At 65.4% G+C, this 57,671-nt stretch carries 49 protein-coding genes (1 of these 49 only partly in view); 28 read left to right on the top strand and 21 right to left on the bottom strand.

Annotation, left to right across the window (positions count from 1 at the left end; translation table 11 throughout):
* Positions 1 to 22: 22 nt before the first annotated feature.
* On the bottom strand, positions 23 to 1,354 hold the full coding sequence (locus tag AC1RUR_RS05610) for an Hsp70 family protein (protein WP_492842098.1): 1,332 nt from the start codon (positions 1,352 to 1,354) through the stop codon (positions 23 to 25).
* 354 nt (positions 1,355 to 1,708) lie between these two features.
* Between AC1RUR_RS05610 and AC1RUR_RS05605 the strand changes: the two genes are divergently transcribed.
* From AC1RUR_RS05605 to AC1RUR_RS05565, 9 genes are all read left to right on the top strand, one after another.
* A complete protein-coding gene (locus AC1RUR_RS05605; RefSeq protein ID WP_492842097.1) occupies positions 1,709 to 1,846 on the top strand; it encodes a hypothetical protein in 138 nt (45 codons plus the stop codon).
* 249 nt (positions 1,847 to 2,095) lie between these two features.
* Entirely contained in the window at positions 2,096 to 3,385 is a 1,290-nt protein-coding gene (gene oxlT / locus AC1RUR_RS05600; RefSeq protein ID WP_492842096.1) for an oxalate/formate MFS antiporter, read from the top strand.
* Positions 3,386 to 3,643: 258 nt separating this feature from the next.
* Positions 3,644 to 4,966, top strand: a complete 1,323-nt coding sequence (gene oxlT, locus AC1RUR_RS05595; RefSeq protein ID WP_492842095.1) for an oxalate/formate MFS antiporter — start codon at positions 3,644 to 3,646, stop codon at positions 4,964 to 4,966.
* A 182-nt stretch (positions 4,967 to 5,148) separates the two neighbouring features.
* A complete protein-coding gene (locus AC1RUR_RS05590) occupies positions 5,149 to 5,577 on the top strand; it encodes a CBS domain-containing protein (RefSeq protein ID WP_492842094.1) in 429 nt (142 codons plus the stop codon).
* A gap of 101 nt (positions 5,578 to 5,678) precedes the next feature.
* Positions 5,679 to 6,698: a 2-dehydropantoate 2-reductase gene (locus AC1RUR_RS05585; RefSeq protein ID WP_492842093.1), complete on the top strand. Its 1,020-nt coding sequence runs from the start codon at positions 5,679 to 5,681 to the stop codon at positions 6,696 to 6,698.
* A gap of 11 nt (positions 6,699 to 6,709) precedes the next feature.
* On the top strand, positions 6,710 to 7,483 hold the full coding sequence (locus tag AC1RUR_RS05580) for a fumarylacetoacetate hydrolase family protein (RefSeq protein ID WP_492842092.1): 774 nt from the start codon (positions 6,710 to 6,712) through the stop codon (positions 7,481 to 7,483).
* Positions 7,484 to 7,821: 338 nt separating this feature from the next.
* Positions 7,822 to 9,228 carry a hypothetical protein gene (locus AC1RUR_RS05575; protein ID WP_492842091.1) on the top strand — a complete coding sequence of 469 codons (1,407 nt, stop codon included), beginning with the start codon at positions 7,822 to 7,824 and terminating at the stop codon, positions 9,226 to 9,228.
* Positions 9,229 to 9,429: 201 nt separating this feature from the next.
* Positions 9,430 to 9,633, top strand: coding sequence for a hypothetical protein (locus AC1RUR_RS05570; protein ID WP_018647766.1), 204 nt, complete (start codon positions 9,430 to 9,432; stop codon positions 9,631 to 9,633).
* A gap of 57 nt (positions 9,634 to 9,690) precedes the next feature.
* A complete protein-coding gene (locus AC1RUR_RS05565; protein WP_492842090.1) occupies positions 9,691 to 10,338 on the top strand; it encodes a hypothetical protein in 648 nt (215 codons plus the stop codon).
* 20 nt (positions 10,339 to 10,358) lie between these two features.
* Here AC1RUR_RS05565 and AC1RUR_RS05560 read toward each other — a convergent pair whose 3' ends face one another.
* The 3 genes from AC1RUR_RS05560 to AC1RUR_RS05550 form a co-directional block, all read right to left on the bottom strand.
* A complete protein-coding gene (locus AC1RUR_RS05560; protein ID WP_492842089.1) occupies positions 10,359 to 11,354 on the bottom strand; it encodes an HlyD family secretion protein in 996 nt (331 codons plus the stop codon).
* A 65-nt stretch (positions 11,355 to 11,419) separates the two neighbouring features.
* Positions 11,420 to 12,721, bottom strand: a complete 1,302-nt coding sequence (locus AC1RUR_RS05555; protein ID WP_492842088.1) for a glycosyltransferase family 2 protein — start codon at positions 12,719 to 12,721, stop codon at positions 11,420 to 11,422.
* Positions 12,660 to 14,078, bottom strand: coding sequence for a TackOD1 domain-containing metal-binding protein (locus AC1RUR_RS05550; RefSeq protein WP_492842087.1), 1,419 nt, complete (start codon positions 14,076 to 14,078; stop codon positions 12,660 to 12,662). Before AC1RUR_RS05550 ends, AC1RUR_RS05555 begins: the two co-directional genes overlap by 62 nt.
* A 474-nt stretch (positions 14,079 to 14,552) precedes the next feature.
* Here AC1RUR_RS05550 and AC1RUR_RS05545 point away from each other — a divergent pair, with 474 nt between their 5' ends.
* From AC1RUR_RS05545 to AC1RUR_RS05530, 4 genes are all read left to right on the top strand, one after another.
* A complete protein-coding gene (locus AC1RUR_RS05545; RefSeq protein ID WP_492842086.1) occupies positions 14,553 to 15,548 on the top strand; it encodes an NAD(P)H-dependent flavin oxidoreductase in 996 nt (331 codons plus the stop codon).
* Between the two features lie 25 nt (positions 15,549 to 15,573).
* Entirely contained in the window at positions 15,574 to 16,542 is a 969-nt protein-coding gene (locus AC1RUR_RS05540; protein ID WP_492842085.1) for a zinc-binding dehydrogenase, read from the top strand.
* Between the two features lie 225 nt (positions 16,543 to 16,767).
* Positions 16,768 to 18,159: a cation-efflux pump gene (locus AC1RUR_RS05535; protein WP_492842084.1), complete on the top strand. Its 1,392-nt coding sequence runs from the start codon at positions 16,768 to 16,770 to the stop codon at positions 18,157 to 18,159.
* A 227-nt stretch (positions 18,160 to 18,386) separates the two neighbouring features.
* Complete coding sequence (locus tag AC1RUR_RS05530; RefSeq protein ID WP_492842083.1) at positions 18,387 to 20,717, top strand: PAS domain-containing sensor histidine kinase; 2,331 nt, start codon at positions 18,387 to 18,389, stop codon at positions 20,715 to 20,717.
* 126 nt (positions 20,718 to 20,843) lie between these two features.
* Here AC1RUR_RS05530 and AC1RUR_RS05525 read toward each other — a convergent pair whose 3' ends face one another.
* A complete protein-coding gene (locus tag AC1RUR_RS05525; protein ID WP_492842398.1) occupies positions 20,844 to 21,185 on the bottom strand; it encodes a DUF6984 family protein in 342 nt (113 codons plus the stop codon).
* A 202-nt stretch (positions 21,186 to 21,387) separates the two neighbouring features.
* Positions 21,388 to 22,281, bottom strand: a complete 894-nt coding sequence (locus AC1RUR_RS05520) for a LysR family transcriptional regulator (RefSeq protein WP_492842082.1) — start codon at positions 22,279 to 22,281, stop codon at positions 21,388 to 21,390.
* A gap of 224 nt (positions 22,282 to 22,505) precedes the next feature.
* Between AC1RUR_RS05520 and AC1RUR_RS05515 the strand changes: the two genes are divergently transcribed.
* Genes AC1RUR_RS05515 through AC1RUR_RS05495 form a run of 5 tightly spaced genes read left to right on the top strand, consistent with a single transcriptional unit; the run spans position 22,506 to position 28,489 of the window.
* On the top strand, positions 22,506 to 22,991 hold the full coding sequence (locus tag AC1RUR_RS05515) for a formate dehydrogenase subunit gamma (protein ID WP_492842081.1): 486 nt from the start codon (positions 22,506 to 22,508) through the stop codon (positions 22,989 to 22,991).
* Complete coding sequence (locus AC1RUR_RS05510) at positions 22,988 to 24,544, top strand: formate dehydrogenase beta subunit (RefSeq protein ID WP_492842080.1); 1,557 nt, start codon at positions 22,988 to 22,990, stop codon at positions 24,542 to 24,544. Before AC1RUR_RS05515 ends, AC1RUR_RS05510 begins: the two co-directional genes overlap by 4 nt.
* Before the next feature lie 10 nt (positions 24,545 to 24,554).
* Positions 24,555 to 27,440: a formate dehydrogenase subunit alpha gene (gene fdhF / locus AC1RUR_RS05505; RefSeq protein ID WP_492842079.1), complete on the top strand. Its 2,886-nt coding sequence runs from the start codon at positions 24,555 to 24,557 to the stop codon at positions 27,438 to 27,440.
* Positions 27,441 to 27,444: 4 nt separating this feature from the next.
* Complete coding sequence (gene fdhD, locus AC1RUR_RS05500) at positions 27,445 to 28,266, top strand: formate dehydrogenase accessory sulfurtransferase FdhD (protein WP_492842078.1); 822 nt, start codon at positions 27,445 to 27,447, stop codon at positions 28,264 to 28,266.
* Entirely contained in the window at positions 28,256 to 28,489 is a 234-nt protein-coding gene (locus AC1RUR_RS05495) for a formate dehydrogenase subunit delta (RefSeq protein ID WP_492842077.1), read from the top strand. Before fdhD ends, AC1RUR_RS05495 begins: the two co-directional genes overlap by 11 nt.
* On the opposite strand, the gene AC1RUR_RS05490 is transcribed toward AC1RUR_RS05495, so the two are convergent.
* The 14 genes from AC1RUR_RS05490 to AC1RUR_RS05425 form a co-directional block, all read right to left on the bottom strand.
* Positions 28,446 to 31,433, bottom strand: a complete 2,988-nt coding sequence (locus AC1RUR_RS05490) for a bifunctional [glutamine synthetase] adenylyltransferase/[glutamine synthetase]-adenylyl-L-tyrosine phosphorylase (protein ID WP_492842076.1) — start codon at positions 31,431 to 31,433, stop codon at positions 28,446 to 28,448. The two genes, AC1RUR_RS05495 and AC1RUR_RS05490, sit on opposite strands and share 44 nt — an antisense overlap.
* A complete protein-coding gene (locus tag AC1RUR_RS05485; RefSeq protein ID WP_492842075.1) occupies positions 31,430 to 32,890 on the bottom strand; it encodes a sensor histidine kinase in 1,461 nt (486 codons plus the stop codon). The genes AC1RUR_RS05490 and AC1RUR_RS05485 overlap by 4 nt, the downstream gene beginning before the upstream one ends.
* On the bottom strand, positions 32,874 to 33,554 hold the full coding sequence (locus AC1RUR_RS05480; RefSeq protein WP_492842074.1) for a response regulator transcription factor: 681 nt from the start codon (positions 33,552 to 33,554) through the stop codon (positions 32,874 to 32,876). The genes AC1RUR_RS05485 and AC1RUR_RS05480 overlap by 17 nt, the downstream gene beginning before the upstream one ends.
* A 273-nt stretch (positions 33,555 to 33,827) precedes the next feature.
* Positions 33,828 to 35,405 carry a Do family serine endopeptidase gene (locus tag AC1RUR_RS05475; RefSeq protein WP_492842073.1) on the bottom strand — a complete coding sequence of 526 codons (1,578 nt, stop codon included), beginning with the start codon at positions 35,403 to 35,405 and terminating at the stop codon, positions 33,828 to 33,830.
* A gap of 222 nt (positions 35,406 to 35,627) precedes the next feature.
* On the bottom strand, positions 35,628 to 36,971 hold the full coding sequence (locus AC1RUR_RS05470) for a methyl-accepting chemotaxis protein (protein ID WP_492842072.1): 1,344 nt from the start codon (positions 36,969 to 36,971) through the stop codon (positions 35,628 to 35,630).
* Between the two features lie 128 nt (positions 36,972 to 37,099).
* The gene (locus AC1RUR_RS05465) at positions 37,100 to 37,582 is read right to left on the bottom strand and encodes a cytochrome c-type biogenesis protein (protein ID WP_492842071.1); all 483 of its coding nucleotides are present in this window, start codon (positions 37,580 to 37,582) and stop codon (positions 37,100 to 37,102) included.
* A gap of 5 nt (positions 37,583 to 37,587) precedes the next feature.
* Positions 37,588 to 39,570 carry a heme lyase CcmF/NrfE family subunit gene (locus tag AC1RUR_RS05460; RefSeq protein WP_492842070.1) on the bottom strand — a complete coding sequence of 661 codons (1,983 nt, stop codon included), beginning with the start codon at positions 39,568 to 39,570 and terminating at the stop codon, positions 37,588 to 37,590.
* The gene (gene ccmE / locus AC1RUR_RS05455; protein ID WP_492842069.1) at positions 39,567 to 40,058 is read right to left on the bottom strand and encodes a cytochrome c maturation protein CcmE; all 492 of its coding nucleotides are present in this window, start codon (positions 40,056 to 40,058) and stop codon (positions 39,567 to 39,569) included. Before ccmE ends, AC1RUR_RS05460 begins: the two co-directional genes overlap by 4 nt.
* Positions 40,059 to 40,095: 37 nt before the next feature.
* Positions 40,096 to 41,205, bottom strand: a complete 1,110-nt coding sequence (gene ccmI, locus AC1RUR_RS05450) for a c-type cytochrome biogenesis protein CcmI (RefSeq protein ID WP_492842068.1) — start codon at positions 41,203 to 41,205, stop codon at positions 40,096 to 40,098.
* 131 nt (positions 41,206 to 41,336) lie between these two features.
* The gene (locus tag AC1RUR_RS05445) at positions 41,337 to 41,606 is read right to left on the bottom strand and encodes a hypothetical protein (protein WP_492842397.1); all 270 of its coding nucleotides are present in this window, start codon (positions 41,604 to 41,606) and stop codon (positions 41,337 to 41,339) included.
* 99 nt (positions 41,607 to 41,705) lie between these two features.
* On the bottom strand, positions 41,706 to 43,109 hold the full coding sequence (locus tag AC1RUR_RS05440; protein ID WP_492842067.1) for a hypothetical protein: 1,404 nt from the start codon (positions 43,107 to 43,109) through the stop codon (positions 41,706 to 41,708).
* Positions 43,110 to 43,270: 161 nt separating this feature from the next.
* On the bottom strand, positions 43,271 to 44,647 hold the full coding sequence (locus AC1RUR_RS05435; RefSeq protein ID WP_492842066.1) for a sensor histidine kinase: 1,377 nt from the start codon (positions 44,645 to 44,647) through the stop codon (positions 43,271 to 43,273).
* Between the two features lie 92 nt (positions 44,648 to 44,739).
* Positions 44,740 to 45,414 (bottom strand): response regulator transcription factor, encoded by a 675-nt coding sequence (locus tag AC1RUR_RS05430; protein WP_314944677.1) that lies wholly within the window; start codon positions 45,412 to 45,414, stop codon positions 44,740 to 44,742.
* 229 nt (positions 45,415 to 45,643) lie between these two features.
* The gene (locus tag AC1RUR_RS05425; protein ID WP_492842065.1) at positions 45,644 to 45,799 is read right to left on the bottom strand and encodes a hypothetical protein; all 156 of its coding nucleotides are present in this window, start codon (positions 45,797 to 45,799) and stop codon (positions 45,644 to 45,646) included.
* A gap of 236 nt (positions 45,800 to 46,035) precedes the next feature.
* Between AC1RUR_RS05425 and ku the strand changes: the two genes are divergently transcribed.
* The 9 genes from ku (at position 46,036) to AC1RUR_RS05380 (ending at position 55,481) form a co-directional block, all read left to right on the top strand.
* The gene (gene ku / locus AC1RUR_RS05420; protein WP_492842064.1) at positions 46,036 to 47,019 is read left to right on the top strand and encodes a non-homologous end joining protein Ku; all 984 of its coding nucleotides are present in this window, start codon (positions 46,036 to 46,038) and stop codon (positions 47,017 to 47,019) included.
* Positions 47,020 to 47,077: 58 nt separating this feature from the next.
* Positions 47,078 to 47,314: a hypothetical protein gene (locus AC1RUR_RS05415; RefSeq protein WP_492842063.1), complete on the top strand. Its 237-nt coding sequence runs from the start codon at positions 47,078 to 47,080 to the stop codon at positions 47,312 to 47,314.
* 216 nt (positions 47,315 to 47,530) lie between these two features.
* Positions 47,531 to 47,713: a hypothetical protein gene (locus AC1RUR_RS05410; protein WP_492842062.1), complete on the top strand. Its 183-nt coding sequence runs from the start codon at positions 47,531 to 47,533 to the stop codon at positions 47,711 to 47,713.
* A gap of 191 nt (positions 47,714 to 47,904) precedes the next feature.
* Positions 47,905 to 48,069 carry a Flp family type IVb pilin gene (locus AC1RUR_RS05405; protein WP_492842061.1) on the top strand — a complete coding sequence of 55 codons (165 nt, stop codon included), beginning with the start codon at positions 47,905 to 47,907 and terminating at the stop codon, positions 48,067 to 48,069.
* Between the two features lie 138 nt (positions 48,070 to 48,207).
* Complete coding sequence (locus AC1RUR_RS05400) at positions 48,208 to 49,749, top strand: thymidine phosphorylase family protein (RefSeq protein ID WP_492842060.1); 1,542 nt, start codon at positions 48,208 to 48,210, stop codon at positions 49,747 to 49,749.
* Positions 49,746 to 50,666: a ribose-phosphate pyrophosphokinase gene (locus AC1RUR_RS05395; protein WP_492842059.1), complete on the top strand. Its 921-nt coding sequence runs from the start codon at positions 49,746 to 49,748 to the stop codon at positions 50,664 to 50,666. Before AC1RUR_RS05400 ends, AC1RUR_RS05395 begins: the two co-directional genes overlap by 4 nt.
* Entirely contained in the window at positions 50,663 to 52,258 is a 1,596-nt protein-coding gene (locus tag AC1RUR_RS05390) for an MBL fold metallo-hydrolase (protein ID WP_492842058.1), read from the top strand. The genes AC1RUR_RS05395 and AC1RUR_RS05390 overlap by 4 nt, the downstream gene beginning before the upstream one ends.
* Before the next feature lie 957 nt (positions 52,259 to 53,215).
* Positions 53,216 to 53,626: a hypothetical protein gene (locus tag AC1RUR_RS05385; RefSeq protein WP_492842057.1), complete on the top strand. Its 411-nt coding sequence runs from the start codon at positions 53,216 to 53,218 to the stop codon at positions 53,624 to 53,626.
* Positions 53,627 to 53,735: 109 nt separating this feature from the next.
* Positions 53,736 to 55,481, top strand: coding sequence for a thiamine pyrophosphate-requiring protein (locus AC1RUR_RS05380; protein ID WP_492842056.1), 1,746 nt, complete (start codon positions 53,736 to 53,738; stop codon positions 55,479 to 55,481).
* A gap of 326 nt (positions 55,482 to 55,807) precedes the next feature.
* Here AC1RUR_RS05380 and AC1RUR_RS05375 read toward each other — a convergent pair whose 3' ends face one another.
* Positions 55,808 to 56,707: a toll/interleukin-1 receptor domain-containing protein gene (locus AC1RUR_RS05375; RefSeq protein ID WP_492842055.1), complete on the bottom strand. Its 900-nt coding sequence runs from the start codon at positions 56,705 to 56,707 to the stop codon at positions 55,808 to 55,810.
* A gap of 342 nt (positions 56,708 to 57,049) precedes the next feature.
* Between AC1RUR_RS05375 and AC1RUR_RS05370 the strand changes: the two genes are divergently transcribed.
* Positions 57,050 to 57,671 carry the 5' end (the start) of a GAF domain-containing sensor histidine kinase gene (locus AC1RUR_RS05370; protein WP_492842054.1) on the top strand. 1,877 nt of this gene lie beyond the right edge of the window, so only the first 622 of its 2,499 coding nucleotides appear in the window; its start codon is at positions 57,050 to 57,052; its stop codon lies off the right edge, out of view.

Below are 57,671 nucleotides of genomic sequence, written 5' to 3'. Positions count from 1 at the left end.
CGAGCCCGGTCGCCTCCGCGCCCTACGCGCCCGCCTTCGGCGCAAGTCCGCCGCTGGCGGTCCAGCGATCCGGGTCGGGGCTGTGGCCGATCAGTGCGAGGCCGTAGGCGATCGACTCGAACTGGTCGCCTGACATCAGCCGCTCGTTGCCGAACCGTTCGGCGAACAGCTTTCGGACGGCGGGCACGAACGAGGTGCCGCCGGTCAGGAACACCTTCTCCACCTCGCGCGCGGTGATGCCGGCTTCGCCCAGCACCTTGTCGACGGTGGCACCCAGCCGGGCGATATCGTCGGCAATCCAGGATTCAAAATTCTTCCGCGTGATGGTCGAACCGATATCGACGCCGCCGCCCTTGAAGCGGAAGTCCACCTCGTCGTGGCCCGACAGCGCGACCTTGGCGTCGGACACCGCGCGATACAGCGAGAAGCCGAGGTCGAGATCGACGATCGTGATGAAATCCTCGAGCAGTTCCGGCTTCAGCGCGGTGCGTGCGAGCTCCCGCAGCTCGCGCAGATCGCCGTTGCTCTTCATCATCGCGAGCTGGTGCCAGCGCGCGAGGTTGGTGTAGTGGCCGCTGGGGACCGGCAGCACCTTGTCGAACGAGCGGAAGCTGGAGCCTTTGCCGAGCCGCGGCGAGACGACGTGGTCGACGATGCGGTAGTCGAACGTGTCGCCGGCAATGCCGATGCCGGCGTGGCCAAGCGGCTCGGCGCGCAAGGCACCGCCCGTGCGCGAAAAGCGCATCACCGAGAAGTCGCTGGTGCCGCCGCCGAAATCCGCAACCAGCACGGTGGCATCGCGCTCCAGGCGCCGGGCGAAGGAGAACGCCGCGCCCACGGGCTCGTAGACATAGCGCGCATGGCCGGCGCCGAGGCGCTCGAACGCGGCCCGGTAGCGCTGCATCGCCAGCGCCTCGTCGGGATTGCCGCCGGCGAAGCGCACGGGGCGGCCGACCGTGATCGTCGACGTCTCGAAGCCGAACCTGTCGCCGCCATGGCGCGCCAGCGTCCGCAGGAATGCCGCCAGGATGTCCTCGAACTTGAAGCGCTGCCGGAACACCTGCGTGGTGTTGAAGCTGCTGCTCGCCGCAAAAGTCTTGAACGATTGCAGGAAGCGGTAGACGTGGCGTCCTTCGAGGAACGTCTCGATCGCCCACGGGCCGCCTTCGGCCTGGGCGCCGGCGCCCGGGCGGTCCTCCCAGAAGCACAAGGCTGACACATAGACGCTGTGGCGCTGTCCGCCGTGGTCGAAGCGGATGGCCTCCACCCGGCGATCGTCCGCCGCGATCGCGACGACCGTGTTGCTGGTCCCAAAATCGATGCCGATCGAGACGGCGGGCGAGGCGCTCGACATGAACCACTCTGACAGATGATTGGAAGGGGGCAGACCACTAGCGGCTTTGACTTGCCCTGCCAAGACCGCAGATGCTGCAGCGCGGTCGGGGCTCGCCGAAAGCGTTGCCGATCCGGGCAAAGGAGGTCACCCGCGCAACGCGATTTCCGGCTTTCTGACACCGGATCCGCCCTTTCAGGACGTCGCCGGGGACGTTTTAAGCCCGAAGCGGCCGCTTTAACGGACGATTATGCTGCAATGCGGCAGCGCACATGCTGCTATGCAATGGCATGCATGGACACTGGCATCTGGTATACGTAGATTGCCTTTCGAAATGAGACAGCACTGCTGACCGTCTCAAGAAAGGATCTTCCGATGTCCAAGACTGCTTCCGTCGCTCTCGCCCCCTCCTCCACCCTGTTCGCGCGTTTCCTGGCCGCGGTCGATCGCTTCCTGATGGCCAGCGCCGAGATCTCCAATCACAACGGCGACCTGCCGCGCTTCGGCCTGTAAGCCGGCGCTTTCGCGCTGCCGCGGTAGCACGCCGGTTTCAAAACCGTCCACATGCTACTTTTGATGAATGGCCCCGCAGGACGGGGCCATTTCTACTTGTGCTGTCCCTTGAGTCACTGCCGCGGCCGGTCAAAGGCCCCTGCGGCATTTGCGCACGGTGACCGGACCAGCGCTTGAACCTTGGCATAATGAATACAAGAATGCCCCTCCAGCGCTCGCAGAAAAATTAGAGGCGCCACGGGAGGCTTTATGACGGACATGGTGCAGGCAACGGCTCCTACAACCGCGCGCGTTAGCGACACGTATCGCTGGGCGCAATTGGCGATCGGTGTAGCGGCGATGGTGATGATCGCCAACTATCAATACGGCTGGACGTTCTTCGTCCCGGACATCCAGAAGAAGTTCGGCTGGGATCGCGCGTCGATCCAATGGGCCTTTACTCTCTTCGTCCTGTTCGAGACCTGGCTGGTGCCGATCGAAGGATGGTTCGTGGACAAATACGGCCCGCGCATCGTCGTGCTGGTCGGCGGCGTGCTCTGCGCCATCGGCTGGGCGATCAACGCGCAGGCCACCACGCTCAACGGCTACTATCTCGGCATGATCGTCGCAGGCATCGGCGCCGGCGGCGTCTACGGCACCTGCGTCGGCAACGCGCTCAAATGGTTCCCTGACAAGCGCGGCCTTGCTGCGGGCATCACCGCCGCGGGCTTCGGTGCAGGCTCCGCGCTCACCGTCGCGCCGATCCAGGCCATGATCAAGGACAGTGGCTTCCAGACCACCTTCCTCTATTTCGGCCTCGGACAAGGCATCATCATCTGCATCCTCGCCTTCTTCCTGCTGTCGCCGAAGCCGGGCCAGGTGCCGAACATGGTGGCGAATGCCAATCTGCTGCAGACCCGCCGCAACTATCAGCCGACCGAGGTGCTGCGCCAGCCGATCTTCTGGCTGATGTACTTCATGTTCGTGATCGTCGGCGCCGGCGGCCTGATGGTGACGGCCAACCTGAAGCCGATCGCGGCCGACTGGAAGGTCGACAACGTGCCGGTCACGCTGATGGCGGTGACGATGACCGCGGTGACCTTCGCAGCCACGATCGACCGCGTGCTCAACGGCCTGACGCGCCCGTTCTTCGGCTGGATCTCCGACATGATCGGCCGCGAGAACACGATGTTCATCGCCTTCGGCATGGAGGGTTTTGGCATCTGGATGCTCTACCTCTGGGGCCACGATCCGATCTGGTTCGTGCTGCTCTCGGGCTTCGTGTTCTTCGCCTGGGGTGAGATCTACTCGCTGTTCCCCTCGACCTGCACCGACACGTTCGGCGCCAAGTTCGCGACCACCAATGCGGGCCTGCTCTACACCGCAAAGGGCACGGCCGCGCTGCTGGTTCCGATCGCCAATTACATGCAGCAATCGTCGGGCACCTGGGACAGCGTGTTCATCATCGCAGCCGGCGCCAACATCCTGGCCTCGGCCCTGGCGATCGCGGTGCTGAAACCCTGGCGCAAGGTCGTGGTCGCGAAATCGACTGTCGCCTGACGCGCTTCACTTACTGCTCGTTCAAACGACGACGCCCGGCCTCACGGCCGGGCGTTTTCGTTTTGCGCAAGGTTTCGCGCTGCCGTCGCACAAACGGAACTGCCGATTTTGTGACGCGCGAGCCAAGATTGGGCTTGCATTCTGGAATATGGTATACCAAGCTCCTCGCCGCGCTTGCGACGATAAGCCACAATATTTGCGACATCACGTCATCTTGGCAAATGGTGTCGACCAGAAAAGCGCGTTGGGAGGTTCTTGATGATTTCCAGCACGGACGGCGCCGTCACGGCCGCGCCTCTTCGCACCGGTTTCCGTTGGCTCCAGCTCGGCATAGGCATCGTCTGCATGGCGATGATCGCCAACCTGCAATATGGCTGGACGCTGTTCGTCGATCCGATCGATGCGGCCCATCATTGGGGCCGCGCCGCGATCCAGCTCGCTTTCACCATCTTCGTCGTCACCGAGACCTGGCTGGTGCCGGTCGAGGCCTGGTTCGTCGACAAATACGGCCCGCGCATCGTCATCATGTTCGGCGGCGTGATGATCGCGCTGTCCTGGGTGCTCAACTCCTATGCCGACTCGCTCACGCTGCTCTATGCGGCCGCGATCGTCGGCGGCATGGGCGCGGGCGCCGTCTACGGCACCTGCGTCGGCAACGCGCTGAAATGGTTTCCCGACCGCCGCGGCCTTGCCGCCGGCGCGACCGCCGCGGGCTTCGGCGCAGGCGCCGCGCTCACCGTGGTGCCGATCGCGACCATGATCGCAGCGAGCGGCTATCAGCACGCGTTCTTCACCTTCGGCATCGGCCAGGGCCTGATCGTGTTCGCGCTCGCCTTCTTCATCCAGCCGCCGCGGATCTCGATCCCGCCGAAGAAGAAGCAGCTTAACCTGCCGCAGACCAAGATCGACTTCACGCCGCCGCAAGTGCTGCGCACCCCTATTTTCTGGGTGATGTATCTCGTCTTCGTCATGGTCGCCTCCGGCGGCCTGATGACCGCAGCCCAGATCGGCCCGATCGCGCACGACTTCAGGATCGCCGACACGCCGGTGACGCTCGCCGGCTTCCAGATGGCGGCGCTGACCTTCGCGATCTCGCTCGACCGCATCTTCGACGGCTTCGGACGTCCGTTCTTCGGCTGGGTCTCCGACACGATCGGCCGCGAGCACACCATGTTCATCGCCTTCGGCACCGCGGCACTGATGCTGCTCACGCTGTCGGCCTATGGCCACATGCCCGTCGTCTTCGTGCTCGCGACCGCGGTTTATTTCGGCGTGTTCGGCGAGATCTACTCGCTATTCCCCGCAACCTGCGGCGACACCTTCGGCTCGAAGTTCGCGACCACCAACAACGGCATGCTCTACACCGCGAAAGGCACCGCCTCGCTGCTCGTCCCACTCGCCAGCGTGATCTCGGCGGCGTATGGCTGGAAGGCCGTGTTCGTGGTGGCGGTGGCGCTGAACGCGACGGCCGCGCTGATGGCGCTGTTCGTGATCAAGCCGCTGCGCCGCTCCTTCATCCTCGGCAAGGAAGCCGAGAGCGCCGGCACGACCACGGCGAACGCCAAGACCGAGACGGCGTAGGCCGCTACACACCTTGAACAGTTCAAGAAGGGGCGCAGTGATGCGCCCCTTCTTCGTTTTGGCACGGGGGGCAAACGTCAGCATCCCTGTCGCAAGATTTTTCGGATCAGCCAAATCCAACGCTTGACGATTGGCATTATGTATACCACAATTCACCCGTCATTTCACCCAGGGAGGTTGCAATGCTGGTCGGAGACATTCTGCGCAAGAAGACGTCGCGCGTTGTCACGGTGCGAATGAACGAAACGGTGGGTATCGCCGCCAAGCTGATGCGCGCCAACAACATCAGCGCGCTCGTGGTCAAGGACGTGGTCCGCTCCGAGGGCAACACCGCGGTCGGCATGTTCACCGAGCGTGACGTGGTGCGCGCCATCGCGGAGCACGGGGCGGGCGGCATCAACGTCAAGGTCTCCCAGCTCGTCTCGGTGCAGCAGCTCATCTCCTGCACCTCGACGGACACGATCGAGCATGTCCGGCATCTGATGAACCGCAATCACATCCGCCACCTGCCTGTGATCGACGACTACAGCCTCGTCTCCGTCATCAGCATGCGCGACATCGCCGCTGCCGTGGACGAAGCAATCAACGGCGCGCCGCAAGCAGCAGCTTAAAGCGCCACGACCCTTCCCCTGCGACGACCGGCCCCGGCTCGGATCCTTCCGAGCCGGACCGGATCTTTCGTCCCAAAATTCCGGTCACCCGCGAGGATTTCATGAAGATCTGCATCTACGGCGCCGGCGCAATCGGCGGGTATCTCGGGGTTCAGCTGGCGCGCGCTGGCGCCGACGTCAGCCTGGTCGCACGCGGCGCGCATCTGGCCGCGATGCGCGAGCGTGGCCTGACGCTGCTCGCGGGCGAGGAGAAGCACACCGTACACCCGCGCTGCACGGACGATCCCGCCGAGCTCGGCGTGCAGGACTACATCATCATCACGCTGAAGGCGCATTCGATCACCGGCGTGATCGAGAAGATGCAGCCGCTGTTGGGCCCGCATACCCGCATCGTCACCGCCGTCAACGGCATCCCCTATTGGTACTTCTACAAGCACGGCGGCAATTACGAGAATTCGACGCTGGAGAGCATCGACCCCGGCGGGCGGCAATGGCGCGAGATCGGCGCCGAGCGCGCCATCGGCTGCATCGTCTATCCCGCCACCGAGATCGAGGCGCCCGGCGTGATCCGCCACGTGTACGGCAACAATTTCCCGCTCGGCGAGCCCTCCGGCGCGATCACTGGTGACGTGCAGCGCCTCGCCGACCTGTTCGTCGCGGCCGGCCTGAAGGCGCCGGTGCTCGAGCGCATCCGCGACGAGATCTGGCTGAAGCTGTGGGGCAATGTCTGCTTCAACCCGATCAGCGCGCTCACCCATGCGACGCTCGACGTGATCTGCACTGATCCGGCCACCCGCGCGCTGTCGCGCGCGATCATGGTGGAGACGCAGGCCATCGCCGAAACTTTCGGCGTCAAATTCCGCGTCGATGTCGAGCGCCGCATCGAGGGCGCCCGCAAGGTCGGCGCGCACAAGACCTCGATGCTCCAGGACCTCGAGCGCGGCCGCCCGATGGAGATCGACCCGCTCGTCACGGTGGTGCAGGAGATGGGCCGCCTCACCGGGATTGCAACGCCTGCGCTCGACTCGGTGCTGGCGATGGTGACCCAGCGCGCCCGCATCGCCGGCCTCTATGACGGCGTCTCGGCGCCAGCCGATCCGCGCGCACTGGCAGTGGCGTGATGGCGGGCGAGATGAAACAGTGGCTGCGCTTCCGCCATGCCGGCGCGACCGGCTTCGGCACGCTGAGCTCATCCGGCATCAGCGTACACGAGGGCGAGATGTTCGGCCGCCATGCCGTCACCGGCAGGACGCTTGCGCTTTCGGAGGTCGAGCTGCTCGCGCCCTGCGAGCCCGGCAAGATCGTCGCGCTCTGGAACAATTTTCACGCGCTCGCCGCCAAGCTGAACCAGCCCGAGCCACCGGCGCCGCTCTACCTGCTGAAGGCCACCACCAGCATTGCGGCACCGGGCGCAGTGATCCGCCGTCCGTCTTATTACGACGGCAAGACCACCTATGAGGGCGAGCTCGGCATCGTCATCGGCAGGACCTGCGCCCGCGTCTCGCCGGTCGAAGCCGACAGCTTCATCTTCGGCTATACCTGCGTCAACGACATCACCGCCAACGACATCCTGACCAGCGACCCCACCTTCCCGCAATGGGCCCGCGCCAAGGGCATCGACGATTACGGCCCGTTCGGCCCGGTGATTGCGACCGGCCTCGATCCGGCCAAGCTCATCGTCCGCACCATTCTCAACGGCGCCGAGCGGCAGAACTATCCGATCGCGGACATGATCTTCACCGCGCAGGAGCTGGTTTCCAAAATCTCCCACGACATGACCCTGCTCCCCGGCGACCTCATCGCCGTCGGCACCTCGGTCGGGGTCGGCGTGATGAAGGAGCCGGTCAACATCGTGACCGTCGCGATCGACGGCATCGGCGAGCTGACCAACGAATTTCGGCTGTAGGGCGCTCACCCCTCTCGCCGTCATGGCCGGGCTTGTCCCGGCCATCCACGTTCTTCTCGCGCCGATGCAAGGACGTGGATGCCCGGGCCTTCGCCTCGCCGAAGCGGCTTCGGCCGCGCAGGCGGGACAAGCCCGGGCATGACGAGTTTGCGGAACGACCGCATGCCCAAACCTCGGGAAAACCCGGCACCTCCCGCATCCCCTCCACCGATCGGCTGACGCCGACGGCTGTGGATCGCGCTAGCTGACAGGTCCGGCACCCCGCCCGCCCCTTGATCTCGGTTCGCCTCTCCAATAGCAACTATGGCGACATTGTGTGCCGGCGTGAGGAAGTCACGATGTGGCTGTTTTTCCTGGTTGCCTGGTTCGTCCTGCTCGCTGCCATCGCGTTTCTCGCCCAGCAGGCGTTTGGTTACGACGTCACCCACCTGCCCGCCCTGTTTGCGGGTCTTGCCATGCCGCAACGCATCGCGACCGGCGCGATCCTGGCCGTGGCGCTGGCGCTGATCGGCGCAACCGTCTGGCGGCTCTCGCGCCAGGACCGGCGCCTGGACACGCTGCGCGACCGGCTGAAGAAGACCCGGGAAGACGTCGTCGTCGCCCACGCCCTGCAAAACCACCTCGACGCCACCGTCCAGCACCTGATCGAGAGCGACCCCAGGGAAGCTGTCTCCGCCCTCCACGACAAGCTGGGCGAGACCGAGCAGCGCGCTCTGCTCCAGCAGGGGCGCAACGAATCCACCGACATGCACGACCAGCTCGCCGAGATCCGCCGCCGCCAGCAGGCGCTGCGCGAGATGGTCGGCAAGGTCGCCGATCAGCGCCGCGCGGTCGAGCCCGTCTTCACCGAGATCCGCGACCGCCAGAACCAGCTCGAACGCTCGCTGCTCGACCTCGAGACCGACGACCGCAAGAACAGCCTCGCCGATCGCCTGAAGGAGATCGCGCGCGACGTCTCGACGCTGCTGACACGGGTGAACACGGTCCAGGACACGTTTGCGACCCTGAACCAGTACAAGGAAGATCTGGCGAAATCCCACGCCGAACTGGTGCCGCTGCGATCAACGGACGCCGGCATCAACGCGCTGATCGGCGAGCTCGGCCTCAGCCATGAGCGTCTCACCAAGGGCATCGACGAGCTCGAGACCGGCGGGGAAGCGCCGCTCGGCACCCGCGTCGAGACGCTGTCGAGGAACAAGATCGAGATCGAGCAGCGCCTGGCCCGCATCGACGACAGTTTCAACATCCTGAAAGCGATCCGGCTCGACTTCGAGGAGCTCGGCCAGCGCCAGGCCCAGCTCGAACGCGCGCTCGCGGACGTCGAAACCGACGCCGATGGCAAGACCCTCGCGAACCGCCAGAACGCGCTGAACGATTTCGTCATCCAGTCGCGCCAGCGCCTCGGCGCGTTGCAGGAGACGCTGGCCACGCTGAACGCCTTCAAGACGGAGCTGTCGAAGTCGCAGGCCGATCTCGTCCCGCTGAAGGCTCCGGTGTTCGGCATCGAGGCCCTGATCGCCGAGGTCAGCACCACTCGCGATCTCCTCGCCAGGACCGTCGGCGAGATCGAGGCGAACGGCGGCGTCCCTCTCGCCTCGCGCGTCGATGCGCTGACAAAAAGCAAGCGCGAGGTCGAAGACCGCCTCACCCGCATCTTCGACAATTTCAACGCGCTCGATGCCTTGCGCAAGGACATCGGCGGCATCTTCTCGACGATCCGCAACAGCCTGAACCGGATCGGGTGAGTTTGTCGGATCGTAGCCCGTCCGCCGCGAACCCCTGCCGTCACACTGCGAAACAATTCGACACGCATCACATCTCCGCGCGCCCGACATATGCCGCCAACATGTCCCGCGTGCGCCGCAACTTGGACGCATTCGGCCGCCCTTCTGTGAGGCGTGTCTGGGGGCACGGCACTGCCGTGTTTGGACCAAACCTTCAGGGGTATGACTGTGAAGAAGATTGTATTTGTTCTGGGTGCGACGCTTGCTCTGGTGACGGCTGCGAACGCTGCGGATTTGCCGCGCCGCCAGCCCGTGCCAGTCTATCCGGCAGAGCAGGCGCCGATCGGCAAAATGCCGATTGGCAAGAGCCCGGTTGGCAAGGCCCCGATCGGCAAGGCGCCCGGCCCGGTCGCGGCGCGCTACTGACGCGTAGCGACATACGCGCAGCATCTGCGCAATCGGCCGACAGTCGAGGGGCACAGCGTGACGAACAAACCTGATCGATCGGGATCCTGCATCCTTGCGGGATTCGCGCTTGCGGCGATGCTCGCATGCACGACGCCTTCGGCCTCGGCCCACGAAGCGAACAAGCGCATGGCCGATGCCAATGCGCTTGCCACGACCGAGACCGCATCACGACCGGCGCCGCAGTCGCGGCGCCCCGTCGCGCGTGCAGAGAAAGGCCCCTACTACGTCGACTTCCGCGCGCGCACGGCCGCGAGCTGGGGCCACGCCTTCGTCTGGTACGGCAAGACCAGCGAGCGCGCCGTCGAGGTCGCGGGCCTGACGCCCGCCGGCGACACCCTTGCCTACGTGCTCGGCCACCTCACCTGGGTGCCGTCGGAAACCGGCGCGAGCTACGGCGATCTCGATCCGGAATATCTGACGGCGAGCTATCGCGTCTATCTGAACGAGGCCGACGCCAAGCGCGTGTTCGCCTACATCAAGAAATTGCAGGCGAGCTCGCCGGTCTGGAACGCCGAGACCACCAACTGCACCGGCTTCATCGGCGACATCGCCGAGTTCATGGGCTTGAAGGTCCCCTATCGCTGGCAGCGCCCGGAGAACTTCGTCAACAGCCTCAAGGAAATGAACGGCGGCCGGCAGATGGTAAGGCTGTCGGCGGAATAATCGAGACGTCTCGGCCCGGCTCAAAGCCGGCTGACGCCTGCCCGAACGAGTTGCACGGCTTCGGCGACGATATGTCCAAGCCATTGGGATGACGAGGCCCGGCTGATCGTGACTTTCGCAAACAACGGCGGAACATCTTCACCGGGCAGGATCTGGACGCGGAGCACCTGCTGACGCTCGACCGGCGTGAAGGCACGCTGGAACTCCCTCGGCAATGCTGCCGCGAACGGCTCGATGCGCGAGATGACTCCGCGGCTGGCGCGCAATCCCGCCTTGACCGTAACCTGATCGCCCTCCTGGACACTGTACAGCACGCCTGTCGGCATGTAGGCCAGCACGAACCGATCCGTCCCGCTGAGCTCGATCAACGGCTCGCCGGCACGCGCGACCGATCCTTTGGTTGCGGCAATCTTCGTGACAATGCCGTCGATCGGCGCCCGTACGCTGCCATCGTCGTAGATTCTCCGCAGTTCCGCAATCGCCGAGCGCGCCTCGGTCAGCACCGTATTCAAACTGAGCAATTCGCTTTCGATCGCACGCTCCTCAGCCTGCATCGCCTCCAGGTCCTGGACTCCGCGATATTCGCTCTCCAGCGCCGCGGCGTGCTGATTGAGTGACAGATAGCCCCGATCGGTCAGCGTCTCGTACTGCTTGCGGGCGTCGCTGGCGAACTCCCGGCGGTGCTGAGCGAACGGCATCATGGCGCGAATGACTTCCTTGCGGATGCGCAGCTCGCTCTCGCGGACGATGCGCGACGTGATCTCGGCCGTCAACCGCGCAATCGTCTCCGCCACGGCCTGCGAGCTCACGATGGCAATCCTGTCACCGGTCTTGACCGTCTCGCCGTCCCGGACCGTGATGTCGCGAACGGTCACGGCATATTCGGCTGCGGCCATTGCCGGCTCACCCAGAACCAGCCCTTCACTACGCAGATAGATCCGGTCGCCCAGCAGGAAGTTACCGAGCCACAGCCCGAACGCCAGCATGGTTCCAAGATAGACAACGCGGATGAACATCAGTCTCTTCGAGCGGGGTTCATTCCCGAAAGGTTGTCCGTGGGATCGCGTCTTGAGGTGTCGCACTATATGATCTCCACTTGCTTCATGACGTGCCGCGGCACGTACGGATCCCGGTACGAACTCCTGAAGATCAGCTCCTGCGCAATCGCCACCAGGCGAACGACCCGCACGATCGAAATCTGCAATATCGTGTAGAGCGGGAGGTAGACGACCAGCCAAAGAGGCACGCGAACACCAACCGCAGCAGCGGCGGCGAAGGTCACGACGTCGAGCATCGCATAACCCACCAGCGTCACCGCCAGGATGGTCGCGGCGAAGGTGCCGAAGTAGTAGAAGAGCCAGACGAGATACAGCGGGAATACGGCTTGCAGAATGACCTGGAAGAAGACGATGTCCAGGACCGTAACCGCGTCACTCAAGTGAAACGTCGCTTCGCGCGGATCGAGAACCTTGCGAAACTTGCGCGCCCAGATCGTGATCAATCCGCGATCCCATCGCAGCCGCTGGGCGATGAAGGCCGGCACGTTGTCGGGAACGTCGGTCAACGCTCTGGCCGTCGGCACAAAGCGCAGCTTCCAGCCGGCGCCCCGCAGCTTCATCGTCAGGTCGGCATCCTCCCCGACTTCGACGTCCTGACCGCCGACGCCCTCGATGGCCGCGCGCCGAAACGCGCCAAACGCGCCCGAAACGACGGCCAGCGTGCCGAGCGTATCCGCGATGCAGCGGCCGAGCGACAGACCGATCGCATATTCGATCTCCTGAAATCGCGTCATCAGGCCGGCCGCGGCATTGCGAGCACCGAGATTTCCGCTGACGGCGCCGACCTTCGGGTCGGCGAACGGCCGCACCAGTTCGACAAGTGCGTCGCGGTCGAGGGTCGTATCGATGTCGCAGATGACGACGATCTCTCCTCGGCACACGGAGAGAGCAAGATTGACACCGGCACTCTTTCCGCCGCGCCGCGCCACGCGCAGCACCGTGCTGATCTTGCCCTCCTGCCGCAGCTCCGAAGCCACTTCGTACATGCGATCGGTCGAGCCATCGTCCACGACGACGATCTGGACGCCCGCGCATTGCGAAAATATCGTCTGTTCGCCAAGAGACGCAACGCACGCGCGCAAGACGCGCTCCTCATTGTGTCCAACCAGGACGACACTGATCCAAAGCGATGGATCGAGCGGACGCCGTTCCTCCCGCCAGAGCATCGACACCGGAGCGACCAGCGCACCGACGACATAGCGCGGGATCTCGATCAGCGTCGTGAACCAGAACAGGAACAGGAAACTGGTTAGGTCCAGTGAATCAAGGAGCGATAGTGCGTCCATCTCCCGCTTCCCTCGACAGCATCTCGACGATGGCCGCACCCTCGGCAACCTCGATGCCGAGCTCGACATGTCCCGCGGCCGCGTCGTCTATGACCCGCCGGATCCGACGCTCGAGCGCCTCGATGTCCGTGGCGGAGGTGTTTGGAAAACCGATCACTGCGGACCGCCCCGCGTCGACGCCCACGAAATCGCTCGATCGCAGCTCGCCGCCAAGGGCGTCGGCAACGCGCTGAAAGCCCGCGTCGGCCGCAATCGCGCCCTTCTCGTGCATGAGCTTCTCGAGATTGAGGACGGTCACGCGCGCCACCGAAAACGGCCGGCTCAACCTTTGCGACACCCTGAGTTCGTGCATGGCAAGAAGGCCGAACTCGTGCGGCGAGTGGATGCGGGTGCGACGCTCGAGCAGCGGCGCGATATCGAACTGCGGCAGTCGCCCTTCGCGCAGAGCGCGGATACCTTCGTCCGTGAGCTCGTAATGGTACCAATCGCTCGAGGCCGCGTCGTCGGAGGCCATGACCATAGAGCAGTCGAGACACACGAATTTGACCGATGGATCCGAGCAGGCGCTGCCGCAGGCGGCGCAGATTGCGACCTTCCCCGGCTTTCCGTAGTCCACGCCGAAATGGTGCAGCGTGCGCTCGCATTTGGGGCAGACCAGCAGGTCGCCTCTTCTGAAGCTGGATTCGGCTTGCTGGCATCCGCATCGATAGTGATGGACGAGTTCGTCCTCATTCAGATCCGCACTGCCACACCCCGGACAGGCCTCATAAACGTGCAGGCGAGACGAAGCGCATTTCGTGCACGAATGCAGCCGCGCAAAATGACGCCGCTGGAACAGTTCGAGGCGCGCCAGCATCTCGAGCTGATGGCGCAGGCCCGGCATCGCACCCAGCATCGGGTATTCGACGAGACCGCGCGAGGACGGATCGAAGCTGGCCGTGATCGGCAGGTTTCTGGAATAGGCGAGCCGCAGCAGCGTCAGCTCGGCGACGTTCTGATGCTCGGCCCTGAACGGAATCTCCGACAGCCGGCGCCAGATCGGCGCAAATGCGTGTTTGAGTTCCTCGACACTGCCGGGCTCGAAGGAGGTGCCGACGAAATCACGCCGCAGGCCTGGATTGTTGCCGAAATCCGCGATCGGCAGCGCGGGATCCCGGGCCGTCTCCAGCGCCTCGCGCAGGTCCGCGGGCTCGACATGACCAAGCAGGACGATCGCCGCAAAGTCAGCGCCCGGCTCGCTCCAGATTCCAAATTCGGGAATCAGAGAAGGAGAGCCACCCAAGGGGAGAAAGCCAAGGGAAGGCGCAGCCTGGAATTCTGCAGCATGATCGGCGGGTACGAAGCTTTCGACTGACATTTGTCCCAATACGCCCGGTTTCTCACCGCAAATCATCATGCCTTCTCTCGGCTGGATTTGATCGCGGTCAAGCGCTCCGGAGGAGATCGTCGGGGTGGTTGCGCGGGAGTTAACAATCGTATCGTTTTCAGGCTGTCTCGTTGGGCAACACACCTGCCGGCCGCACCGCAATCGTCACGAACCACGGGCCGGGGAGCGAGGGACGCGTCGGCGTCGGGCGAGAGCGTGCAGGTGTGCCTGCGACGGAAATGCAAGTTGACGAACTCTGAACGCTCCTCGCACTCCGCCAATGCGGGCGCAGCGATGATGTGGAAGCAGCGGGGCTCGAGAGCCGTCCCAGCGTCGTCCGGCGAAGGCCGCCCCCCAATTATCCGCTCTGCGGAATCCCTTCGCCTCCCGCATGATCGCCCCGCCCCCACCGCACGCCGGCACAATGGACATTTCCCAACCCGGGCGGCATCCTGCCGCCATCAACCGATAACAGAGCCTGCCACGCAGGCGGGGAAACGCATCATGTTGCAGACACGGTTCACCAAGCTCGTCGGCGTCGAGCATCCGATCGTCCAGGGCGGCATGCAATGGGTCGGGCGCGCCGAGCTGGTGGCTGCCGTCGCGAATGCCGGCGCGCTCGGCTTCATCACGGCGCTGACCCAGCCGACGCCAGAGGACCTCACCAAGGAGATCGCGCGCTGCCGCGATCTCACCGACAAGCCGTTCGGCGTCAACCTCACCATCCTGCCCGCGATCAAGCCGCCGCCCTACGCCGAATACCGCGCCGCCATCATCGAGAGCGGCATCACGGTGGTCGAGACTGCCGGCAACAAGCCGCAGGAGCATGTCGACGAGTTCAAAAAGCACGGCGTCAAGGTCGTGCACAAATGCACCAGCGTCCGCCATGCGCTCTCGGCCGAACGCATGGGGGTCGACGCCATCTCGATCGACGGGTTCGAATGCGCCGGCCACCCCGGCGAGGACGACACGCCCGGCCTGATCCTGATCCCGGCCGCCGCCAACAAGGTCAAGATCCCGATGATCGCCTCCGGCGGCTTTGCCGATGCGCGCGGCCTCGTGGCCGCGCTGGCGCTGGGCGCCGAGGGCATCAACATGGGCACCCGCTTCATGGCGACCAAGGAAAGCCCGATCCACCAGCTCATCAAGGAGAAGATCGTCGCCAATGACGAGCGCGAGACCGAGCTGATCTTCCGCACCATGCGCAACACCTCGCGCGTCGCCAAGAACGAGATCTCGACCAAGGTCGTCGCCATGGAGAAGGAAGGCGCCAGGTTCGAGGACATCCGCGAGCTCGTTGCGGGGGCCCGCGGCAAGATGGTCTACGCCACCGGCAATTCCGACGAAGGCATCTGGTCGGCCGGCCAGGTGCAAGGCCTGATCCAGGACATCCCAAGCTGCGCCGAGCTCATCTCCCGCATCGTGCGCGAAGCGGAGGCGATCATCCAGAGCCGGCTCGAAGGCATGATCGCTCGTCCTAGCGCGCAAGCTGCCGAATAGTCACCGCAAGAAGCGAGAGCAATTCATGAAGGCTTACGTCTACGGCCCTGACGGGGCTACGATTTCCGACGTCGCTCAACCAAAGCCGAAAGGCACGCAGGTGCTGGTTCGCGTCCGCGCGTGCGGACTGAACCGCGCCGACACCGGCATGCGCAAGGGCCACGCCCATGGCGCGGCCGGCGGGGTCGGTACCGTGCTCGGGATGGAATGGGCCGGCGAGGTCGCCGAGCTCGGGCCCGACGCGAAGGGCTTAGAGGTCGGCGACCGCATCATGGGCTCGGGCGGCGCGGCATTTGCCGAATATACGCTGGCCGATCACGGCCGGCTGTTCCGCGCGCCCTCGAACATGAATTTCGAGGAGGCCGCCACCCTGCCCGTCGCGCTCGCGACCATGCACAACGCCGTCGTCACCGTCGGCGGCGTCCAGGCGGGCCAGAGCGTGCTGATCCAGGGCGCCAGCTCCGGTGTCGGCCTGATGGCGATGCAGATCGCCAAGCTCAAGGGCGCACGGCTCGTGATCGGCTCGTCGACCGATGCCTATCGCCGCGGCCGGCTGAGCGAATATGGCGCCGACCTCGCGGTGGACTCCTCCGATCCCAAATGGGTGGATGAGGTCCTGAAGGCCACCGGCGGCGAAGGCGTCGATCTCATCGTCGACCAGGTCTCAGGCCAAGTCGCCAACCAGAACCTCGCGGCGACGAAGATCCTGGGCCGCATCGTCAATGTCGGGCGGCTCGGCGGCACCCATGCCGATTTCAACTTCGACCTGCACGCCGCGCGCCGCATCAGCTATATCGGCGTCACCTTCCGCACCCGCACCATCGAGGAGGTCCGCGAGATCTTCGGCGAGGTCAGGAAGGACATCTGGGGCGCGGTGGAATCGCGAAAGCTGCAGCTCCCGATCGACCAGGTGTTTGCATTCGGCGACATCGACAAGGCGTTCGAGCACATGGAGGCGAACAAGCATCTCGGCAAGATTGTCGTGACGGTGTGAGAAGCGGCGACCAGAGAAGAGTGGCAGCGCACCACTCTGTCCACTCGTCATGGCCGGGCTTGACCCGGCCATCCACGTCTTTGCCGTCCGGCACGAAGAACGTGGATGCCCGCGACAAGCCCGGGCATGACGGAGTTAGCGAGCGTCCCGCTCCTGCAACTCACTAGCGTCTACAGCTGTGGATCATAGCTTGATGTTCACTCATGGGCTGCTAAATCCACCGCCATGACCTCCCAGCACAACAAGACCTCGGTCGCGGCCATCTCGATCTTCGCCAGCGGCGGCATGGCGGCGGCCAAGTTCGTGGTCGGCGTGGCGATCGGCTCGCTCGCGCTGATCTCGGAAGCCCTGCACTCCTCGGTCGATCTGATCGCGACCATCATCACCTGGGCGGTGGTGCGGGTGTCCGACAAGCCGGCCGACGACGAGCATCATTACGGCCACGGCAAGCTGGAGAGTATCTCCGCGCTCGGCGTCACCGCCCTGCTATACGTGCTCGCCGGCGGCATCCTGGTCGAATCCTACAGCCGGCTGCGCGAGGGAACCCCGCCGCCGACCATTTCGGCCGTGCCGTTCGTGGTGCTGGTGATCGACATCGTCGTCAATCTGTGGCGCGCCCGCGCCCTGCACCGCGCCGCGCGGGAAACGCGCAGCCAGGCGCTCGCCGCCGACGCGCTGCATTTCGCCTCCGATGTCATGGGCTCTCTCGCCGTGATCGTGGGCCTGATCCTCGCCGCCCTCGGATTCTGGTGGGGCGACGCGGCGGCGGCCGCCGCGGTCGCGGTGATGATCGCGGCGCTCGGCCTGCGCATGGCCGGCTCGACCGTGCAGACGCTGGTCGATCGCGCGCCGGAGGGCGCGCAGGCGAAGGCCACGGCCGCGATCCGCAGCGTGCCCGGCGTGATCGGCGTCGAGCGGCTGCGCGTGCGCATGGTCGGCGCGACCACCTTCGTCGACACCATCGTAAAGGTGCCGCGAACCTATCCGATCGACCGCATCGAGGAGATCAAGCGCAAGGTGCAAGCCGCCGTCGACAAGGCGTTCGGCGATGCCGACCTCACCTTCACCCCGGTCCCCGTCGCCCGCGACAACGAGACCGTACGTGACCGCATCATGGTGATCGCCCGCAATTCGAGCCTCGCGATCCACCACGTCACGGTGCACGACTTGGGTACGATTCAAGACTCGGGCGCCAAGCTGATCGTCAGCATCGACCTCGAGGTCGACGCCGGGATGCGGCTCGACGCCGCCCATGACGTCGCCAACACGCTGGAGCGGAACATCCAGGAGGAGTTCGGCGCGGACGTCGAGGTCGACGTCCATATCGAGCCCTTGGAGCCGGAACTTCCGTTCGGCACCGATGCCGCACCGGAACGGGTGCAGACCATCGCCGCCGCACTCACCGAATATGCCGCCGGAAGCGAGATCCACGACATCCATAATGTGCGCGTCCGCAACACCGACGCCGGCGAAATCGTCAACTTCCACTGCCGCGCCACGCCGTCAATGAGCGTGATCAAGGTGCACGAGCATGTCGACGCGATCGAGCGCGCCTTGCGCCGCGCGTTCCCGAGCGTGAAGCGCGTCATCAGCCATGCCGAACCGCCGCGTATGTGATTCAGACTGTGCGAGGAGTCACACGTTCCCGTTTCGGACTCACCGTGCACGTGGGTTTGCGGACTCTCGACGCGCAAACTGCGCGTTGGATAAGAATAAATTCGCATTAACGATTCGTTGACTCTCGACAGCCCGGCAAAACTGGATTCAAATCGGTTTGATTCGGAAGCGACGTGGGGCTGCCTCCGAACTCAAGTTGCAAGCAGGTTTTCCAGGGGGCCGAAGGCATGTCGCGTGCAGACGCCGCGAACGCGTGCGTCCAATCCGATTCGATCAAAGGATTGGCGCAATCGATCGCGAAACCTGCCTATCATCGGCTGCTGATCGCGGAGCCGGCGCTTCGCCGCGCCGTGCCGACGCTCATCATTGCGTTCCTGATCACGATCTGCCTCGGTGCGTTCGTGCAGGTCGTCGACCAGACACGCCAGAAGCGGCTGGTGATCCGCCATGACATCTCCGCACTCGCCGATCTGCTCGCCGAGCGCATCGACCGCCTCACCTCCTCGCGGCAGGAACGGCTGAAGAACATCGAGAGCCTGCCGGCGCTGCTGCCCGACCTGATCCCGTCCTGGGGCACGGCCACGGGCCGCCACGTCATCGTCACCTCGGCCGGCGTCGACCGCCGCATCCTCGCCCGCATTCCCGTCGACAGCGATCCCTCGGGCAACGACCGCCTGCTCGATTCCATCACCACGGCGCAGCTGCTCGCGGCGCCGCCGCGCGACGGCAACATCTCCGACATGACGCTGCCGAACGGCAACGCCGCGATGGCGACCTCGCGGCAGATCAAGTCGCTGCCCGGATTCGTCACCGTGATCCAGGAACGCAACGAACCGATCTGGGGCTCCGACGCCGCGCTCTCGGTGACGCTGTCGGCCACCACTGGCTTCGTCGTCCTGATCCTCGGTTTCGCCTTCCACTGGCAGTCGACCCGCGCCCGCGAGGGCGACCTCATCAACGACGCCGTGCGCGGACGCATCGACACCGCGCTCAACCGCGGCCGCTGCGGGCTCTGGGACTGGGACCTGTCGCGCGGCCGGATCTTCTGGTCGCAGTCAATGTTCTCGATGCTGGGCCTCGACGGCCGCAACGAGCTCCTCACCTTCGGCGAGGTCAACGCGCTGGTGAAATCCGACGACATCGACCTGTTCGCGATCGCCGACCAGCTCATCTCCGAGAAGATCGACCACATCGACCAGACCTTCCGCATGCAGCATGTCGACGGCCACTGGATCTGGCTCCGCGTCCGCTGCGAAAAGACCAGCGGCGCGACCGATTCCAGCGTGCACCTGATCGGAATCGCGGTCGACATCACCGAGCAGAAGAGCCTCGCCGAACGGACGGTGGAAGCCGATTTGCGCCTGCGCGACGCCATCGAGACCATTCCGGAGGCCTTCGTGCTGTGGGACGCGAGCGACCGCCTCGTGCTCTGCAACTCGCACTTCCAGCGCCTGCACAAGCTGCCCGACAGCGCCGTCATTCCCGGCACGTCCTACGAGACCGTGCTGGAAGTCGGCCGCATGCCGGAGGTGCGCACCCGCCACAACGAGACGGCGAGCCAGGGCCCGGGCGCGCGCACCTTCGAGGCGCAGCTCGACGACGGCAGCTGGCTGCACATCAGCGAGCGCCGCACCAAGGACGGCGGCTACGTCTCGGTCGGCACCGACATCACCCGCATCAAGGAGCACGAGCAGAAGCTGGTCGACAACGATCTGCGCCTGCGCGCCACCGTCATCGACCTCAAGCGCTCGCAGGCCGCCCTCGAACGCCAGACCAACGAGCTTGCGGATCTCGCGGAAAAATACCAGCGCGAGAAGACTCGCGCCGAGGAAGCCAACCAGACCAAATCGAAATTCCTCGCCAATATGAGCCACGAGCTGCGCACGCCGCTCAACGCCATCATCGGCTTCTCCGAGATCATGGGCTCGGGCCTGTTCGGCGAGCTCGGCAGCGAGAAGTACCAGGAATACTGCCAGGATATCCTGACCAGCGGCCACTACCTCCTCGAAGTCATCAACGACATCCTCGACATGTCCAAGATCGAGGCCGGTCGCATGAAGCTCGACATGGAAGAGCTCGACCTCGCGCGGACGCTGGCGGAATCCCTGCGCGTCGTCTCCGGCCGCGCGCAGGACAAGCACCTGACGCTCGATGCCGATATCGAGACATCCATCTCGGTCGTCGCAGACCGCCGCGCCACCAAGCAGATCATCGTCAACCTGCTGTCGAACGCGGTGAAGTTCACGCCCGACGGCGGACGCATCGTGGTGCGCAGCCGGCAGCTCGACGACCGGATCGTGCTGATGATCGCCGACACCGGCATCGGGATCGCCCCGCACTCGCTGGCACGGCTCGGACGCCCGTTCGAGCAGGTCGAGAGCCAGCTCACCAAGACCTATCACGGCTCGGGACTGGGCCTCGCCATCGCACGCTCGCTGGCGCAGCTCCACGGCGGCTCGATGCGGCTGCGCTCGAAGATCGACGTCGGCACCGTCGTCCGCGTGACCCTGCCGCGCGATGCGATCAAGGCGGCAGCCGGGATTTCGGCCGCGGCCTAGGGCTTGAACTCATAAACGTCAGCTTCCGAGGATTAAGCGGAAGTCGCCCCGCTCGGCCTGCATCGACCGCTTATGACCCGAAGCGGACTTGCGCCGAGCTGAATTTTTAACAGCTTTGAGCTTCGCTCAGACTGACGCTCCGTGGCGACCCGTTACGGGGCGAAGTTCAGCTAGAGCCGCGATGCGCTGTAGTGGCGAAAAGTCCACCTTCCAAAGATCGAGCTCAAACAATTCTCCTCGCTGATCAACATTGAGCGCGACTGAGACGGTCACTCCATCTGCGTCATCGAATTCGGCTTCGCCAATGCATTTGCCCCAACGGCGGTCTGCGCTACCGACAAAGCAAAGACTACCCATCCCACCGTCGTTGATTTCTTCTACGAGGCCAAAATGACCATGCAAAGGTGAGGAGTGCCCCAGAATAAAGGCAACTAGGTCTCGCTCGTTGGAGGTGAGTGGGCGTGGCATCTTCTTTAACGCAGCAATTGGTGCGAATTGGCTATACCACGCCACGCTTGCGATGTCCGCTGATGGGCCCAACGCGGAAGTCCTGCGACATTCCGATTTCGCGCCGCTATCGGGGGCATAGCGGAGCCCGCATCGCGAGCATCTCGAACCATACAGGCCAAGCTCATCCGGCAGGCTGCAATGGCCATATGCGATAGCCCTGCTACAATTGCAGCGACGGCGCCACTTCCCGTGCGACATTGACCAGCGCCGCGATCAGCGGCGTCATCGGATCGCGCTGCGGGATCACCATGCCGATGCTGTAATTGACGTCGGGCTCGACGATCGGGATCGAGCGCACCGTGTCCGACAGGCCGAGCGTCTCGGCGAGCTTGGCCGGCATCACGCTCGCCCAGCGCCCCGTCTTCACATGCGTGAACAGCACCAGCAGCGAGTTCGAGGTCAGCGTCGGCGTCGCCTCCGCGCCGACCGAGCGCAGCGCGCGGTCAATGATGCGGCGGTTCTGCATGTCAGGCGTAAGCAGGCACAGCGGCACCTGCCCGACCTCGGTCCATGTCACGGTCTCGCGATCGCCGAACATCGCATCCGGCGCGGTGAGGAGACGATAGCTCTCGTTGTAGAGCGGGATGGTGCGCACCTTGCCGATCGGCTCGTTCTCGATATAGGTCAGCCCCGCGTCGACCTCGAGATTTTCGAGCAGCCCCAGCACCTCCGACGACGTCGTGGACTGGATGCGGAAGCGCACCTCGGGATGCCTGGCGCGGAACGGCGTCGTCAGCGAAGCCACCATGCCGAGCACGGTCGGAATCGCCGCAATGCGGATCTCGCCCGAGAGCTTGTGCTTCAGCCCGTTGATCTCGTCCCGCATGGCCCGCGCATCGCCGACGATGCGCCGGGCCCAGTCCAGTGCCCGCTCGCCCTCGGGGGTGAAACCCTGGAAGCGGGAGCCGCGCTGGACCAGCATCACGCCCAAAATCTCCTCGAGCTGCTTCAGCCCGGTCGACATGGTCGGCTGGGTGACGCCGCAGACCTCCGCGGCACGTCCGAAATGCCGTTCCTTCGCCAGCGCCAGCAGCAGTTCAAGCTTGTCGATCAACCGGACGTCCCCTCGAATTCTGTCGTGTCAGGCAAGTTAGCACGGCGGGTCGTTGTCAACACGGAAAAACCGGCAAGCGGAACGCGGTTAATTGCATTTCCGTATCGACCGATTGCACTCGCCAATCGATCCGAATTCGCAATCGCAGCATGAGACTGCTTTATTGATCTTCGAACGATTCCAAATAGTTTGCGAGGAAGGGACGCTCAATCTGAGAACGAATAATGACAGCGGTCTACGAACCTTACGAGCCTTGGGACGAAACGCGCGGCGCCGAGATCATCGACGAACATGCCAGGCAGGAGGGCGCGACGCTGGTCATCCTGCATGCGCTCCAGGAGGCGTTCGGCTACGTGCCGGAGGCCGCCATTCCCATGGTGGCGCAAGCGCTCAATCTGTCACGCGCCGAAGTGCATGGCGTGTTCACGTTCTATCATGATTTCAGGCACAAGCCCGCCGGCCGCCACCTGCTGAAGCTGTGCCGCGCGGAAGCCTGCCAGGCTGCGGGCGGCGATGCGCTGGCTGCGCGCGCGGAAGCAAAGCTTGGCGTGCCGCTCGGCAACACGACCGCCGATGATCGCGTCACGCTGGAGCCGATCTACTGCCTCGGCCTGTGCGCGACCGCACCGTCCGCGATGCTCGACGGCCGGCTCGTCGGCCGCCTCGACGAGAAGCGCCTCGATGCCCTGGTTGCGGAGGCACAGCGATGAGCATGCGTCTCTTCGTCTCACGCGACGCGGGTGCGGTGGCCGTCGGCGCCGACGAGGTTGCGCTGGCGCTGGAGCAGGCTGCGGCCAAGCGCGGCGTCGCGGTCGAGATTATCAGGACCGGCTCGCGCGGCATGTACTGGCTGGAGCCGCTGGTCGAGGTCGCGACGCCGCAGGGCCGGATCGCGTTCGGCCCGGTCACCGAGACCGACGTGCCCTCCCTGCTCGACGCGCTCGCCAGCAACGCGCCGCATCTGCTGCGGCTGGGCGCGACCGACGAGATTCCCTGGCTGAAGCGCCAGACCCGCCTCACCTTCGCCCGTTGCGGCGTGATCGATCCGCGCTCACTCGACGACTACCGCGCCCATGGCGGCTACAAGGGCCTGGAGCGCGCATTGACGCTCGGCTCGGATGCGATCCTCGCCGAGGTTACCGCATCCGGACTGCGCGGCCGCGGCGGCGCGGGCTTCCCGACCGGCATCAAGTGGAAGACGGTGGCGCAGGCCAAGGCCGACCGCAAGTTCATCGTCTGCAACGCCGACGAAGGCGACAGCGGCACTTTCGCCGACCGCATGATCATGGAAGGCGATCCCTTCCTGGTGATCGAAGGCATGACCACCGCCGGCATCACCGTCGGCGCATCCAAGGGCTACATCTACATCCGCAGCGAATATCCGCACGCGGTCGAGGCGATGAATGCCGCCATCCAGGCCGCGAAGCGCGGCGGCTATCTCGGCGACAAGATCGGCGGCTCGACCACCAGCTTCGACCTCGAAGTCCGCGTCGGCGCCGGCGCCTATGTCTGCGGCGAGGAGACCTCGCTGCTGGAGAGCCTCGAAGGCCGCCGCGGCATCGTGCGCGCCAAGCCGCCGCTGCCGGCCCATCACGGCTTGTTCGGCAAGCCGACCGTGATCAACAACGTGCTGTCGTTCGCCGCCATCCCCTTCATCCTCGCCGAAGGCGCCAAGGCCTATGCCGATTTCGGCATGGGCCGCTCGCGCGGCACGATGCCGATCCAGCTCGCCGGCAATATCCGCCATGGCGGGCTGTACGAGACCGCGTTCGGCGTGACGCTCGGCGAGCTCGTCGACGACGTCGGCGGCGGCACGTTCACCGGCCGGCCGGTCCGCGCGGTGCAGGTGGGCGGTCCGCTCGGCGCCTACTTCCCCCGCGCGCTGTTCGACACGCCGTTCGACTACGAGGCCTTCGCCGCGCGCGACGGGCTGATCGGCCATGGCGGCATCGTCGTGTTCGACGACAGCGTCGACATGCGCAGGCAGGCGCGCTTTGCCATGGAATTCTGCGCCGTCGAATCCTGCGGCAAGTGCACGCCCTGCCGGATCGGCTCGACCCGCGGCGTCGAGACCATCGAGAAGATCATCAACGGCGAGCGCGTCCACGAAAACCTCGCGCTCGTCGAGGACCTCTGCAACACCATGAAATTCGGCTCGCTCTGCGCGCTCGGCGGCTTCACGCCCTACCCCGTGCTCAGCGCACTGAAGCATTTCCGGGAGGATTTCGTCCCGGCGCCGACCACGCTTCAGGCCGCGGAATAGGAGAACGACAATGTCTCTGATCGAAGAAATCGACTTCGGCACGCCGCGCGCCAAATCGGAAACGATGGTGACGCTGACCATCGACGGCAAAGAGATCTCGGTGCCCGAGGGCACCTCGATCATGCGCGCGGCGATGGAAGCCGGCCACCAGATCCCGAAACTCTGCGCGACCGACATGGTGGATGCATTCGGGTCGTGCCGCCTCTGCCTCGTCGAGATCGAGGGCCGCGCCGGCACGCCGGCCTCCTGCACCACGCCCGTGATGCCGGGCCTCGTCGTGCACACCCAGACCGACCGGCTGAAGAAGCTGCGCAAGGGCGTGATGGAGCTCTACATCTCCGATCACCCGCTCGACTGCCTCACCTGCGGCGCCAATGGCGATTGCGAGCTGCAGGACATGGCCGGCGCCGTGGGCCTGCGCGACGTGCGCTACGGCTATGAGGGCGAAAACCACGTCTTCGCCAAGACACCTGGCAAGACGGATGGCTGCACCAACGACAATTGGATGCCGAAGGACGAGTCTAACCCGTACTTCACCTACGATCCCTCCAAGTGCATCGTCTGCTCGCGCTGCGTCCGCGCCTGCGAGGAGGTGCAAGGGACCTTCGCGCTGACCATCTCCGGCCGCGGCTTCGACAGCCGCGTCTCGCCCGGCATGAGCGAAAGCTTCCTCGGTTCGGAATGCGTCTCCTGCGGCGCCTGCGTGCAGGCCTGCCCGACCGCGACGCTGACTGAGAAGTCGGTGATCGAGATCGGCCAGCCCGAGCACTCGGTCGTCACCACCTGCGCCTATTGCGGCGTCGGCTGCGCCTTCAAGGCGGAGATGCGCGGCGAGGAAGTCGTGCGCATGGTGCCCTACAAGGACGGCAAGGCCAATCGCGGCCATTCCTGCGTCAAGGGCCGCTTCGCCTGGGGCTACACCAATCACAAGGAGCGTATCCTCAATCCGATGATCCGCGAGCGGATCGAGGATCCCTGGAAGGAAGTATCCTGGGATGAGGCGTTCTCCTTCGCCGCCGCCAAGATGCGCGGCATCCAGAAGAAGTACGGCCGCGACGCCATCGGCGGCATCACTTCCTCCCGCTGCACCAACGAGGAAACCTATCTGGTGCAGAAGCTGATCCGGGCCGGATTCGGCAACAACAATGTCGACACCTGCGCCCGCGTCTGCCACTCGCCGACCGGCTATGGCCTGTCGCAGACCTTCGGCACCTCCGCCGGCACGCAGGATTTCGACTCGGTCGAGGACACCGACGTCGCCGTCATCATCGGCGCCAACCCGGCCTCGGCTCATCCGGTGTTCGCTTCGCGCCTGAAGAAGCGACTGCGCCAGGGCGCCAGGCTGATCGTGATCGATCCGCGCCGCACCGAGATGGTGGAATCGCCGCATGTGAAGGCGCTGCACCTGCCGCTGATGCCCGGCACCAACGTCGCGGTCGTGACCGCAATGGCGCATGTCATCGTCACCGAGGGTCTCGTCAACGAAGCCTTCGTGCGCGAGCGCTGCGACTGGGCCGAGTTCGAGGAATGGGCCGCCTTCGTCGCTCAGCCCAAGCACAGCCCCGAAGCCACCGCGATCCTCACCGGTGTCGATCCGAACGATCTGCGCGAAGCCGCGCGCATCTACGCCACCGGCGGCAATGGTGCGATCTATTACGGCCTCGGCGTCACCGAGCACAGCCAGGGCTCGACCACGGTGATCGCGATCGCCAATCTCGCGATGGCAACCGGCAATATCGGCCGTCCCGGCGTCGGCGTGAACCCGCTGCGCGGCCAGAACAACGTGCAGGGCTCCTGCGACATGGGCTCGTTCCCGCACGAGCTGCCGGGCTACCGCCACATCTCGGGCGATGCCGTGCGCGACCAGTTCGAGGCGCTGTGGAACGTCAAGCTCAACCCCGAGCCGGGCCTGCGCATTCCCAACATGTTCGACGCCGCCATCGAAGGCACGTTCATGGGCATCTACGTGCAGGGCGAGGACATCCTGCAATCCGATCCGAACACCAAGCATGTGGTCGCCGCGCTGTCGTCGATGGAATGCGTGATCGTCCACGACCTCTTCCTGAACGAGACCGCGAACTACGCCCACGTCTTCCTGCCCGGCTCGAGCTTCCTCGAGAAGGACGGCACCTTCACCAACGCCGAGCGCCGCATCCAGCGCGTGCGCAAGGTGATGACGCCGAAGAACGGCATGGCCGACTGGGAGGTCACCATCGGCCTTGCCAAGGCGATGGGCTACGAGATGAACTACAGCCATCCCTCCGAGATCATGGACGAGATCGCGGCACTGACGCCGACCTTCACCGGCGTCTCCTACGCCAAGCTCGACGAGCTCGGTTCGGTGCAGTGGCCCTGCAACGAGAAGGCGCCAGAGGGCACGCCGGTGATGCATATCGGCGGCTTCGTCCGCGGCAAAGGCAAGTTCATCGTCACCGAATATGTCGCAACCGACGAGCGCACCGGTCCCCGCTTCCCGCTGCTGCTCACCACGGGCCGCATCCTCAGCCAGTACAATGTCGGCGCGCAGACAAGGCGCACCGAGAACGTGGTCTGGCATGCCGAGGATCGCCTCGAGATCCACCCGCACGACGCCGAGCAGCGCGGCGTGCGCGACGGCGACTGGGTGCGGCTGCAGAGCCGCGCCGGTGAGACCACGCTGCGCGCGGAGATCACCGACCGCGTGTCACCGGGCGTCGTCTACACCACCTTCCACCACCCGGACACGCAGGCAAACGTCATCACGACAGACTATTCGGACTGGGCCACCAACTGCCCCGAATACAAGGTCACGGCGGTGCAGATTTCGCCGTCGAACGGTCCGTCCGACTGGCAGAAGTCCTATGACGAGCAGGCCCGGCACTCCCGCCGCATCGCGCCTGCCGAAGCTGCGGAGTAACGGCATGCATGTGCCGGTTCAGGCCATCGACCGCGAGATCTGGCGCGACGGTGCCGCGTCGGAAGGGACGCGGCTGATCCCGGAGGAGACGCCGCTGGCGCTGACCTATAATGGCGGCACTTACGCCGTCATGATGGGGACGCCACAGAACCTCGAGGACTTCGCCGTCGGCTTCAGCCTCAGCGAAGGCATCGTCAGATCGGTCGATGACATCCGCTCGCTCGAAATCGTCCGCCTCGACGACGGCATCGAGCTGCGCATGTGGCTTGCGCCGGACGAGGCCGCGCGCATCAGCGAGCGGCGACGTCATATCGCCGGTCCGACCGGCTGCGGCATCTGCGGCATCGAGTCCATTGCCGAAGCCGTGCGGCCCGCGGCCGTCGTGCCGCGGGGGCAGAGCTTCACGCCCGAGCAGATCATGGCGGCGACGCAGGCCATCGCACCGCTGCAATCGATCAACATGCAAACCCGCGCCGTTCACGCCGCGGCGTTCTGGTCCGGCAACATCGTCGCGCTGCGCGAGGATGTCGGCCGCCACAACGCGCTGGACAAGCTCGCAGGTGCGCTGGCGCGCAGCCGCACCGATGCGCGCGGCGGCATGGTGCTGCTGACGAGCCGCATCTCGGTGGAGATGGTGCAGAAGACCGCCGCGATCGGCGCGCCGCTGATGGTCGCGGTCTCCGCGCCGACCGCGCTCGCGATCCGCACCGCGGAAGCCGCCGGCATCACGCTGATCGCCATTGCCCGGCAAGATGGATTCGAAGTGTTTACGCATGGGGACCGCATCGTCGCCCGCCATGCCACGGAGATCGCCGATGTCGCCTGACCGCTTGATCTACATGGCCAACCAGATCGGCAGGTTCTTCCAGAGCCAGGGTCATGACAAGGCCGTGCCGGGGATTGCCGAGCACATCAAGAAATTCTGGGATCCCCGGATGAAGCGCGCGATCTTCGCCCATCTCGACACGGGCGGCGCGGGCCTGGAGCCGAACGTGCGCGAGGCCATCACCTCGCTGAAGCAGGCGACGTCCCTCCCAGCAGCGCCCTGAACACGCGCCGCACCTCGCTCTGCGTCTCCTTCACGCGCGCCTCCAGCGACGAGAAATCAGGCGCATCGCCGGCGCGCGCCATCACGCGCAGCAGATCGGTTCCGGCGGTTTCCGGCTTGAAACGGTCGCTGACGCAGAGCCGCAGGATCTGTGTCAGGTCGTGATAGAGCCGCGCGGCGGCGCGCAGGATCTCGGCCTCCGACTGCGGCAGCACGCCGAGCCTGGCGGCATTGTCCAGCACCTGAAGCGTGCTGACGTCGAGAATATCAGGCTTGTCATGGGCATGCACGAGCTGGAGATATTGCGCGATGAAGTCGATGTCGATCATCCCGCCAGCGGCATATTTGAGATCCCAATAGTCGGTCTCGCCCTTCTCCTGGCCGATCGCGCGCCGCATGTCGGCGACGTCGTTGGCGACGGTTGCGCGATCGCGGCGGCGGGTCAGAACATCGCGGATGACGCGCTCGATCCGCTCGCGGAAATCAGCCGATGCCGACACCACACGCGCGCGCGTCAGCGCCATGTGCTCCCAGGTCCAGGCCTCGTTGGCCTGGTAGTCGGCGAAGGAAGCCAGGCTCGAGGCCACGGGGCCGGCGCGCCCTGACGGGCGCAGCCGCATGTCGATCTCATAGAGCACGCCATAATTGGTGCGCGTCGTGAAAGCGCTGATGAGGCGCTGGGTGAAGCGGGCGAAATAATGCGCGCCCTGGAGCGATTTCGCTCCATCGGAGTCCGGGTTCTCGCTGTCGAAATCGTAGAGCAGGATCAGGTCGAGATCGGATGACGCCGTCATCTCGCGGCTGCCGAGCCGGCCCATCGCGATGATCGCGGTCTCCTGCCCCTCGATCCGTCCGTGCTGGGCGGCAAAGCGATCGGCGACGAGGCCATGCACGGTATGGACGATGCCTTCGGCGACGTCGGCAAAGGCCGTGCTCGCCTGCTGCGCCGAGACGGTGCCGGAGAGGATACGCGTGCCGATCAGGAACAGGCTCTCCTGCCCGAACAGGCGCAGGCGATCCAGGAACTCCTCATATGAGGCGGCATCCTGCACGGTAGCGGCGAGCCGCCCCGACAATTCCCGCCTGTCCGGCATCGCGCCGAAGAAGCGCGGATCGATCAGCCCGTCCATGAGCTGCGGCTGCCGCGCCAGCATCTCGCCAAGCCGCGGCGCCGCGCCCAGCACCAACGCCACCAGCGCGACGAGGTCGCGGTTCTGGCCAAGCAGCGTGATGAGACGGCCGCCACGCTGAAGCGCCCCAAGGAAATGATCGAACGCCACGACGGCGCGGTCCGGCTCCTCGGCGTGCGCGAGGCCGTCGATCAGGGCCGGCACGAATTCAATGAAGGCACTTCGCGTCGCCTCATTGCGGAATACGCGATAGTCGCCGGTGATCCAGTCCCGCACGATCTGCGCCACGGCGGCGGGCTTCTTGAAGCCGAGCGTCGTCAGGTGCTGGAGCAGGCGCGGATCGTCGGGACCTGCACTGTAGTCGAGCGCCGGCAGCTTTGCCGTCCCGGTCGGGTCATCTCCCTCGAACAGCTTCTCGTAGTGCCCCTGCACGATCCCGAGATGGCGCAGCAGGTCGCGCGCAAAGGCCTCGCGATCCGGATAGCCGAAGAACCGGGCAAAGCGTTCGACCGCCTCCTTGTCGTCGGGCAGCGCATGGGTCTGCTCGTCGGCGATCATCTGGAGGCGGTGCTCGACCCGCCGCAGGAATTCGTACGCCCTGGTGAGCTCGTCACGCGCCGCGATGGTGATCCAGTTGCTGGCGGCGAGCACGTCGAGCGCGGCGAGCGTCGGCCGCACCCGCAATTCCGGATGACGGCCGCCGGCGATCAGCTGCTGGGTCTGCGCGAAAAACTCGATCTCGCGGATGCCGCCGCGGCCGACCTTGACGTTGTGGCCTTCGACCGCGACCTCGCTCTGGCCGCGATAGGTCTGCATCTGCCGCTTCATGTCGTGGACGTCGGCAAGCGCGGCGAAGTCGAGATGCTTGCGCCAGACGAAGGGGGCGATCTCGGCGAGCAGCGCCTCGCCTGCCCTGGCATCGCCGGCGCAGGCGCGCGCCTTTATCATCGCCGCGCGCTCCCAGGTGCGCCCTTCGCGCTCGTAGTAATGCAGCGCGGCGTGCCGCGAGATCGCCACCTGCGTCGAAGACGGATCAGGGCGAAGCCGCAGATCGACGCGGAAGACGTAGCCGTCATAAGTGCGCTGCTGGAGAATGCGCGCCACGCCCTGCGTCACGCGGACGAAGAACGGCTGCGGCTCGATATCCGGCGCGAGCGTCGTCGCGTCGGGGTCGAAGAACACGATGAGGTCGATGTCGCTGGAATAGTTCAGCTCGCCCGCGCCCATCTTGCCCATCGCGAGCACGATCAGGCCGCACCCCTCGTCAGCTGCCTCAGGATTGGGCGGCAGGATCTTTCCACGTGCGGCTTCCTGCCGCAGCAGGTACTGGAGCGCCACCTGCACGGAGGCGACCGCGACATCGGTCAGCGCTGCCGTTACCCGCATCACCGGCCAGACCCCGCCGATGTCGCACAGCGCGATCAGAAGCGCCGCCTCCGCCTTCATGCGGCGAAGCAGCCGCATCACCTCGGCCTCGTCAGGTGCCGCGAGCACCGCGTCCCTCGACTCGGCGATCAGCGCGGCAAGATGTGCATCCGGATCGCATTCGAGCAGCCGGATCAGGCGCAGCGGATCGGCGCGCAGCAGATCGAACAGATAGGGCGAGAATTCCGCGATGCCGGCGAGAATCCTGCGGGCGAAGGGATGAACCAGCAGCGCCTCCAGACGAGCCGTTTGTGCCGGCTCGAGCGCGGCCAGCCAATCTTCAAAACGTCGTTCGTCGGTTGTGGAAGCGGCAATATGGGGAGCCTCCGCGAAGCGCGCGGCCAGGCCCTCACCATGCTTGTCCGCGTTTCCCGGCGCGGAGTGGTTCATGCCACCTTCTGTGGCACATCCGGTATTGGAGGAGCAACCCTGTCGCCCGCGCTCGCACGCGTCGGCAGCACCAGCGTGGCGACGAGGCCGGGCTGGGCATCGCCCAGCCGCAATTCTCCGCCATGCAATGTGGCAACCGCGGAGGCGAGGCTGAGGCCGAGGCCGGAGCCCGGCAGCGTGCGGCTGGCCTCAAGCCGCACGAATCGCTCGACGACATGCTTGCGATCGGCCTCGGGAATGCCAGGCCCGCGATCGGTGACGCTGAGCAGCACGTGGTCGCCCTCGCGCTTGGCCTCGACGGTGATCTGCCGGCTGTCCATGCTGACCACGGTTCCCGCGGTCGGCGAAGCAGGCTTGCCATATTTGATGGCATTCTCGACGAGATTGGCGAGTGCCTGACTGATCAATTCGCGGTTGCCGTGAATCGGCGCGCCTTCCGTCTTGACCTTCAGGGTCATGCCGTCGTCCTCGGCGAGCGGCTCGTAGAGTTCGTGGATACCGGCTGCAACCTCGGCGGCGTCGAAATCGTCCATGTTGCCGCGCGCCTGGCCGGACTCGGCGCGCGCGATCATCAGCAGCGCGTTGAAGGTGCGGATCAGCCCGTCGGATTCCTCGATGGTCCGCTCCAGCGCGGCACGATAATCGGCCTCGCAGCCGGATTTCGCCAATGCTTCCTCGGCGCGGTTGCGCAAGCGTGTCAGCGGCGTCTTGAGATCGTGGGCGATGTTGTCGGAGACCTCCTTCAACCCCGCCATCAGCGCCTCGATGCGCTCCAGCATGGCGTTGAGGTTTTCGGCGAGGCGGTCGAGCTCGTCGCCGCTGCGTCCCACCGGCAGGCGTTCGCTGAGATCGCCAGTCATGATGCGATGTGCCGTGCCGCTCATGGCGTCGATGCGCCTCAGCACCCTGCGCGCGACGAAGACGCCGCCACCGAGCCCGAGCACGACCACGATCAGGATCGACCATTGCGCGGCCTTGGCGACGATGCCGAACAGGCGCCGCCGCTCGGCAAGGTCCCGGCCGATCAGAAGCCGGAAACCGTTCTCCAGTTCGGTGACGCGCACGAGCGCACGATGGTCGCGATCATCCGCGTCCTCGATGCGCCGGTAGGCGGTTTCGGTCCAGCCGCGCGTCGCCATCACGCCGGGCGCGAGCGAGCCGACATTGCCGGCAATCGCCTGCCCCGTCGGCGTGGTCACGAGGTAGAGGTTGGCGCCGGGTCGCAGCGCCCGGTATTCGATCGCCAGCACCAGGCCGCGCAAGCCGCGGCGGCCATAGATCTCGTTGATCTCCGAGGTCTCGGCATTCACCGTCTGCGTGATTTCCTCGGTAATCAGCCGCCGGGTATTCCAGGCGAAATAGGCAAGCAGTGACGCCGCGAACATCGCGAACAGCAGCAGATAAACCAGCGTCAGCCGGAATGCCGTGGTGCGGACGAGTTTACCGAATGCCGTCACGGATCATGTACCCGGCGCCGCGGATGGTGTGCAGCAGCGGCCGCTCAAAACCCTTGTCGATCTTGGAGCGCAGCCGCGAAATGTGCACGTCGATCACGTTGGTCTGCGGATCGAAATGGTAGTCCCAGACGTTCTCCAGCAGCATGGTGCGTGTCACCACCTGGCCGGCATGCTTCATCAAATATTCGAGCAGGCGGAATTCACGGGGCTGGAGCGTCAGTTCGTCCTTGCCGCGGGCGACGCGATGGGAGAGCCGGTCGAGCTCGAGATCGCCGACACGATAGAGGGTATCCTCGGCCGGGCCGCCCCGGCGGCGCGACAGCACCTCGACGCGGGCGAGCAGCTCGGCGAACGAATAGGGCTTGGGCAGATAGTCGTCGCCGCCGGCGCGCAGGCCCTTGATGCGGTCGTCGACCTGTCCGAGCGCGGAGAGAATCAGCACCGGCGCGGTGTTGCCCTTGTCGCGCAGCGCGCCGATCAGCGACAGGCCGTCGCGCTTGGGCAGCATGCGGTCGACCACCAGCACGTCGTAATCGCCGTTCTCGGCCATGGCGAGGCCTTCCTCGCCGTCGACGGCGTGGTCGGCAATGTGTCCGACTTCGCGAAACGCCTTCACGAGGTAGTCGGCGGATTCGCGGTCGTCTTCGATGATGAGGAGGCGCATCGTGCGTTCGGCGGCGGTCAAGGAGGTCAACCTTCTCTAAACATGGCGCGAGCGGCAATCGCATGCAAGCCGAGTGGGAGAATCTCGGGTCGAGAAAAAGGCGGGCGGTGAAGCTGGGGGGACCTCACCGCCCTAGGCCTTCCGACGGAGGGGGGCGTAATTCCACCGGAAGGTAGACTGGGGAAGCGAAATTTACGCTGCTTCCCCGAAGGGCGCCGGCGGCGGGGGCGACTGATGCCGGCGACACCCTTCATTGCGTCGGCCTCCTGAGGCTCACCCCTTGGCGAGGGGGATCGCGACGAAGCGCGACTGGCCGCCGCTCTTCACGCGCATCAGGACGCTGTTCTTGTTGTCGGTCCGCGCCGTGTTGATGGCGTCGCGGACTTCGCCGGCAGTGCTCACGCTCTTGCCGCCGACTTCGAGAATCACGTCGCCTTCCTTGAAACCGCGTTCGGCCGCGGCGCTCTTCGGATCGACTTCGGTGACGACGACGCCTTCCTTGCCGGCGCCGGCCACGGAATTGGCGGGCGCAACCGTCATGCCGAGCTTGGGCACGTCAGTGCCGCGGCTCGCGCCCTTGCCGCTGTCATTGTCGACGTCGGCCTTGGCCTCCACCGTGTTCGGCAACTGGCCCAGGGTCAGGTTCACGACCTTGTCCTGGCCCTTGTGCAGCACGTTGAGCTTCACGGTCGCACCGGGGGCCAAGCCGCCGATGGTGCGGGCGAGCTCGCGGGCGTCCTTGACGGATTCGCCGTTGACCGAGGTGATCACGTCGCCGGACTCGATGCCGGCCTTGGCGGCCGGACCGTTCGCCTGCGGCTCCGCCACCAGCGCGCCTTCGGCCTTCTTCATGCCGAGGCTGTCGGCGATGTCTGATGTCACCGGCTGGATCTGCACACCGATCCAGCCGCGGCTGACCGAGCCCTTGTCCTTGAGCTGGGCCACGACCGTCTTCACGGTAGAGGCCGGGATCGAGAACGCGATGCCGACGCTGCCGCCGGAGGGCGAGTAGATCGCGGTGTTGACGCCCATCACTTCACCATTGGTGTCGAAAGCGGGACCGCCGGAATTGCCCTTGTTCACGGGCGCGTCGATCTGGATGAAGTCGTCATAGGGACCGTTGCCGATGTCGCGGCCGCTGGCCGAGACGATGCCGGCGGTCACGGTGCCGCCGAGACCGAAGGGATTGCCGACCGCGAGCACCCAGTCGCCGATCCGCGGCTTGCCGTCGGCAAGCTTGGCGAACGGGAAGTTCGAGCTGCCCTCGACCTTGATCAGGGCAAGGTCGGTGCGCTGGTCGGTGCCGATCACCTTGGCGGTGTAGGTCTTGCCGTCGTCGGTGGTGACCTCGACCTTGTCGGCGCCGTCGACCACGTGGTTGTTGGTCACGGCAAAGCCGTCAGCCGAGATGAAGAAGCCCGAGCCCTGGCCCTGCACGACGCGGCTACGGCCGCCCTTCATGCCCGGGAAACCATCCGGACCACCGAAGCGACGGAAAAAGCGCTCCATCGGAGAGCCCGGCTGGAACGGCGAGGAGGAATCGTCGCCGTCATCGTTGCTCGCGGTCTTTTCCTTGATGTTGACCTTCACCGAGATCACCGACGGCTTCACGCGCTCGACGATATCGGCAAAACCGACCGGACGTTCGACCTTCCGGACCTCGTTGTTGACCTGCGCATGCGCCGGGCTCGAGAACAGGTCGGCCGGCGACACCGACGGGCTGAAGCCGTAGACGGCGGCACCGAGGCCGGCGACGACCGAGGCCATCAGCGCGATCTTGCGCGCGGAGAAGACCGACCGGCGCGGCTGCCGGTAGGACGGAAGGTTCGAAAGGTCGGGACGTTCGGTCATGCAGAGATCTCCAGGGCCTTGAAATCCATTTGGTGCCGGATGGCAGCACCTTACGGACCTGAAGATGGGGGCTCCCGCCTTACCGTGCGCTGGCGGCGGGGTTAAACTTTCGTAATGAAGGGGCGGCCCGATGCGGCAGTTTAGCGCAGACCGAAAGTTGTGGTCTTACAGGAACTTATTCGAGTTCCAGTGACAGGCCGACACGCGTGGTTTTTGACGAGCTCAGCTTGCCCTTACGCTGACGATGAACGCGTCGACTTCACGCTTCAGGGTCTCGGCCTGCTGCGACAGATCGACGGCGGAATCCCGGGCCTCGGCCGCCATGCGACCGGTCTCGGCGGAGGTCGAGGTGATCTGGACGATGTGATTGGACACGTCGAGCGTGCCGCGCGCGGCGTCCTGGACGCTGCGCGAGATGTCCTGGGTGGCGTTGCGCTGATGGGCGGTGTCGACCTCGATGCCGGACATGATCGACGAGATCTCCGACAGCGTCTTCGAGATGCCATCGATCGCGCCGCGCGTCTCGGCGGTGATGCCCTGGATGCTGGCGACATGGGAGGTGATCTCCTCGGTCGCCTTGCTGGTCTGGTGCGCGAGGCTCTTCACCTCGGAGGCGACCACGGCAAACCCCTTGCCGGCTTCGCCAGCCCGCGCCGCCTCGATGGTGGCGTTGAGCGCAAGCAGATTGGTCTGCGACGCGATCGCCTGCACGAGCTGCACGACCTCGCCGATCTTGTCGGCGGCGTCGGACAGCGTGTGGATGGTGTCGCGGCTCTTCTCGGCTTGCGCCGCCGCGCCCTCGGCGCGCTGGGTCGCATCGGTGACGCGACGGCTGATCGTGCCGATCGAATTCGTCATCTCCTCGGCGGAGCCGGCGACCGTCTGGACGCTGGCACTGGCCTGGCTCGCCCCGCTCGCCACCGCACTGGCCTTGGTGCTGGTGTCGTTGGCCGTCCGCGACAACGTCTCGGCATTGCTCTTCAGATGCACGGCCGACGAGGCCACGCTGTCGACGACGCTGGCGACGAGATCGTTGAAGCGCTTGATCCGCGCGTCGAGGAATTTCGACCGCTCGGCCTGGTGCTGCGCTTCATGCAATTGCTGCTCGGTCAGGCGACGCCGTTCGAGCCCATTGGTCTTGAAGACCTCCAGCGCACCGGCGAGGAGGCCGATCTCGTTGGTGCCGCCCAGCCCGGGCACGGGCGTTTCGAACTTCTGGTCGGCGACCTCGCGCATGGCATGCACGATCGCCGCCAGCGGATTGAGGATGCCGTTGCGCACGGCAAACCAGGTCGTGAGGCAGATCGCGCAGGCGACGACCGCGATCACGCCGCAGGCGATCAGGAAATAGGAGAAGGCGGTCTGGGCCTGCTGGTAGATCTGCATCGCGTGATCCCGCGCGGGCCCGCTCAGAGCGGCGAAGTCCGACGACAGGCTGGTGATCTCGTTGTTCAGATAGAGCACCGCGACGAAACCGGTGCCCCCTCCGATGCCGAGCAGGAACAATAACGCAGCGACGACGGCGCCGACCAGGAAGCGGATCGTCAGATTGCTGTTCGCGAACATCGGGGACTCAGAGGCTGGAATCGAATCTCGCGACAAGCTTCCAGACAAAGGTCAAAATAGGATGAAATACGCGCGCAGCGTGCGGTGACCTACGTATCATTACTGAGGCCAGGACGACTGCGGCGCAGCTAGGGCGACTTGGCCTCGTCCGACATCAACGCCGCAAGCCTAGCCTCTTCATCGGGCGTGAGCGGCGGCGCCGGTACGTCTGCACCGCTTTGCGAGCGACGCCGGATTTGCAGCCACAGCGCCAGGCCGCCGCCGATCAGCAGCAGCGGCCCGAGCAGCCACAGCAGCATGGTTTGCCGCTCGAAGCGCGGCTTGAGCAGCACGAACTCGCCATAGCGCGCGACCAGGAAGTCGAGCACCTGCGAATTGCTGTCGCCGGCCGCAATGCGCTCGCGCACCAGGAGCCGCAGGTCGCGCGCCAGCGGCGCGTCGGAATCGTCGATCGACTGGTTCTGGCAGACCATGCAGCGCAGCTCGCGCGACAGGTCGCGCGCACGCGTCTCCTTCGCGGGATCCGACATGATCTCGTCAGGCTGCACGGCATGCGCGGCGGGCGAAGCCAGCAGCGCAAGCGCGACGAACGCGGCCATCATCCGGCGCATCAAAATCACTCCGCCGGCTGCAGGCGCTGCTTGGCGCGTGCCGGCTTCGGCGCGCCGACCCGCAAGCGCCGGTCGGACAGCGACAGCACGCCGCCGAACGCCATCAGCACCGGTCCCCACCATATCAGCAGCACCAGCGGCTTGTGATAGATGCGCACCGCAATGGCGCCCTCCGCGTTTGCGTCGCCGAGAGACACGTAGAGCTGGCTCGCGCCGCGCGTCAGCAGCGCGGCCTCGGTCGTCGAAGAGCCGCGGGTGGTGAAGCTGCGCTTGGACGGCGTCATGACACTGAGCGTTTCGCCGTCACGGCTGACGTTGAACTCGGCGATCATCTCGCGATAATTCGGGCCCTGGCGCTGGAACAGCCCGTCGAGCTTCACGTCGTAGCCGGCGACATGGGCGACGTCGTTCTGCTTCATCGTCGCGATGTATTCGCTGTTCCAGGTGGTCTCGCAGACGATGCCGATCAGCGCGACGCCAAGGCCGGCATGCGCCAACGCCGCGCCCCAGGCCGAGCGTGGCAGGCCGCGCGCCCGGTGCAGCGCCGTCGCGAACGGCAGCCGCGCGAGGCCGGTTCGCTCGACGATGTCAGTGACGGCGCCGGCGATGACGAAGACGCCGAGCCCGATCGCGAGCGGCGCCAGGGCGCTGCCGCCGCGCGTCCAGGCCCAGACGATGGCGATGACAACGAGCCCGGCAACGCCGGCCGCGAGCAGGCGCTGGGTGACGCCGAGCAGATCGCCGCGCTTCCACGCCAGCATCGGCCCGAACGGCACGGCAAGCAGCAACAGGGTGAACAGCGGCGCAAAAGTGAGGTTGTAGAACGGCGCGCCGACCGACATCTTGAAGTCGGCGAGCATCTCCATCGCCAGGGGATAGAGCGTGCCGAACAGCACGACCGCGCAGGCGACGGTCAGCAGCAGATTGTTCAGGACCAACGCGCCTTCGCGCGAGATCGGCGCGAAAAGCCCGCCCTGCTTCAGCGATGTCGCGCGCCCCGCGAACAGCGACAGGCTGCCGCCGATGAACAGGCAGAGGATCAAGAGAATGAACACGCCGCGGGTCGGATCGGTGGCGAAGGCGTGCACGGAGGTGATAACGCCCGAGCGGACCAGGAACGTGCCGAGCAGCGACAGCGAGAAGGTCAGGATCGACAGCAGGATGGTCCAGACCTTCAGCGCGTTGCGCTTCTCCATCACCAGCGCCGAATGCAAGAGCGCAGTGCCGGCAAGCCACGGCATCAGCGAGGCGTTCTCGACCGGGTCCCAGAACCACCAGCCGCCCCAGCCGAGTTCGTAATAGGCCCAGTAGGAGCCCATCGCGATGCCGAGCGTCAGGAAGATCCAGGCAACAAGCGTCCACGGCCGTACCCAGCGCGCCCAGGCCGCGTCGATCCGCCCCTCCAACAGCGCCGCGATGGCAAAGGAGAACGAGATCGAGAAACCGACATAGCCGAGATAGAGCATCGGCGGATGCACGGCGAGGCCGATGTCCTGAAGCACGGGATTGAGATCGCGCCCCTCGATCGGCGGATTGGCGATGCGCAGGAACGGATTCGAGGTCACCAGGATGAAGAGATAGAAGGCGCTGGCGATCCAGGCCTGTACGGCCAACACATGCGCGCGCAGCGACAGCGGCAGGTTGTTGCCGAACGCCGCAACCAGTCCGCCGAACAGAGCGAGGATCGACACCCACAGCAGCATCGAGCCTTCATGGTTTCCCCACACGCCGGTGATCTTGTAGAGCAGCGGCTTCATCGAGTGGGAATTCTCGTAGACATTGGCGACGGAGAAGTCCGAGTCCACGTGCAGCATCACCAGCGCGATGAACGACGCGCCGACGAACAGCAGTTGCGCCAGCGCGGTCGAGCGCGCCACGTTCATCAGCGCGGCATCGCGCAGGCGAGCGCCGATCAGCGGCACGATGGACTGGACGAGCGCCAATCCGAGCGCCAGCACCAGCGCGTAATGTCCTGACTCCGCGATCACCGCACCGCTCCCTGCGGGTTGCCCTGCGCGGTCGTGGCCGCAGGCTTCCCGCCGTAATCGTCCTTCCAGTGCCCCTGCTTCTTCAGGGCATCGGCGACATCCTTGGGCATGTAGGTCTCGTCGTGCTTGGCGAGCACGGTGTCTGCCTTGAACACGCCGTTGGCGTCGAGCGCGCCTTCGGCGACCACGCCCTGCCCTTCGCGGAACAGGTCGGGCAGGATGCCCTTGTAGGCGACCGGCAGCTTGGCGCCGCCGTCGGCGACCTCGAAACTCACCGCGAGATTGTCGCCGCGCTGGAGCGAGCCGGGCTGCACCAGGCCGCCGAGACGAAACCGCTTGCCGGGCGCAACGTGCTTCTCGGCGACCATGGTCGGGGTCGAGAAGAACACGATGGAGTCGCGCAGTGCGTTGAGCACCAGCGCGGCGGCGAGCGCGAGCACGGCGAGCGAGCCGCCGATGATGGTCATACGTCGCTGCTTGCGCGTCATGGCGTATCCGTTCTCCGCTCGTCTCGTCGCAACATCGTCATCCTTCGAGCCCCAGGGCCTTGAGGCCTTCGTTGAGCTGGCGGAGCCGCTCGGCATCCTTGGCGACCGCCTGACGAGCGTCGGTCGACGCGCCCATCGCCTTGTCACGATCACCCATCACCAGGTAGGCACGCACGAGCCGCAGCCAACCCTCGACGTCGTCGCCGTTCTGCTTCAAGCGCGTCGCCAGACGCTCGACCATGCCGCGAATCATCGCGTTGCGATCGCCCTCGTTCATGTCCTTGGAAGCAGCGACCGTCTCATCGGACAATGCCGGCATCGTGCCGCCGCCAACCCGCGCCAGCGAGGACTGCACCAGGGACCGCCACGGCGCATCTGCCGGGGCCTTGGCCAACAGCGCGCGCCAGATCGTGACGGCATCGTCCTTGCGGCCGTCCTGCTCGGCGGCTACCCCCAGGAAGTAATTCGCCTTGGGATCGTCGGCGTCGAGCGCATGCGCGCGCTCGAATTCGGACTTCGCCTCGGCGGTCACCACCCCGCCGGCTGCAGCCGAGATCGCTTCGCCGAGATTGGACCGGCGCTCTGCGCTCTCGCCATTGTAGGTGATCGAGTTGCGATAGGCCCGCGCCGCGTCGTCGAAGCGGCCGAGTCGCTCCAGCACCGGCGCAAGCACGTTCCAGCCGCGTCCGTCGGTCGGATTCTTTTCCAGATGTTGCTCGACCTGCACGACGAGGTTCTCGAGCGATCGCGCCATGCCGGAACCGGACCCGCGCTCCCGCTGGGCCAGCGGAAAGTCCTGAAGCCTCGGCGAGCCCAGCGGCATGTAAACGCCGATCGCGACGAGCGGCAGGCCGACGAGCGCGAGCACGGCTGCCGCACGGCGCCATTTGAGGCTCGATGTCGGCTCCGCTACGGGCTCGCCGCCAGCGGCAGCGAGCAGCCTGCGGCTGATCTCGATGCGCGCAGCCTCGGCCTCAGGCGCAGCGATCAGTCCGGCGGCGAGATCACGCTCGATCTCGGCCAGCTGGTCCTTGTAGACGACGACCTCGCTGCCTTGATCCTGCATGCGCGCGCTGCGGCCGAGCGGCCAGAGCACGGCGAAAATCGCCGCGACCGTCATCAGCGCGAACACGAACCATAGCGTCATCTGGCAAGCTTCCGGCAGCGCGCCACCCGCGCCCACAGGTGGCTTTACACCACGGCCGGACGATGCGGCAATTGACAATTGTCAATCCGACGTGACCACGCACGGTCCCGAAACGGTTAAACTCCAACGGCTTAGCCGATCTCGAAGTCCACGCTCCGAGCGGCGTCCTCGCCGTGACCGTTGAAGGCCTTCAGGAAGTATGTTCCCGGCTCGATGGCGTCCGGCAATCTGATGCGCAACGCCCCGACCGGAACCGGCGATGCAACCCTCGTGACCGTCTCATGCAGTTGCCGACCGCTTGCCTTCTCGACCAGCACCACCTTCGCGCCGACCATCAGTCTTTGATACTTGGCAACAATGACGCGGTTCTCGATTTCGATAGAGCTGATAACGGGTTTCATGCGCCCACAAATAGAAATTCCCCGGACTTGCACCGGGACCGTAAGGCCCGTCACCGGCAGCGTCAACCTCAAATTGTAGTCACAAAATATGCGCTTGGATCAGCTCGCGCGCGACGATTTTCGCTCGCCCGTGAGTGCGTTCTCCGCGGCGCGGCTCATCAGCGAGGCGTAATCATCGCCGAACAGCACCTGGCAGAAGCGAATCGCGGCCTGCACCTGCTGCTGCCTGTAGGTGCGGACTTTGTGATCGGCGGCGCGCAGCGACTGCACCAGCTGTTCGGTCGAGCGTTCGACGTATTGCTGCAGGTCGGAATAGGTGCGCAGCGTCACCTCGTTGATCGCGAGCTCGCTGGCGTAGTTGCGGCAGGTCGCGACGAAATCGATCAGTGCCGCAGTTTCCTCCACCTCGGTGCTGTCGATCCGCGCGCCCGGCGGAATGTCCTTCTCGGGGCGCTGGCGCAGGATGCGGCGAACGCGGCCGGGAACGCTGTCGATCTCGGATTGCAGCGCATTGGAGATATCGGCCCGGATCGAAGTCAGCTGCTTGCCCCAGGCCGAATCGTTGCGCAGGTCGAGCTCGGTGCGCAGGCCGCGCACGCCGTCATGCAGTGCCTTGAGATTGTCGGCGACGTTGTCGAAATGACCGCGCTTGATGTCCGTGCGCAGGATCGCGGCCACGCAGGACAAATCGTGCAGGGCGATCGTGACGGCGACGCCATAAGGCGTGGCCGCCACGCGGATCTCGTCGTCGGACGCGGCGATCTTGATGGCGAGGCGAATGATCTGCCACGGCGCGGTCATCCGCTGCACGACGATCGACAGCGCGAAGGGCAGCATCTGCGGCGTCTGGAGAACGGGAATGTTGAGCGCCGAGGTCACCGAAGCGATCTGGGAATCGCCGAAGGCGCGCAGGAAGCGCGGCAGCTTCTCGTTCAGGGTGGCGATGGCTTCGCGGACCTGGAGCACGGCCCCGACCGAATAGAGATCCTCGATCACCGTGGGCGGGCCGACGCGGGCGAGCGCGCGCGACTTGTCGCCGCCGCCAGGTCCGGTCAGCCCGAAGATGGCGTCCGCGGCCACGGCCTGGAGCCGCGAGGCGAGAGCTTCGACCTGTCCCGCACTGTCCGCAGCCGGCATATGCGCCAGCGTCGCCTCGAATTCGGTCACCTTGTCCGGAGCGCCGTCACGGCCGAGCCATTGCCAGATCGGATGCAACGAGGAGCGGCGGATCTGTCCGACCCGGATCGGGGCGCCTGCCTCGACCAGGAACGGTTCCAGCACCTGGAACAGGAGCCGCGACAGATCGTCGGTGCGCGGCGGCGGGGCTTCGTCGGCTTCCGTCTTGCGGACGATCTTGCGCAACTGCTCGAGCACGAGGGTCGCCACGGCCGTATCCTGGCCGCGCTCGAGCGCGCGCTCGAACTCCCGCATCAGCAGCGCCTGCGACTGCGGCGGGAGCTGCGCGAGATATTCCCTCAGCCGCTCGATCGATGTCTGGCTCATGCGCCCGGGTAATGCACGGTAAAGTGGCGGACATGGGATGCGTCCGGGCGCGATCATAGGAGGCTGCGCCTTAAGAAGCCGTTGAGGACGTTGCCTCGAATGCCTTCGTTTTGCTCCCGATCGGCCCCCCCTGAACCAAATAACCCCTTGGGAACAGAGGATTATATTCCGGGAAGCACCAGTTCGGCCCGCAGGCCCCCGGTCGGCGCGCCGCCAAGGGAGAGGTTGCCGCCATAGAGCGCGGCAAGGTCGGTCACGATGGACAGGCCCAGCCCCGAGCCCGGCTTGGACTCGTCGAGCCGCTGGCCACGCCGGGAGACCTGGGCACGCTCCGCCTCCGACAGGCCGCGGCCGTCGTCATCGACGATGATCCGCAGGCGCGGACCCGCGCCCGCCTGGTGCGGCGTCTCCACCAGCACCTCGATGAAGACGCGCGAGGCCGCCCATTTGCAGGCATTGTCGACGAGATTGCCGACCATCTCCTCCAGATCCTGCCGCTCGCCGCGGAATTTCGCGGACGGATCGGCCTTGGCCTCGACCACGATGCCGCGCTCGCGGTGGATCTTCTCCATGGTCCGCCGCAGCGCCTCGATGGCGGGTGCAACCTCCGTCACGGTCGCAACGACCGAGACGCGAGCTGCGATGCGCGCCCGCTCCAGGTGATGGGCGACCTGGTCGCGCATCACGTCCGCCTGCTCCATCACCTTGGCCGCGAACGGATCGGCGGCGTGGCTGCCTGCCTCATTGACGATGACCGAAAGCGGCGTCTTGATCGCATGGGCGAGATTGCCGACATGGGTCCGCGCGCGCTCGACGATCTCGCGATTGGCGTCGATCAGCGCGTTGGTCTCGCGCGCCAGCGGCGCGATCTCGACCGGGAACTCGCCCTCGAGCCGCTCGGCCCGCCCCGAACGGATGTCGGCGATGGATTCGGAGATGCGCTTGAGCGGCGCAAGGCCGAAGCGGACCTGGAACACCGTGGTCAACAGCAGCACGATGCCGAGCGCGGTGAAGGTGCCGCCGAGGTAGTAGTCGAAGCTGCGCGTCTCGTCGAAAATCTCGGTGTCGTCGCCGGCGATGCTGACGAGAAACTTGCCGTCGGCGCCGAGATCGACGGGACGTTCGACCATGCGCAGGTTCTGGCCCTCGGGACCATCGACATAGCCGACCCGGATGCCGGCGGCGGTAAGCTCGGCCCCCTGCTCCTCCAGCTTCGGCAACTTCTTGTCCCAAAGCGAGCGCGAGGAGCGCACCTCCGGCTTTTCGGTATCGGTGCGCGTGATCTGCCAATACCAGCCGGACAGCGGCAGCTCGAACAGGGGCTCGCCCAGCGACTGGAACTGGCGATCCGGCGGCTCGTCCGGGGTCGCGACCTCCGCGATGAGGGTGCGGAGATAGAGATTGAGCCGGCGGTCGAAGGCACGCTCGGTCGCGTTCTTGTAGACCGACGACAGCACCACGCCGGTGATGGCCAGGATCACCACGAGCCACGCCGTCGCCGACAGGAACAGGCGGTTGGCAAGCGAGCTGGCGGGCATCGGAATGATCCCGGAGGCACGGGGTGGCATGGCGTCGGACGTCATGACCGGACCAAGGCCCCTGTTCGGCCTTCCGTCAAGACCAATGGGCCTCAAGCCCCCGGCGCGGACGGCGGGGTCAGGAGGTAGCCGAGGCCACGGACGGTCTGGATGATGTCGACGTCGAGCTTCTTGCGGATGCGGCCGACGAAGACCTCGATGGTGTTGGAGTCGCGGTCGAAGTCCTGGTCGTAGAGATGCTCGACCAGCTCGGTGCGGGACACCACGCGCCCCGAATGGTGCATCAGGTAGGCCAGAAGCCGATATTCGTGCGAGGTCATCTTGACGGGATTGCCTGAGACACTGACCCGGCCGGTCCTGGTGTCGAGGGTGACAGGGCCGCAGCTGAGCTCGCTCTGGGCATGGCCGGTGGAGCGGCGCAGCAGCGCACGGATGCGCGCCAGCACCTCCTCCAGATGGAACGGCTTTGCGACATAGTCGTCGGCGCCGGCATCGAAGCCCTGGACCTTGTCGCTCCAGCGGTCGCGCGCGGTCAGGATCAGGACCGGCATGGTGCGGCCGTTGCGGCGCCAGGCCTCCAGCACCGAGATGCCGTCCTTCTTCGGCAAGCCGATGTCGAGCACGACGGCATCGTACGGCTCGTTGTCGCCGAGATAGTGCCCCTCCTCCCCGTCGAAGGCGCGGTCGACGACGTAGCCGGCGTCGGTCAGCGCCTTGGTGAGCTGGCGATTGAGATCGGGGTCGTCCTCAACAACGAGCAGGCGCACGCTTCTCTCCAACGATAGGCCGCATGAACACCGCACCAGATGAGCAATTCCGGCGTGAACTGAATATGAACGCGGGGAACCGGCCGCGTTACTTTTTGGACATATACGACCTATCGCTCACCAACGCGACTGCGCCCGCCAGGCCAGCCGGACGAGCCGGCGGCATGGCGGGCGCAATGTGCCGCGTCAGGCGGCGAGTCGGAAGGTCCGGGACGCTCGGATCCGGCCGTCAGGTCCGGAAGAACACGAACCAGATGACGGCGAGGATCAGGATCGCAAGCCCGGTCGAGATGGCGAGCAGCGCCGCCACGGACGGCCCGGGCTCGCCCTGGCGCGCCTCGGTTGCAGTTTCGACGATCTGACGCTGCTCTCGCGTGGTTGCCATGGGGACCTCAATCTGTGGCTGTCGCCTCCGGTTGCCGCGACCTCCTCGCGGCCTGATGTCCCGAGCCAACGCCCGATCCGATATGATGTTCCGGCTGCCGCCGACGGGAGGGGCAGCAACCATGCGCCCGGCGACCGGTTAACACAGTTGCAAGATTCCACTTCCCGCCTTGCTATGATTCGATGTTCCCCGATGGTATCTTCGTCCGTCGGTCCCCGTTGCGTTTGGAGTAGCCCATGGCCCCCCGCGCCAATTGGAAGGGTTTTTTGCGTTTGTCGCTCGTGACCTGCCCGGTCGCGCTGTATCCAGCCACTTCGGATACCGAGAAGGTCTCCTTCAACCAGATCAACCGCAAGACCGGCCACCGGATCAAGTACCTCAAGGTCGACGCCGAGACCGGGGACGAGGTGACCTCCGAGGACATCGTCAAAGGCTACAAGGTCGACACCGACACCTATATCGAGGTCACCAAGGACGAGCTCGACGAGATCGCGCTCGACTCCACGCACACGATCGAGATCGACGAGTTCGTGCCGAAGACCGACATCGACAACCGCTACCTGATCCGTCCCTATTATCTCGTGCCGGATGGCAAGGTCGGCCATGACGCCTATGCGGTGATCCGCGAGACCATCCGCAGCATGGACAAGGTCGCGATCGGCCGCGTGGTGCTGACCAATCGCGAGCACATCATTGCGCTGGAGCCGCTCGAGAGCGGCCTGATGGGCACGCTGCTGCGCTACCCCTACGAGGTGCGCAGCGAGAAGGACTATTTCGACGACATCCAGGACGTGAAGCTGACGAAGGACATGCTCGACCTCGCCAAGCACATCGTCGAGAAGAAATCCGGCGCGTTCGAGCCCGAGCTGTTCGAAGATCATTACGAGGCCGCGCTGATCGATCTCATCAACAAGAAGCGCAGTGGCGCGCCGATCGCGGCCAAGGCAGCGCCGAAGTCGGGCGGCAACGTCATCAACCTGATGGACGCGCTGAAGAAGAGCCTCGCGGGCGAGAAGGACGCCGCGCCGGCGGCGAAGGTCGCCAAGGAGACCGTCAAGGGCAAGAAGCCGAAGAAGCGCGTCGAAGGCCAGCGCGAGATGCTGCTGCCGATATCCGGCAAGGGCGGCAAGGAGGCTGCGGCGAAGACGGCCCCCAAGGACGCCGCGAAAAAGGCCGACAAGCCAGTGCGCGCGCCGGCGCGGGCGAAGAAAGCCGGTTAGCAGCATCCGACCTGCGATCGCACCGTGATCTCTCCCCCCGCCGGTCGGCCGGCCTGACATGCCCTGGTCGGCGGCGTTCGACGATCCGATTTCGTTGCGCGATGGGCGCAAGCTGCGGACCCTGCAACAGGCGGCCGATCACATCATGCAGCTGCCGGAGGACGCGCAGCACGCGAGCCACTGGCAGACCGCGATCGAGACATTGATCCATGCGGCCGAAACGGGCGGCGGCTGGACGATGTTCGCCCGCATCGCGATGCTGCGGGCGCTGAACGCGGACGTCAGTCGCAAGTAGGCCGCCCCCGCCTCGCCACGCCTTGCAGAATCCGTCCTCCGCTCCCTTGCCGCCGAACTGACGCACAGCCTCAACAATCCGTTAAGCCGCACCATCGTTTCGGCGCCCGCGCGCCATTTGCGGGCAGCGCGTAATCCTACGGAAGACAAAATTAACCGTCGATTCCCGTTGTGTGCAGCAACGTCGCGCCGTCGATCGAACCAGGGTTTGCACGCGGTGCGGCAGCAGGACGCCAGAAAGAACTACATCGGCCTCGTGAGCGACACGACCGAAGACAAGCGTCTCGCCGACAGCGTCGCGCGGACTCAGCCGCGCGTCGTGAGCTATCTGGTCGGGCGCCTCGCCGCTGCGCTGAGGCGCTCCGGCAAGGCCGCACCCGGAGGGGCGATCAAGTCCTGAAAGGGACGACACCGTCAAATCGACCTGAATTGGGTGACGAAACCTTAAGTCAACGAATGCCAGCATATAAGGCCCGAGGTCGGGGGCCGGCCCGCCCGCACTTTGACGCGCGCTCTGCGAAAGTTAGTGAATCAATTTACCATTCCGAAAACGGCGCCAGCCTACGTTGGACGGATGAACAGGAGTTGACGATGGCATTGCTCAGGTCCTTTCTTGCCGATGAAAGTGCAGCCACCGCTATCGAGTATTGCCTGATCGCCGCCGGCATCGCGCTCGCGATCGTGACGATCGTGAACAACACGGGCAGCGCGCTCCTGAACAACAAGTTCAACTCGATCAACGCAGCCACGAAGTAGGCGGCATACCCGGCCGGATGCAGCCTTCCGGCGGCGGCGCGCAGGTCCGCCGGCGTCGCAGACCATGATCTGGGTCAACAGCACCGGGACAACGACGGCTAAGCATGGAGGTCGCGCTTCCTGCCTGCCGGCCTGTCCATGCAACCAGACCTCCCGCACTCCCGACTGAAGATCCGCCGCGTTCGGCTCGATACCGGCCGCGAGAACGTCGTCGTCATCTCCAGGCAGTCGAAGGCGCTGCGCGCGGAGATCTTTCGCGGCTTCAGCCGCGTCGAGCTCCGCCTCGATGGCAAGGTGCTGCTCGCGACCCTGCTGATCACGGACGACGACACCCTCGCCGCCCAGGACGAGATCGGCCTGTCCGAGCCCGCATTCCGCCGTTTTGCCGAACCGGTCGGCACACGCGTCACCGTGACGCCCGCCTCGCCTCCGGAGAGCCTGGAAGCGGTGCGCGCGAAGATCCGCGGACGAACCTTGAGCCAGGCGGAGATTGGCGCGATCATCAACGACCTCGCACATTATCGCTACTCCGACATGGAGATCGCCGCCTTCCTGATCGGTTCGGCGAGCTTCATCACCAGCGACGAGCTGCTGGCCCTCACCGGGGCGATGGCGCAGGTCGGCACACAGCTGGTCTGGCCGGACCCTGTCGTCGTCGACAAGCACTGCATCGGCGGCATTCCCGGCAACCGCACCTCGATGGTGGTGGTGCCGATCGTCGCCGCGCATGGCCTGCCGATTCCCAAGACCTCCTCGCGCGCCATCACCTCGCCCGCCGGCACCGCCGACACGATGGAGGTCCTGGCGCGGGTCAATGTCGGCGTCGAGGAGATGAAGGCGATCGTCTCGGCCTGCAATGGCTGCCTGATCTGGGGCGGCCACGTGAATTTGTCGCCGGCCGACGACGTGCTGATCTCGGTCGAACGCCCGCTGAGCCTCGACACCCGCGAGCAGATGGTCGCCTCGATCATGTCCAAGAAGATCGCGGCGGGCTCGACGCATCTGTTGATCGACATTCCGGTCGGCCCGACCGCGAAGGTCACCGGCGCCGTCGAGGCGATGCGGTTGCGGAAATTGTTCGAGTTCGTCGGCGACCGGTTCGGCCGCACCGTCGAGGTGATCACGACCGATGGAAGCCAGCCGATCGGCAACGGCATCGGGCCCGTGCTCGAGGCCAATGACGTGATGGCGGTGCTCGGCAACGATCCCGATGCGCCGCGCGACCTGCGCGAGAAGTCGCTGCGCCTCGCCGCGCATCTCTTGGAATACGATCCGAAGCTGCGCGGCGGCGCCGGCTATGCGCGGGCGCGCGAGCTGCTCGACAGCGGAGCGGCGCTGAAGCAGATGCAGAAGATCATCGACGCCCAGGGCCCCTCGACATGCAGCACCGAACTGGGATCGCTCAGCTTCGACGTCAAGGCAGCGCATGACGGCGTGGTGTCCGCGATCGACTGCCTGCGCCTCAATCGCCTCGCCCGCACCGCCGGCGCGCCGCTGGACAAGGGCGCGGGCATCCGCCTGTTCAGGAAGATCGGCGACCGCGTCGAGCAGGGCGAGCCACTCTACCGCGTCTACGCCTTCGACCGGCCCGAGCATGATCTGGCTGCCTCTGCCGCCGCGGCGGACAACGGCTATGCCGTCAACGGTCATGACGCCCTCCCGGGCAAGACCGCGTCGTGAGCACGGTCGCGTTCCAGACCCTGCCCTTCGGCACCGAAGCGGCGAAGCGTCTCGCGGCGCGGCTTGGGCTTGCCTGCGACGAGATCACCCTGCACCGCTTCCCGGACGGCGAACTGCGCGTCACGATCGCGCCGGCGGCAGACACCACCATTCTCTATGCCGCGCTCGATCAGCCCAACGACAAGCTGATCGCGCTGCTGTTTGCGGCGGAGGCGCTGCGACGCGGCGGCGCGAAGCGGCTGGTGCTGGTCGCGCCCTATCTCTGTTACATGCGGCAGGACACAGCGTTTCATGCGGGCGAGGCCATCAGCCAGCGCGTCATGGGCGGCCTGCTTGCGGAGATCGTGGACCGCATCGTCACCGTGGACGCGCATCTGCACCGCACGACCGACATCGCCGCCGTGTTTCCCGGCATCGAGGCCGAGAACCTGTCCGCGATGCCGGCGATCGCGAACGCGCTTGTCGCGGCCGGCATCGATCCCGCAACCGTCGTGATCGGCCCCGACGCCGAATCCGAGCCCTGGGTGAGAGATCTCGCGGAGCGGCTGGACTTGCAGCACACCGTCGCGCGAAAGATTCGGCACGGCGACCGCTCCGTGGAGATCGATTTTGCGGATGCCTCTCTGCTTGCTGGACGGCCGGCGCTGATGGTCGACGACATCGTCTCCTCCGGGGCCACGCTGACGGTTGCGGCAAAGACATTGCGCGCGATCGGCTCAAGCGCAGTCGATTCGGTCGTGACGCATGCGCTGTTTCCACCCGCGATGATCGCCGCGTTCACCGACGCGGGCATCCGCTCCATTCGCTCGAGCGACAGCGTGCCGCATCCGACCAACGCGATCGCGCTCCACGACATTCTGGCCGCAGCCCTCAGGCGCGAGCTCAACCCGACAGTTCCGCCGGAGACGACAGCATGAGCGTGACCGTTCGATTTTGCGGCGCCGCCCGCACCGTGACCGGCTCGAGCTATCTGTTCCAAACCGAAAAGGGACGCTTCCTGGTCGATTGCGGCCTGTTCCAGGGACAGAAGACGCTCAAGGCACTCAATTACGGCGCCTTTCCCTTCCGCCCCACCGACATCCAGGCGGTGCTGCTCACGCACGCCCATATCGACCACAGCGGATTGCTGCCGAAGCTCGTGCGCGAGGGTTTTGACGGCCCGATCCTGGCGACGCGCGGCACCATCGACCTCTGCTCCTGGATGCTGCCGGACGCCGGCAGTATCCAGGAGTCCGAGGTCGCACAGCTCAACCGGCGCAACGCGGCGCGTCGGCGGAATGAGGTCGCGCCGATCTACACGCAGGCCGACGCCACCGCCTCGCTGCAATCGTTCCGCCCGGTCGACTATGAGCGCTGGGCCGACGTGATCCCCGGCGTTCGCGCACGCTACTGGAACGCCGGCCACCTGCTCGGCTCCGCCTCGATCGAACTGGAATTCGACCAGGCCGGCCAACAGCGGCCGCTGCGCGTGCTGCTCTCCGGCGACGTCGGGCCGGAGGCAAAACTGCTGCAGCCCGATCCCCAGGCGCCAGTGGATCTCGACTACGTCATCTGTGAATCCACCTATGGCGACCGCGTGCGCGCCGTCACCACGCCCGAGCAGCGAAGGCAGCATCTCGCCAGCGAGATCCGCGATGCGGCTGCGGCCAAGGGTGCGCTGCTCATCCCCGCCTTCGCGGTCGAGCGGACCCAGGAGCTGATCGTCGACATCGTCCACCTGATGGAGCGCGGCGAAGTTCCGGCGGCGCCGATCTTCCTGGATTCCCCGCTCGCGATCCACGCGACCGAAGTCTTCCGTCAGCATGCCGCGAGCCTCGATCCCGGCGTCGATGTCGACCGCCTGCTCAACTCGCCGCATCTCAAATTCACCGAGACGGTTGCCGAGAGCAAGGCGATCATGCGGCTGACCGGCTTCCACATCATCATCGCCGCCAGCGGCATGTGCGATGCGGGCCGCATCCGCCATCACCTCAAGCGCTGGCTGTGGAACGAGCGCGCGACCGTGCTGCTCTCCGGCTTCCAGGCGCACGGCACGCTCGGCCGCTTCCTCCAGGACGGCGCCAAGGCCGTGCGGATCCAGGGCGAGGAGATCAGGGTCGCCGCCCGCATCCGCATGATCGACGAATATTCCGGACATGCCGACGCCGCCGGCATCGCCGGCTGGATCGCGGCGCGCCGCCCGATCGCGCGCGGCCTGTTCCTCACCCATGGCGAGCAGGACGCGATCGCCGGCCTTGCCGAACGGCTCGGCGAGCGCATCCTGTCGGCCGCGAAGATCTATCAACCGGTTCTGGACGACATCTACGAGCTCGCGGCCTCTGAACCGCGCGTCCTCGACGTCGACCATCGCCGCCGCCTGACGCCGGAGGCCGTCACGCATCTCGACTGGCACAACGAGATGTCGGAGCTGATGCTTGACATCAGCGACAAGGTCGCGGCCGCCGCCGACGACCGCGCCCGCGGCGTCATCATCCGCAGGCTGCGGCGGGCGTTGCTGGAGAAAGGGTAGTTTTGCACTGGATGTGATCGGAGGCACTGCCGTCTCCGCAATCTCGTCATTGCGAGCGCAGCGAAGCAATCCAGGAGTCTTTCCGCGGCGACAGTCTGGATTGCTTCGCTGCGCTCGCAATGACGGAGGGTTGGCGATCACATGACCCTTTCGTCTCGCATTTGCATTCGCTGACACACTTTCGCGTTCTCGCGGCGGTTTCGCCCGAGCTTTGCTCTCTGCTTTCGCCCTCATCGAAACAAGGGCGCAGGGAAGGCCGGGCGCCGGCTGGCACCCGCAGTCCCGCGTGTGCGAGAGAACGCGCACGGGGTGGACGACAGGTGTGCCGGTCGCCCGGCCTTCCCTGCGCGGATGGTTTTAACGGTGTCCTTCGTGCTCTCCCCGGGGAGCGATGCACTATTGCCCCCGTCACCCTGCCGATAGCTGATGCGCGCGCCCGGTTGGGCCGCCACATCACCGCAGGACTTGACGCACAGACCCCGGGCGTCAGGACCACACGACTTCTCCGTCCGCGCGCACCCCCATCCGCATCATCGACGGCTGGCGTGCGCTCGCCGTCGAAGCCGAACAAGGACGCTGTCAGCGCCGTGTCGTACCGCGCGTGCCGCTGCTCACGGTTTCCCGCCCTGCAGCCAACATCGCGCGCCGACGCCGTCGCGGCCACCGCACCCCAGCCCGCGTCCCGTGACGATCGCGAAACGCCCCTTGTGGCGGGCCGGGATGTCGCGACTTGTACGGCAAAATCGAATTTCTGTAAATACGAATATTTTGTGAATGGCGATTGACCCACCGCTAGGGTGTTTTGCCCGTCGGGCAACACAAGGGATCGTAGCCCGCATGGAGCGCTGCGAATCCGGAGCCTGGTTCCAACGGACACGGCGTCCCCGACTTGCGCTTCGCTCCATCCGGGCTACGGTGCTATCAATGATCAAACCGAAGCTTGCTTGAAGGACGCAGATGAGAAGCGCGACGCTCCTGGCTCTCAGCCTCATGCTTTTTGGCATCTGGCCGCACGACGGCGCGAGAGGACAGACCTCGTCCACGCCGCCGGTTTCGCTCGCGCCGCCCAAGGCATCGCCGCCACGGGCAAACGCCAGGAATTCCCCGGCAACGTCCGACAGAGTGTCATCGACACCAGCAACGGGCGGACTTCCCCATGCACCGAATCCTGCCGCCGACTATGATGGCTTCACTGTCGGCAGCGAAGACAATGATGCTCCGGATCAGGCGACGCGGTCCATGACGTCACGCGCAGCAAGGGGCTTCAAGTCCAGTCCGGTTCCAAAAGACACGGCGGCTCAGCAATTGATCGATCAGGAAGATGAGGCGTTGAAGCGCAAGCTGACAATCTGCCAGAGCTGCAAATAGGAAGGTTTGGTAGCCCGGATGGAGCGCAGCGAAATCCGGGAGAGACGGCTCCGCGGATACGGTTTTCCGGATTGCACTTCGCTCCATCCGGGCTGCGGCGGCTCGCTGCATGGCTGATCTACCGCGACTGTCGCCCGGCCGCGCTTTACCGTCCTCCAATTTCCTGATCCTCTCTCCGCAATCGGCCGGAGCAACCGGCCTCCCCAGGGAGAGAGACGCCATGAAGCTCGGCACCGCCATTGCGGAAATCATGCGGCGCGAGGGGATCGAGATCCTCTGCGGCTATCCGGTCAACCACCTGATCGAGCATGCGGCGAAGGCCGAGATCCGCCCCGTCATGGTGCGGCAGGAACGCGTCGGCATCCACATGGCGGACGCGATCTCGCGGGTGACGTCGGGACGCACGATCGGTGCGTTCTGCATGCAGCACGGCCCCGGCGCGGAGAACGCGATGGGCGGCGTCGCGCAGTGCTTTGGCGAATCCGTGCCCGTGCTGGTGCTGCCGATGGGATATCAGCGCCGGCTTTCGCATATCGAGCCGAACTTCAATTCCAGCGAGGCCATGAAGCCGTTCGCGAAATCGTCCGAGCCGATCATCCTGGCCGCGGAAGTCGGCAACATCTTTCGCCGCGCCTTCACCAAGCTGAAGAACGGCCGCGGCGGGCCCGTCATCGTCGAAATACCTGCCGACATGTGGAACGAGGAGGTGCCGGAGCCGCTCAACTACACGCCGGTGCTGCGCACGCGCTACGGCGCCGACCCCCTGCATGTGAAGGAAGCGGCCGCCCTGCTCGTCAACGCCAAACGGCCGGTGATCTATGCCGGCCAGGGCGTGCACTACGCGCAGGCATGGCCACAACTGAGGCGGCTTGCGGAACGTCTCGCGATTCCCGTCACCACGAGCTTAGGGGGCAAGTCGTCGTTTCCGGAGACACATCCGCTCTCGCTCGGCTCCGGCGGCCTTGCGGTGCCGCGCGCGGTGCCGAAGTTCCTCGGCGAGGCCGACGTCATCTTCGGCATCGGCTGCTCGTTCACGGAAACGAACTTCGGCATCGCGATGCCGAAGGGCAAGACCATCATCCATTCCACGCTCGATCCCAACCATCTCAACAAGGACGTCGAGGCCAGGATCGGCCTGGTGGGCGACGCCGGCCTGGTGCTCGATGCGCTGCTGGAGGAGATCGGCAAGACCGTCACGAAGGACCGCGACGCCTCGGCGGTGGCGGCCGAGATCGCAGCCTCGCACAAGGAGTGGCTGGCGAAATGGATGCCGAAGCTGACCAGCAACGACGCGCCGCTGAGCCCCTACCGCGTGCTGTGGGATCTGCAGCACACCGTCGACATCGACAACACCATCATCACGCATGATGCCGGCAGCCCGCGCGACCAGCTCTCGCCGTTCTGGAAGGCCGTGGAACCGCTCTCCTATCTCGGCTGGGGCAAGACGACGCAGCTCGGCTACGGCCTTGGCCTCGCGATGGGCGCCAAGCTCGCAAGGCCCGACAAGCTCTGCATCAATGTCTGGGGCGATGCGGCCATTGGCTTTACCGGCATGGATTTCGAGACCGCGGTGCGCGAGCGCATCCCGATCATGTCGATCCTGCTCAACAATTTCTCGATGGCGATCGAGTTGAAGGTGATGCCGATCTCGACCGAGAAATATCGCTCGACCGACATTTCCGGCGACTATGCCGCGATGGCGCGCGCCTTCGGCGGCTACGGCGAGCGCGTGACCAGGCCGGAGGACATCATCCCCGCGATCAGGCGCGGCATCCAGAAGACGCAGGAAGGTGTCCCTGTGCTGCTGGAGTTCATCACCAGCAAGGAGACCGAGGTGTCGCGACCGGGAACGTGAGCGAGATCGGTTAGTGACCACATCTCAACGCATAGGGATCTCTCACGGAAATCTTGTCGGTTTCGCGGAGTCGAGAAATCAATCCGCAGGCGAAGGTCGGCACACACGAGCATTCACCGACCGCGTGCTCCAGCGATCGAAATCGTCTGGGATCGCAGCCCGCGTGCGCCAGCAAATAATTCTGCTGGGCTGGAGGCAAGCCCTTCAGGGTTCCATATACCTTTGCAATGACGTCTTGTTGCCGAGGGTCGCCAGCGCAGCTCTCCGCAATGGCCGACGCCGGCAAAACGACCGCCAATAGTGTCCCTGCAACAAAAGTGCGAAGTCTATGCATGGGAGCCTCCCGCCGCGGCTATGCTCTCTATGCTCCGCAGCACTCCCGGAGCCTTGGGATAAGCGAGGATCAGGAGGGTCATGATCGAGAGAGGACTTCGGCTCGCTAGACCGAGCAAGACCTCCGCCCAGAACGATTCTTCCTGGCCAGCCAGATGAGCTTGAGGCTCTGGAACTTTTCGGTCCGCAAAGCGGACTTCATCGATCTCATACAAGATCTCATTTGCATGTCTGACCAATTCTTCGATTTCGCTGTAGGCAATTTCTCCTGCCAGATAGGCTGGAAGACTTACATTTAGAATTTCAACGCTGATGCGATCGGGCAGCCGTGCAGCAAGAGTGGCGAGATTGGCTCGAATGGTCTTCTCATCTTCGACGATCCACTCCAAGGGAGGTTCGGGCGTTGGCGTTGGCGGCGGCGATCGACCAGGCTCACCAATCAAGCTCGAACGCAGCGCCTTGAGCTGCTCGAATCTCTCCTTCTCCGACAAGCATGCAAACGCCTTCGGACGGCCGCCTACGACCGGCCAGAAGTGAGCATCCTTGATGAATCTGGCGCCGTCACCTTCAAAGAATATCGGCCAGTTTTGGCCCCTGATCAGCATTGGCATCACCAATGCGCCGCCAGAACTCGCCCGTCCTCTTATGATGGGAAGCTCTCTAGACCGAACGTAATCAGACTTGATGAAGTCATCGGAGATCGCGAGCAGGATGTGCGTGGCAGTTCTCAGGTGACGTTCGATCTCGGCGTCCCAAAGTTGTCCGGCACGGATTTCGCCGTCGTGAAAGACGGAGATCCTGTCATCACGTTGTAGTTCATCAAGAACGAATTTGATCGGCGCGACGAGCTCAATGTCCTCGTGCGAATAGCTCAGAAAGACGCTCGGCGTCATGATCTTCTGCCCGGTGTCAAATAGGCATGAAATGAATAGCTGGCAAAGTCCGTATTTTCACATCGTAATATCCACTGGTTGTATCGTCAATTGACGACACGTCGCAGGTAGCGCCGGTCGCCGACAGAAGCCAGGTTAGCGCGCTCGGAGCTATCGCGAGCGGGTGGAGAGTCCGGGAGACATCATCCCCGCAATCAGGCGCAGCATCCGGAAGACGCCGAGGTGTCGCGGCCGGGCACGCGGGCCCCGCCGGGGCTGGGCCGCAAGCGCTGGCTCCAGCCGCAGAAGATGTGATAATCCGGCCCGGTGCCACGCAGGTCGCGGCATCGAGCCGGATTTGGAATGACCACCCTTTCGAACGAGACCGAGCAACTCCAGCGCCGCGTGCAGTCGGCCACAGCCGAGAACGCGCGACTGCGCAGCGAGCTTGCGATTGCGCGGGATCGCCAGAGCGCCAGCGCCGAGATCCTGCGCACCATCGCAGCTTCGCCCTCCGATGCGCGGCCGGTGTTCGCTGCGATCGCGTCCAGCTCAAAACGCCTGCTCGGCGGCTTCTCCGCCACCGTGCTCCAGTTCATCGGCGACGAGCTGCATCTCGTGGCCTATACGCCGACCAGTCCCGAAGCCGACGAGGGGTTGAAGGCTTCGTTCCCACGCAAGATCGCCGACTTCCCGACCTTCGCGCTGGTGCGCGGCGGCGAGACGATTCAGTTTCCCGACAGCGAGGCCGCCGACGTTCCCGCACTGAACCGCGAGCTGGCGCGACTGCGCGGCTTCCGCAGCGTGCTGTTCATGCCGCTGATGAACCGCGGCACGCCGGTCGGCATGATCAGCGTCACCCGCGCCGTAACAGGCGCGTTCGCGCCAGACCTCGTGCAGTTGCTGCAGACTTTTGCCGACCAGGCCGTGATCGCGATCGAGAATGCGCGGCTGTTCAACGAAACGCGCGAGGCGCTGGAACGGC

The organism is Bradyrhizobium sp. GW821-FHT12B03, assembly GCF_058807535.1.
Note: the sequence above shows the minus strand (reverse complement) of the source record. Positions and strands in the feature narration are given on the sequence as shown.

Excerpts from the sequence above, each read along its gene's own strand:
- AC1RUR_RS05400 (WP_492842060.1), top strand. The coding sequence starts at position 48,208 with ATGCAACCAGACCTCCCGCACTCCCGACTGAAGATCCGCCGCGTTCGG.
- AC1RUR_RS05470 (WP_492842072.1), bottom strand. The coding sequence starts at position 36,971 with ATGTTCGCGAACAGCAATCTGACGATCCGCTTCCTGGTCGGCGCCGTC.
- AC1RUR_RS05385 (WP_492842057.1), top strand. The coding sequence starts at position 53,216 with ATGAGAAGCGCGACGCTCCTGGCTCTCAGCCTCATGCTTTTTGGCATC.
- AC1RUR_RS05495 (WP_492842077.1), top strand. The coding sequence starts at position 28,256 with ATGTCGCCTGACCGCTTGATCTACATGGCCAACCAGATCGGCAGGTTC.
- AC1RUR_RS05380 (WP_492842056.1), top strand. The coding sequence starts at position 53,736 with ATGGCTGATCTACCGCGACTGTCGCCCGGCCGCGCTTTACCGTCCTCC.
- AC1RUR_RS05465 (WP_492842071.1), bottom strand. The coding sequence starts at position 37,582 with ATGCGCCGGATGATGGCCGCGTTCGTCGCGCTTGCGCTGCTGGCTTCG.
- AC1RUR_RS05540 (WP_492842085.1), top strand. The coding sequence starts at position 15,574 with ATGAAGGCTTACGTCTACGGCCCTGACGGGGCTACGATTTCCGACGTC.
- AC1RUR_RS05475 (WP_492842073.1), bottom strand. The coding sequence starts at position 35,405 with ATGACCGAACGTCCCGACCTTTCGAACCTTCCGTCCTACCGGCAGCCG.
- AC1RUR_RS05590 (WP_492842094.1), top strand. The coding sequence starts at position 5,149 with ATGCTGGTCGGAGACATTCTGCGCAAGAAGACGTCGCGCGTTGTCACG.
- AC1RUR_RS05585 (WP_492842093.1), top strand. The coding sequence starts at position 5,679 with ATGAAGATCTGCATCTACGGCGCCGGCGCAATCGGCGGGTATCTCGGG.
- AC1RUR_RS05610 (WP_492842098.1), bottom strand. The coding sequence starts at position 1,354 with ATGTCGAGCGCCTCGCCCGCCGTCTCGATCGGCATCGATTTTGGGACC.
- ku (WP_492842064.1), top strand. The coding sequence starts at position 46,036 with ATGGCCCCCCGCGCCAATTGGAAGGGTTTTTTGCGTTTGTCGCTCGTG.
- AC1RUR_RS05535 (WP_492842084.1), top strand. The coding sequence starts at position 16,768 with ATGACCTCCCAGCACAACAAGACCTCGGTCGCGGCCATCTCGATCTTC.
- AC1RUR_RS05530 (WP_492842083.1), top strand. The coding sequence starts at position 18,387 with ATGTCGCGTGCAGACGCCGCGAACGCGTGCGTCCAATCCGATTCGATC.
- AC1RUR_RS05405 (WP_492842061.1), top strand. The coding sequence starts at position 47,905 with ATGGCATTGCTCAGGTCCTTTCTTGCCGATGAAAGTGCAGCCACCGCT.
- AC1RUR_RS05440 (WP_492842067.1), bottom strand. The coding sequence starts at position 43,109 with ATGAGCCAGACATCGATCGAGCGGCTGAGGGAATATCTCGCGCAGCTC.
- AC1RUR_RS05545 (WP_492842086.1), top strand. The coding sequence starts at position 14,553 with ATGTTGCAGACACGGTTCACCAAGCTCGTCGGCGTCGAGCATCCGATC.
- AC1RUR_RS05390 (WP_492842058.1), top strand. The coding sequence starts at position 50,663 with ATGAGCGTGACCGTTCGATTTTGCGGCGCCGCCCGCACCGTGACCGGC.
- AC1RUR_RS05570 (WP_018647766.1), top strand. The coding sequence starts at position 9,430 with ATGACTGTGAAGAAGATTGTATTTGTTCTGGGTGCGACGCTTGCTCTG.
- AC1RUR_RS05580 (WP_492842092.1), top strand. The coding sequence starts at position 6,710 with ATGAAACAGTGGCTGCGCTTCCGCCATGCCGGCGCGACCGGCTTCGGC.
- AC1RUR_RS05560 (WP_492842089.1), bottom strand. The coding sequence starts at position 11,354 with ATGTTCATCCGCGTTGTCTATCTTGGAACCATGCTGGCGTTCGGGCTG.
- ccmI (WP_492842068.1), bottom strand. The coding sequence starts at position 41,205 with ATGACGCTATGGTTCGTGTTCGCGCTGATGACGGTCGCGGCGATTTTC.
- oxlT (WP_492842096.1), top strand. The coding sequence starts at position 2,096 with ATGACGGACATGGTGCAGGCAACGGCTCCTACAACCGCGCGCGTTAGC.
- AC1RUR_RS05375 (WP_492842055.1), bottom strand. The coding sequence starts at position 56,707 with ATGACGCCGAGCGTCTTTCTGAGCTATTCGCACGAGGACATTGAGCTC.
- AC1RUR_RS05480 (WP_492842074.1), bottom strand. The coding sequence starts at position 33,554 with ATGCGCCTCCTCATCATCGAAGACGACCGCGAATCCGCCGACTACCTC.
- fdhD (WP_492842078.1), top strand. The coding sequence starts at position 27,445 with ATGCATGTGCCGGTTCAGGCCATCGACCGCGAGATCTGGCGCGACGGT.
- fdhF (WP_492842079.1), top strand. The coding sequence starts at position 24,555 with ATGTCTCTGATCGAAGAAATCGACTTCGGCACGCCGCGCGCCAAATCG.
- AC1RUR_RS05515 (WP_492842081.1), top strand. The coding sequence starts at position 22,506 with ATGACAGCGGTCTACGAACCTTACGAGCCTTGGGACGAAACGCGCGGC.
- AC1RUR_RS05575 (WP_492842091.1), top strand. The coding sequence starts at position 7,822 with ATGTGGCTGTTTTTCCTGGTTGCCTGGTTCGTCCTGCTCGCTGCCATC.
- AC1RUR_RS05415 (WP_492842063.1), top strand. The coding sequence starts at position 47,078 with ATGCCCTGGTCGGCGGCGTTCGACGATCCGATTTCGTTGCGCGATGGG.
- AC1RUR_RS05550 (WP_492842087.1), bottom strand. The coding sequence starts at position 14,078 with ATGATGATTTGCGGTGAGAAACCGGGCGTATTGGGACAAATGTCAGTC.
- AC1RUR_RS05425 (WP_492842065.1), bottom strand. The coding sequence starts at position 45,799 with ATGGCAACCACGCGAGAGCAGCGTCAGATCGTCGAAACTGCAACCGAG.
- AC1RUR_RS05490 (WP_492842076.1), bottom strand. The coding sequence starts at position 31,433 with ATGAACCACTCCGCGCCGGGAAACGCGGACAAGCATGGTGAGGGCCTG.
- AC1RUR_RS05445 (WP_492842397.1), bottom strand. The coding sequence starts at position 41,606 with ATGAAACCCGTTATCAGCTCTATCGAAATCGAGAACCGCGTCATTGTT.
- AC1RUR_RS05435 (WP_492842066.1), bottom strand. The coding sequence starts at position 44,647 with ATGCCCGCCAGCTCGCTTGCCAACCGCCTGTTCCTGTCGGCGACGGCG.
- oxlT (WP_492842095.1), top strand. The coding sequence starts at position 3,644 with ATGATTTCCAGCACGGACGGCGCCGTCACGGCCGCGCCTCTTCGCACC.
- AC1RUR_RS05525 (WP_492842398.1), bottom strand. The coding sequence starts at position 21,185 with ATGCCACGCCCACTCACCTCCAACGAGCGAGACCTAGTTGCCTTTATT.
- AC1RUR_RS05510 (WP_492842080.1), top strand. The coding sequence starts at position 22,988 with ATGAGCATGCGTCTCTTCGTCTCACGCGACGCGGGTGCGGTGGCCGTC.
- AC1RUR_RS05605 (WP_492842097.1), top strand. The coding sequence starts at position 1,709 with ATGTCCAAGACTGCTTCCGTCGCTCTCGCCCCCTCCTCCACCCTGTTC.
- ccmE (WP_492842069.1), bottom strand. The coding sequence starts at position 40,058 with ATGACGCGCAAGCAGCGACGTATGACCATCATCGGCGGCTCGCTCGCC.